Here is a 42,549-nt window from a genome sequence, read left to right on the forward strand (position 1 = left end):
TAATCTTAGTTTAGAGAGCCTAATTAAAAACGCCGGCAGTGCCCTATACAGAGCCAAAGTCGCAGGCCGCAATACTGTGATAATCTCTGAGTAACGTTAATCGTTTTTCAAGCAAATCACTGTCGCGGAAATTAACGGCCAGGCCAAAACAGACCCAGTACCTTCACCTATTGCTAGGCCCAAATTTAGTAGCGGCTTTTGTTTGAAGTGCTGGCAAATTGCGGCTTGCCCAGCATGAACAGACTGATGGGTAAATAATGCATAATCAATGATTGCGGGGTAATGAATCGACAGCGCAAGCAGTGCAGCAGAACAAGCATAGCCATCGACTAAAAATAGCCCGCCTAATTCTGCCGTTATAGCCATGGCTCCCATAATGGCTGCAATTTCAAAACCACCCAGCTTTTCAACAGTGCTGTAACCATCTGTGATCGAATCACGATGCAGCATAAGGCCTTGTGTGACGATTAATAACTTATCTTGAGTGAGCTGAGCGTTAAAGCGATTGTGATTTTTGATGCAAGCTTCGGCAGATAAACCGAGTAAGTTTGAGGTGATCGCGGCAGCACTTGTGGTGCTTCCAAGTCCGAGTACACCAAAAGAAAGCACGCGTGCACCTTCGGCCAGTTTAAGCTGCGCGATTTCTTTGCCAACATTCATTGCACTATTAAATTGAGTTGGTGTCATGGCAGGCATCATTGAAAAATCTCGAGTACCTGGGGCTATGGATGACTCCAAGAAGTTTTCGTGCGGATTGTCAATTGGCGTCTCTAAACCGCAATCAATCACGGTTAAATCAATATTATAAAGGTCACAAGCTTTGGCTAATGGAGATTGGGTTTTTAGTAATCGATTAATGTGATCTGTAGATGAGGTAAGTTGTGGGCTTGAAGCGTGAGATCGCTCATAGACACCGTGGTCGGCGCAAAAAAGCATATGGGAAAGCTGACCAACATCTATGTCTAGTGTTTGTTGAATACAGGCCAACTTCTCTACCACCGTCACTAAATTGCCCAGTGATTGTTCGGGTAAGCCTAAGTTTGTAATAAAATGATCAAGTTCTAGCGCTTTGCTGGCATCAACTGGATTAATGGTGAAGGATGGCTGCATGGGTTACCTCTGAATGTCTAACAAAAGTGTAGCAGAGGTTTTACCGAGTGATTTTTTATTTTACCGATTCAGTCGAATTGCCGTTATAAGTTTGACCTAAATAGGGTGGCATGCTCATAATCTGCTATCTACAGGCTAATCAAGCAAAAACATGAACGAAATAGAAATTAACCATTCAACTGATGTTTCAGATCTAGAGTCGAGTTTTGCAGAGCGTTTACGAAGTTTAATTGGTGACGGTTCGGTATCTGCTTTTGCTCGCAAAGTAGCACTTAGCGAAAGCTTGATTCGCAAATACTTAAAGGGATCAGAGCCAAGCCTGGCTAGAGCTAACCAGATTGCACAGCAGTTCAATGTAAGCCTAGAGTGGCTCGCGACCGGCTGTGGCTATATGTATCGTCAGGCTGAAGTTGTCGACTCCTCTGCTTTAGCGCTCGCGCGCGCGCTTGTTACTTCAGCTGTACAGCCGAACATTGCTGAACATGACCAACTTACCATTATTGTCTCGGTCTACCAGCATCTGCGCGCGCATAAAAAAGCAGATGGCTATTTAGATGAATTGGCAGCACGTCAATTTGTTGAGCATTTGATCGACGCTAAAGCAGGCTAGCTTTACATTAGAGTTCAATTAGCTTTACGCAATGGCCAAATTTGTTTGTGCACCTTAATTGGTGAATCGCCTCTTTTCTCGTTAAATTCAAGGAATAAAAAAAGAGAGGCTCATAATAATGACAACAGCGCTTCAATATTTATCTGGTTTTAACAACGAATTTGAATCAGAAGCCCGTGTAGGTGCTTTACCTATAGGGCAGTTTAACCCTCAAAAAGTGCCGTTTGGGTTATATACCGAGCAGTTTAACAGCACTGCGTTTACCGCTCCACGTGCCGACAATCGGCGCACTTGGCTGTATCGAATACGGCCGTCAGTGAGTCAAAGCGATTACACCCCTTATGCACAGCCAAACTGGCAAAGTGCACCAGAGACAACACCCACGCCACCTTCGGCGATGCGTTGGAGCCCTTTGGCTATGCCAGAGCGACCCGATGTCGATTTTATAGATGGCGTTGTGACTATTGCTAGTAATGGCTCAGCTGCTGGGCAGGTAGGCATTGCTATATCGCACTATGGGGTGACCCAATCGATGAAACAGCGAGTATTCACTAACGCCGATGCCGAAATGCTGTTTGTGCCCCAACAAGGCCGTTTGAGAGTGACTACCGAATGCGGATTATTAGAGCTCGCGCCGGGTGAAATTATGGTAATCCCCCGTGGCTTAAAGGTCAGTATTGCGTTACTTGATGATCAGGCGCGCGGCTATCTTTGTGAAAACTATGGGCAAGTATTAACGTTGCCAGAGCGAGGTCCGGTCGGGGCAAATGGCTTTGCCAATGATCGAGACTTTTTATACCCCGTCGCTTGGTTTGAGGAGCAAAACCAAACTTATGAGTTGATCACTAAATTTGCAGGGCACCTTTATAAAAATAACTTAGCTCATTCACCGTTCGATGTTGTCGCTTGGGTTGGCAATAGCGCGCCTTATAAATACGATTTATCGCGATTTAATGTTATAAATACGGTAAGTTTTGATCACCCAGATCCGTCAATCTTCACGGTGTTAACATCTCCGTCTGGGCAAGCAGGTGTTGCAAACCTTGATTTTGTTATCTTTCCACCCCGTTGGATGGTCGCCGAACATACATTTCGCCCGCCTTGGTACCATCGCAACTACATGAGTGAGTTTATGGGGCTGATCGAAGGTGTTTATGATGCTAAAAAAGAAGGTTTTGAGCCTGGCGGGTTCAGTCTACACAACGCCATGACCCCCCATGGTCCTGAAAAATCGGTATATGATAAAGCAACAGCAACCTCGCTAGAGCCTGAGCAATATCAAAATACCTTGGCATTTATGTTTGAGTCACGGTATATCATCTCACCAACGGCACAAATGTTGGTGGCTCCTGAGCGGCAAATAAATTACGCCGAATGTTGGCATGGATTAAGCGCAAATTTTACTGAAAAATAACATTTTAATTAAAGAGAGTGACTATGTTAAATGCAACACATGATCCGAGTTTAACCAGTTGGGTTGCCAGCGCTAATGACGGATTAACAGACTTCCCTATACAAAACTTGCCTTTTGCCAGTGTAAAAAAAAGGGGCGGCAATGCATTGTTTTCAATTGGCGTTGCTATTGGGGATCAGGTCTTGCCTTTAGCACCATTAGCTAAATTGAACTTGGCTAAAGGGCTTGTCCAAGAGGCGCTGCAATGTTGCCAAGATTCAACCATGAATCGTTTAATGACCCTCACGCCTGCCTATTGGTCGGCACTGCGTGCAGATTTATCGCGTTGGTTACAAACGGGTAGCGCCGAAGAGGCGATATTAAGCCCGCTGTTGTTTTCGCAAAGCGATGCTCAATTTCAAAGACCGTGTCACATAGGCGATTTCACCGATTTCTATTCCTCAATCTATCATGCAACCACGGTTGGTAAGCTATTTAGACCCGATAACCCGTTATTGCCTAACTACAAGTGGGTGCCCATTGGCTACCACGGTCGCGCATCGAGTATTGATGTTTCAGGCCAAGCGTTCCATCGTCCCAAGGGTCAAACTAAAGCGCCGAACGCGACCGTACCGAGTTTTGGGCCCTGTAAAAGACTGGATTACGAGTTAGAAATCGGCTTCTTTGTAGGTCAATCTAATGTGTTAGGCGATAGTTTAACCATGGAAACCGCAGAGCAAAGATTATTCGGAATATGTTTGCTTAACGACTGGTCAGCACGTGATATTCAAGCATGGGAATATCAGCCACTAGGACCATTTTTAGCAAAAAGCTTTGCATCAACTATATCGCCTTGGATTGTCACCGCCGAAGCGCTTGCACCGTTTCGAGTACCCTTTACAAGAGAAGAGGGCGAGCCAGAACCGATGCCGTACCTTGATTCAGTGCACAATCAGAAATTTGGCGCATTTGACATACAACTAGCCTGCGCCATAGAAGCGAAAAACTTGCCACGAACACAGTTATCGCACTCAAACTTTAAAGACTCTTATTGGAGCATTGCACAAATGCTCACGCACCACGCCAGCAATGGTTGTAACTTGCAAGCCGGAGACTTAATGGGTTCAGGAACGCAATCAGGGCCTAGCCTTGAGCAGGCCGGTTCAATGCTTGAGCTGACTCAAGGCGGTAAAGTTCCAATTGAGTTTGAAAACGGGCAGCAACGCATCTTTTTAAACGACGGTGACACCATTATCATGACCGGGCACTGTGAAGCTGCAGGTGCCGTGCGTATTGGTTTCGGTGAAGTTCGCTCAATGGTATTACCGGCCAAAGCTTAGGAGGTTTGATGAATAATATCGTTTTATTTAACTACGCTCGCTCAACCGCCGCATATCGAGTGCGTATCGCGCTGAACTATAAAGCCATCGATGCGCGACTAACCGATGTTAATTTGTTGGCTGGTGAGCAACAGCAAAGTGACTATAAAAGTAAAAATGCTCAAGGCTTAGTGCCCGCCTTAGAGACGCCTCAGGGTGTGCTAGGGCAAAGTTTGGCGATAATTGAATGGTTAGATGAAAGCTATACTGAAGCGCCTTCATTGTTGCCTGGCGACGCCTGGCAGCGTGCCCAGATTCGAAGTCTGAGTTATGCCATCGCTTGTGATATGCACCCATTGAATAACCTTCGGGTTTTAAAATATCTAACCGAGCAACTGGGCCAGCCCGAACAGGTAAAAACCAGCTGGTATCACCACTGGTTGGCGCAAGGCTTTGATAAAATTGAAGCGACATTGGCGGGTGGCAATTATTGTATTGGTGACACGCTAACAATGGCCGATATCTGTTTGATCCCGCAGCTGTTTAACGCTCACCGGTTTGAGTTCGACTTATCGGGATACCCAAAAATACAAAAAATCGAGAAGCATTGTCTAAGCCTTAGTTGCTTTAAGGCGGCAGCACCGGAGCAGTAGGAATCTCCTCTAAGTTACTCTGGGTTATATACAGGGTTGGTTGCTTCATGTAGCATAAGTGACCTTGAGTAACTTAGTAGGATTAAAGCATTATGACATATACGTTGATTACCGGCGCCAGTGCCGGCATTGGGGCTGTTTTTGCAGAGCAAATGGCCGCACAGGGACACAATTTAATATTAACCGCTCGTCGAAAAGACAAATTAGATAGTCTTGCAGAAACGCTGCGTCAAAAATATTCCATAAATGTTGAAACCGTTAGCTCAGATCTTGCCAGCAGCCAGGGCAGTGAAGCCTTAGCCAATGAACTAGCAAATAACGGCTGGGCAATTAATGGGTTGGTTAATAACGCTGGCTTTGGTGATCGTGGACTATTTGAAGAGTTGCCGTTGAATCGTCAACTGCAAATGATTCAACTGAACGTCACCAGCCTTATTGATTTAACCTATAGGTTGTTGCCGAGCTTACATAGCCAAAAAAACAGTTTTATTATAAATGTGGCATCAACCGCAGCCTTTCAGGCGGGTCCAAAAATGGCTATCTATTATGCCACCAAAGCCTTTGTTTTATCGTTCTCTGAAGCGTTATTTGAAGAGCTAAAACCTGCTAATATTGCGGTAAGCGCTCTATGCCCAGGTGCGACTGAATCTGAGTTTGCCAGCGAAGCCAATATGACTAACACCAAGTTGTTTAAAGCCGGCGCTATGTCAGCAGAAGATGTTGTCCGGATTGCGCTAAAAAATAAACACAAAGCCATTGTTATCACCGGTTTGAAGAATGTAATCAGTGTCTATATGGCAAAGCTGTCGCCTCGTTCAGTCACTCGTAAACTAGCCGGTTGGTTACAAGCTTAAGAAATAGGAAGCTCAAACATGTGTGTCATCAAGCAACGCGCAAAAAGCCCAGAGCAGAAAGCGCGTCGGTACCAGCAAATATTGTTAGCTGCTGAAAATCGATTTAGTGTTGGTGAGTTTGAATCCGTTAATATGAACGATATAGCAGCGGATGTCGGCATATCCAAAGCCGCTCTTTATCGTTACTTTAGAACAAAGGAATCTTTGTTTTTAGCGCTCTTTGTTAGAAATTTAGAAGCACTGATTGAAACCAGCCAGCTCGAATCTAAGCAACAGTCTTTAGCCAGCGCTATTTCAAGCGCTCTAATTAAAAGCCCAGTCTATTGCATGCTTAGTGCAATTTTGCACACCATTTTAGAGCGCAATTTGACGGTAGATGAAGCAAAAACTTTTAAACTGACACTGCTAAATTTAATGACAAAGTTTGCTAAGGTAATACAGCAGCATGACATTGAACTGGGCTTAACTGAAGCAAATGCGATTAAGCTATTGATGCAAATTCAGCCCACTTTAATAGGTGTCTGGCACATGACTAACTCAACAGGTGCAGTAGCGGAGGTAATTGAAATGCCAGAGTTGGCGATGTTTAAGCAAGATTTTAGTCTAAGCTTAAATGAACATATTTCCTTATTAGTTAGGAATACACTAACAAGCTCCCAAGATTAAACCTGGAACGCTTAGGTGCCTAACAAGCAGGTATTAGCGATTGCTGATGTCAAATAAAAAAAATATTTTTTTTCTTTAATAAAATGTTAGAAGACTCTAACAAGAGATGGTGCGGACGGAGAGACTCGAACTCTCACACCTTACGGCACCAGAACCTAAATCTGGCGTGTCTACCAATTTCACCACGTCCGCACGTCGATGAGGCGCGCATATTAAGTAAAATATTTATATAAATCAAGAGGTTATTTTAATTATTTTACTGAATTGTGATTTTTTTGTGTTTTAACCAGTCTTCGGCTTCTTCAATTGGTTTTGGTTTGGCATAAACAAAGCCTTGAATGGAGTGACAACCCAGCTTATCTATCAGCGTTAGCTCTTCTTCGGTCTCAATACCCTCTGCGACGACTTTAATGCCAAGGTTGTTACACATCTCAACAATGCTGCGTACAACGGTCTGCTGCTTCTCTGAGGTGCGAATATTGGCAATGAAAGTGCGGTCTAGCTTGAGAATTTGAAAAGGCCATTGTGGTAGGCGAGAAAGGTTTGCATAACCGGTACCAAAATCGTCAAGAGCCAAGGTAATGCCAAGCTCCCGAATTTCATGCAGCAGCTTCAAAAAGTCTGAGTTATTTTCCGGCAGGCGATGTTCGGTTAGCTCAAGCTCAATGTATTCAAAAACGCGCGGTTCGCGTGCTTGCCATTGGTAAAGGTGATCAAGCAGAGTTTGATTCACACTCTGCAAGCTTAAATTCACGGCCAAATTGATCGGCTCTTGGCCTTCCATAATCCACTCTTGCAGCAGTGACAGTGCATATTCTAGGATATATAGATCGACGTGCCGAATTAAACCATTGCTTTCAGCCAGTGAAATAAATGCACTAGGGTATTGTATTTCACCGTTTTCGGTACGAATGCGAGCTAAGCACTCAAGCGCTTCAATTTCATTGGTTGTGCAATCAATTCTAGGTTGGACATGCACCACGAAGGCTTCATCGGCGATGGCTTGTCGCAACATTTGCTCCTTGTTCAATCTCCGAGCAGCTTGACCCGCGTAACTGTCTTTGTACCAATGAATTTGGTTGCGGCCGAGTTTTTTTGCGTTAAACAAAGCGATGCTGGCATTTTGCTCAATACTTTCTAAAGAATCACCGTGCTCAGGTAATTGCGCAACCCCAATTGAGGCGGTAAAACTGTATTGGCCTTCTTTAAGGCTGATGGGCTGTTTTAGCAGTTCGAATATTCGTTCAAGTGACTGAGTTTGATCATCGTGTGCTGGCCAAATTGCCACAAATTCATCTGCACTCACGCGCGCTAAAAAGGCGCCTTCTGGGCTGGACTCTCGGATCCGATCTGCAACTGTTTTTAATAAAATATCACCAGTATCTTTGCCTAGAGAGTCATTTAGTACTTTGAAATGGTCTAGGTCGATATGTAAGCAAAGCGGGTTCTTATCGAGCCATATAGAGCTCTGTAATTGTTGCTTTAGACTTTGTTGATTGGCAAAACCGGTCAGTAAATCAAGGCCGTGGTTTGTTGAGTCAACCTCTAATTTGTAAATTGAAATATCGACCGCCAGCCCCAGAACGCCGACAACATTGCCATCTTCACCGAGTAGCGCATAGCGCTCTATCTTCACCCAGCGTGGCGGCTGACCCGTGATTTCTAGTTTAAGTTCAAGGATATGAGGTTTGTGATCGGAGAGTACTTGTTTGTCTGCAGCGGTAAATGCGGTAGCGAGGGTTTGGTTGAGTAAATCTTCATCGGTTTGACCCACGGGGTCGGTGTTGTTGCACCATTGGCTGACAAACGCCTTATTGGTGACTAGATATCGACCAAAGCGGTCTTTTAACCAAATGGGGTAAGGTAAGTTCTGGGTGAGAGACTGCAAAAGAATGTGTTCGTCACGTAATTGCTTTGATGAATCGAGCATGTCTTTAGCCTGAATCAAGGCATTTTGGATATGTTTTTGATCATTTTGGGCTAAACGAAGCGACAATGAAGCATAGAGTCGGAATGCCACCGCAAATAGTGCCACGCTCATAAAGAGCATGACTACGGCAAACACTGTGCTGGCCATTCCGAGGTTGGTATTGAAAAACCAAAAGCCACCCAGTAGAAGAAAGCCTGAGCAAAAGCCAACGCCAATGAGAGCAAACAGAGTTTGCTGATAAGGGTTTACAATGTTGATCTTTTTAGCGTCAGGCATTTATATCTCTATTTTCTAAGGTGACTTAAACAGGTTTTTATTATTTTATGCGCTTATATTTCATGCGCTTAGGACCTTCGTTACCGTTACGTTTGCGATGATCCGCCTCGTACTCAGTAAAGTTACCTTCAAAGAACACCGTTTTTGAGTCGCCTTCGAATGCTAATATATGCGTTGAAATACGATCTAAGAACCAACGGTCATGCGAAATAACAATCGCAACGCCAGGGAAGGCCAAAATAGCTTCCTCCAATGCGCGCAAGGTTTCAACATCTAAATCGTTGGTTGGTTCATCTAGTAAGATAACGTTGCCGCCTTCTTTAAGCAGCTTGGCTAAGAATAGACGGTTTCGTTCACCACCGGATAAGTTTTTTACAAACTTTTGTTGATCACCACCTTTAAAGTTAAAGCGCCCCAGATAGGCGCGAGAGGAGGTTTCATAGGTACCAATGGTGATGTTATCCATACCGTCTGAGACTTCTTCCCAAACCGTGTTGTCGCCATTTAGATCACGCATCTGGCCAACAAAAGCCGTTTTCACAGTTTCACCAATGTTAATAGTGCCTGAATCGGGTTGTTCTGTACCGGCGATCATATTGAATAAAGTTGATTTACCCGCGCCGTTACCACCAATAATACCGACAATCGCTCCAGGTGGAACCACGAAGTTAAGATCATCATAAAGCAAGCGGCCATCAAATGACTTTGAAATGCCTTCGGCTTCAATAACAATATCGCCTAAGCGTGGTCCAGGTGGAATATACATTTCATTCGTTTCATTACGAGTTTGAAACTCTTGCGAGTTCATTTGCTCAAACTGTTTTAAACGTGCCTTCGATTTAGATTGACGACCCTTACTGCCTTGGCGCACCCATTCTAATTCAGCTTTAATAGCTTTATCGTGAGAAGCTTGCTGCTTTGATTCTGTTTGTAGGCGTTGGTTTTTATTTTCTAGCCATTGCCTATAGTTGCCTTCAAAAGGAATACCTTGGCCACGGTCAAGCTCTAAAATCCAGCCGGCGACGTTATCAAGGAAGTAACGGTCGTGGGTAATGGCCACAACGGTGCCGGTAAATTCATGTAAGAAGCGCTCTAACCAAGCAACCGACTCTGCATCTAAGTGGTTGGTCGGTTCATCGAGTAAAAGCATATCTGGGTTAGAAAGAAGCAGGCGACATAGAGCCACACGACGACGCTCACCACCAGAAAGGTTCTTAACGCTGGCATTCCAATCGGGTAAGCGTAAGGCATCGGCGGCTATCTCTAAGCGAGTCTGGGTATTGTGGCCATCGGCCGCATTAATGATGTTTTCTAATTCTTGCTGTTTGGCTGCAAGTTTGTCGAAATCGGCATCGGGTTCTGCATAGGCAGCATAAACGGCATCAAGTTGCTCTTGGGCATCTTTTACATGGTTGAGTGATTCTTCTACAACTTCACGTACCGTCTTTGTTTCGTCTAATTCAGGTTCTTGCGGTAGGTAACCAATATTCAGACCTGGCTGAGGACGGGCTTCACCTATGATGTCGGTGTCAAGGCCAGCCATAATGCGAAGTAGAGTTGATTTACCTGAGCCGTTGAGACCCAAAACCCCAATTTTGGCGCCTGGGAAAAATGATAATGAGATATCTTTAAGAATTTGTCGCTTCGGCGGTACGATTTTGCCGACTCGGTTCATGGTAAATACGTATTGAGCCACGGAAATTGCCTCGTTTTTTGCAGTTGGTGTTATGGGAGAGCCCAATAACATCGGTGTATTAGTTTGCGCAGTTTAATGGGCTTCGCATTAGATTTCATCCTTAGCAGACAAAAACTCAATTTAATTTATGAGTTTCTTACTTTTCAGAGAAATAAGCTTGAATTTTTTGCATTAAAATATCTCTATGAATAGGTTTGGCAATGTAGTCATTCATACCAACGGATAAGCATGCTTCTTTGTCGCCCGTCATTGCATTGGCGGTCATGGCGATGATAATGGCTGTATTTTCTGGGTTCAATTTTTCAAGCTTGCGAATGGCCAGCGTTGCTTCAAAACCGTCCATAATGGGCATCTGGCAATCCATAAAAATTAACGAATATGGGTGCTCATTATTGTTTTCAACTTTTTTAACCGCGTCTTGCCCGTTAATAGCGGTATCACATTGCAGTCCAAGAGATTTTAAGATCCCTTTGGCAACCAGTGTATTGGTTTGATTATCTTCAACAAGGAGTATCTTTAGGTGCCGAGGCCAAGTTAATTCTTCAAGGATTGCTTTAGAGGTAGACTTGATTTCATTAACCATGTGTCGAGTTACTAACGAAGTTGTTTTTGGGGCTTGCTTGTCGTCCCAGCTTTTCAACAGCGATAAGATATCTCTCAATTCTTTGATATCAGAAGGGAAGGTAACGTAAGCATGAAAACCCATATCAGCAAATATTTGGCCATCGCCTACTTTTGAGTTTGGTGTGACTAATATTGCCGCCGCTCGAACCATGGCATCGTTTTGCAGTATTTTTTGAATCAACGGCAGCGCTGATTCCCTCGGGTCATCTAAGACACAAAAAATAAAATTAGGGCGAACAGCTGCTTTATACTTGCGATTAAAAAGGCTAGGTTTAATGAGCGTGGCATTAACTTCCAATGCATTTAGTTGATCAACAATGGCAGCTTCCAGTTGAGCATCTTCTGAGACAATGAGTGCATTGCAGGCAGCTAGGTCAACTTGAGGAATGGTTTTGAGCGTGACCGTAGATTGGCCAACTGGAATGTTCACCGTAAATTGGCTACCTTGCCCGAGCTGGCTTGTGACGGTCACAGTGCCTTTCATGCATTCAACTAAATTACTAACAATGGATAAACCTAAGCCAGTGCCACCAAAGTTTCGGGTAGTCGAAACATCCTCCTGTTGGAAAGGCTCGAAAAGCGATGCCGTTTTATCGCTGGCAATGCCAACACCGGTGTCAATAACATCAATCCGCAAGTTGGTTAGATTATGCGGGGTATCGACTTGGCTGCACCTAACTAAAACACTACCCTGAGCAGTAAACTTTATTGCATTGCTGACGAGGTTGGTTAGTATTTGTCGGATACGCGTAGGGTCACCTCGTATAAAGTCTTTCTTTAATTCACTATTATCAATGGTTAATTTAATATTTTTGGGTGTTGCGAGTACGCTCATCGACTCTAAAAGTTCTTCAAGCATGCGAGTGAAATTAAAGTCGACAACTTCTAGCTCCATTTTTCCGGCTTCGATTTTAGAAAAATCAAGAATGTCATTGATGATAGCAAGTAGTGAGTTGGCGCTCGATAACGCAAGATCTAAACGATGAGATTGTTCATCGGTAAGGCTGGATTGATTAACAAGCTCTATCATGCCAATGACGCCATTCATCGGAGTACGAATTTCATGGCTCATATTGGCTAAGAAATTACTCTTGGCAACCACAGCTGCTTCAGCTAGCTCTTTAGAATGAACTAGATCTAACTCAAATTCTTTGCGCTCTTGTATGTCTTGTATTGAGCCCATTATGCCTAAGCATACGCCTTCTTTGAAATCTGGTTGCCCGATAACATGGATCCACAAATCATGATCTTTCGCAGTGGTAATTTGGCACTCAACACTGAAAGCGCTGCCTTGATTAATCGCATTTTCTATTGCTTTCGCCATCGTAGCTTTTGATTCGCCAGGTTTAAAAAAGCTGAATGCTTGTTCTATAGGTGTTTTAAAGTGATCCGATACTTCATGGATTTGCTTAGTGACTGCCGACCAATATACCGTGTTCTTGACAAGATCAACTTCCCAAGCCCCAACTCTTGCGTGCGAACCCATTGTGTCGATCATCAGGCGTTGACGATCTAATGCATATTTTTGCTCAGATAGCATGCGCATGGCTTGATTTTTTTGTTCTATTTCAGTGTTCAAGGTGTTTTTTGAGGCAGTGACTTTAGATAAATTTTCGGCCATTTCATTTAAAGTGCGAGATAAGTTAACGATTTCATCATTACCTTCCACTTTTATTCGATGTTCTAAATGGCCTTCGCCAATAGCCTTGGCGGCATCAATCACGTGTTTAAAGCGACCAACCAAGCTACTGCGGAGTATTAAGGTTAGAGCTAAGATGATAATGAGTGTACTGGAGAGGAAGACGGCTAAGGTATATTGCGATAGGTCGCGTATGGGGCCAGTGGTATCAATTGCATCGTAGGTTAGCTGTAAATGGTAAGGTTGATCGAATAGCGTAATGGGCTTATCAATAAATCTGAGAAAAGGTACCCGTTCTGGGGTATGCCATGCGTGCACCGGATAAGTGGAGGTTAATAATGGAACATGTTCTGTGTTGTAGAGTTGAGCCTGTAAATCATAAAAAACAAATGCGTCAATTTCGCTATTCCACTGTTCAATGCCTTTTATAACTCCATGTATGTCACTATTGTTTTTTTGCAGTAATTCGATGTTGTGTAAACTTGCACGCGTTAAGTTATCTTCAATTTGAGTGAAGATGATTCGACTGGTTTGCTGAACGGTTAAATAAGTGTTGAGCGCCACCAAAATGAAAAGCAATAAAAACCCAGACAAAGCGATTTTTTTGACAATGGATAATCGACCATAGACGTGTTGGACGCTAGATAACTTAAAACCCATCGGCAGCAGCAGCCTTAGCTTTATGCATAATTAGGAGGGACTCGCCGTATGAGTCTAGTTCATATTTGATATTTTGCTATTGGTTGTAAGAGGTTTGTTCATTTAACCGAAGCGATTAAGATCGACTCTAGACTAGGCAGGCGGCGCTGATTGTGTACAATAGCTCGCCTATAAAAAGAGGCTTTACGCGGCCAAAACCTGACTGCATGGATAACAAACGAACGTTTGCTTAAACAGTTTTGCTTTATTTTCCTTAAGAAACTATTTAATCAACCCTTCCCTTTAGCTGGAGAGTCTAATGTTTGAAAAGTCTATGAATATTGCCGACTACGATGCCGATTTATGGCAATCAATGGAAGCTGAGCGTGTGCGTCAAGAAGAGCATATTGAACTAATCGCTTCTGAAAACTATACATCACCTCGCGTGATGGAAGCTCAAGGTTCTCAGTTAACTAACAAATATGCGGAAGGTTATCCTGGCAAACGCTACTATGGCGGTTGTGAGCATGTTGATGTTGTTGAACAGTTAGCCATTGATCGAGCAAAAGAGCTTTTTGGCTCGGGTTATGCGAACGTTCAGCCTCACTCAGGTTCTCAAGCAAATGCTGCGGTTTATATGGCATTGTGTAAGCCAGGCGACACCATTTTAGGCATGAGCCTAGCGCACGGCGGACACCTAACGCATGGTGCCGCAGTTTCTTTCTCAGGCCGAATATACAACGCAGTACAGTATGGCTTAAAGCCTGAAACAGGCGAGATCGACTATGAACAAGTAGAAGCGTTAGCGCGTGAACACAAACCTAAAATGATCGTAGCTGGATTCTCAGCATACTCACTCATTGTAGATTGGGCACGGTTCCGTAAAATTGCAGACGAGGTGGGTGCTTATCTTTTCGTTGATATGGCGCACATTGCTGGACTAGTCGCAGCAGGTGTTTACCCAAGCCCTATTCCATTTGCACACGTTGTTACCACAACAACACACAAAACCTTAGGCGGCCCACGCGGCGGTTTAATTTTGGCACCAGAAGATGAAGAGCTAAACAAAAAGCTTAACTTCTCTGTATTCCCAGAAACTCAAGGTGGTCCACTCATGCACATTATCGCGGCTAAAGCGGTTTGTTTTAAAGAGTGTATGGAACCTGAGTTCAAGGTATATCAAGCGCAAGTCGTTAAAAATGCTAAAGCCATGGCAGCAGCCTTTATGGCCCGTGGCATCAATATTGTTTCTAACGGCACAGAAGATCACCTGTTCTTAGTTAACCTAATTGGAAAAGAGTATTCGGGTAAAGATGCAGACGCGGCTCTTGGCCTAGCTAACATTACCGTAAACAAGAACTCAGTACCGAATGACCCACGTTCACCATTTGTAACCTCAGGGCTACGAATCGGAACGCCAGCAATCACTCGTCGTGGCTTTAAAGAAGCCGAAGTCACCGAACTAACTGGCTGGATTTGCGATGTTCTGGATTCACTTGAAGCAGGTAACTCTGAAGCAGTTATTGCAGAGGTGAAAGAGAAAGTAATAAAAATTTGTGCAAGCCTACCCGTTTACAAGTAAGCGATAGCACTAAAACTAAATCTCTCCAAGGGCAACCAAGGAGAGATTTTTTTTGCCTAAATTCCAGCTTAGACCCAAGACTAACTTACCGATGCACCTGAGCCGAGGCACTTTAAAACTAGGACGTTCATTGGCATGGGTGCCAATGACGAGCCCCCATGGACGGGTTCACGGCGCTCCTAGTTTTAAAGTGCCTCGGCTCAAAGGCCAAACCCCATGGACAGGTTCACGGCGTTCATAGTTTTACAGTGCCTCGGCTCAGAGACCAAGCCCCATGGACGGGTTCACGGCGTTCCTAGTTTTAAAGTGCCTCGGTTCAAAGGCCAACCACTAACTAATGGTTAAACATTAGGGTGAAACAAAAAGTTACGAATCAAGTCTTTACCGCCTTCGGTAGCAAAAGACTCCGGGTGAAATTGAATACCGTGAATAGGGTATTCAACATGCTGAACACCCATTAACTCGAAGTCACCGCCACTGGCCAGTTTGCCTCGGTTATTAAAGTCGTCTGCGGATAACTCACCGACAGTGCTGGTTACGCGTAAGCACTCAGGCAAGGTTTTGGCTTCAGCAATGAGCGAGTGGTAACGCATCACTTCGAGTTGATCTGGCAGGTTTAGAAACACACTAGAGTTATCATGATTTATCGGGCTAATTTTGCCATGCATTGGTAGCGGGGCTTTAACTACCTTACCACCAAAACAATGAACAATGCCTTGCATGCCTAAACATACACCAAGTAAAGGCGTTGTTTTGCCGACTTCTAATATAACCTCGGCGCAAACACCAAAATAGTGCTTGTCTTCAGGTGTGCCTGGACCTGGTGAAATAATAATGCGGTCTGCCTTGAGTGCCTTTACTTCTTCAAGGCTAACTTCATCATTGCGCTTCACTAAAACTTCAAACCGCTCTATTAAGCCACGGTTCTTTTCTGACTCTAAAATTTCACCAATAAATTGATACAGGTTGTAAGTAAAGGAGTCATAGTTGTCGATAATTAAAACTTTCATAATTGTGCGTCACTCACCTTGCTTACATGAATTTTTCGAGAACTTTTTTAGTGCCAGCGAACTTACGTTTTATTTCTTCATATTCATCTTCAGGGTTCGAATCATAAACGTTGCCGCCGCAGGTTTGTACATAGGCTTTCTCGCCATTGGCAAAAACTGTGCGGATAGGAATCGCAAACGTACAGTCGCCGTTAAATGAAAAGTGCCCAACCGCACCACCGTATGGGCCGCGGCCATCGCCTTCGAGCTCATTGATGATTTTCATGGCTTCAATTTTAGGAGCTCCAGTCAAGGTTCCGGCTGGAAAGTTTGCCGCTAACGCGGTAAACATGTCTTCTTTTTCATTGATGATGCCAACGATTTCACTGGAAATATGCTGTACGTGACTGAACTTTTTAATGTCCATTAAACTGCGTACTTTTACTGTGCCGTAACGGGCGACACGGCCGATATCGTTGCGGTGTAAATCAACGATCATATTGTGTTCAGCGATTTCTTTAGGATCATTCAACAAGGTTCTAGCAAAAAGAGTATCTTCTTCCGGTGTCGCGCCACGCTTTGCAGTGCCAGCCAATGGGAAGGTCTCCATTTCACCTTGGCGCAGTCTAAACAGTAGTTCAGGGCTGGCACCAATGAGTTTTTGTTCGCCAAATTTAACGTAGTACATTTGCGGTGATGGGTTAACTTCACGCATTTGTTCGTAAATGTTAATGGTGTCGCCTTCAAGTTTAAAGTGCTTCTTGAAGCCAACTTCGGTTTGGAATATTTTCCCTTCGATGATGTCTTGCTTAACTTTCAAAACGGCGGCTTTGTGCTGTTCTTGGCTCATGTCTTCACCAAGGTCGGTGATTTTGAGTGGCTCATTGCCGGAGTAGGGGGCATCTATAAGCGACCGAACCAGTTCGATGCGGTTTTCTTGATAATAAAAGTAAAAAACCTCCCCCGTCATTTTGTCGAGCACTAAACCATCTTTATAAAGCCCAAAACGAAATGCATCAAACATATCGCTAGTATCAATATTTAGGCTGGGCTCAAAATAATTCATAGCATCGTAGCCAAGGTAGCCCGTTAAGCCGCCAGCGTACATGCGCGAAATTATGTTTTGCGGCATCATGGCGCGCAGCGTTTGATAAGGGTTGTCGCTTTCTATGCTCTGAGAACCACCATCGCGCTCCTCAATAACCAGCTGCTTACCGTTTGCATAAATGGTTTTTTCTGGGTCAAAACCAATAATACTTTGCCGTGCAATGTGGCTGTCTTCGCCCAATGATTCAAGCATAAAGCATTGATCAAACTGTTTATCGATTTTTTTAAATAACTCAAAAAAGTCGCAAGAGTCGGTTACTTTAACGTAATGAGGCTTTCTAGGAAGCTCAAATTTTGATAGCGAATTCATGTTACAGCAGTCTCATTTATAATCTGTCTTTACGCGCACGCGCGCCTCGGGATACGGTTGCGATGCCCACGCCTAGGGTTTCCGCGATTTTCCGCTGGGGTATGCCTTGATCGAGCATGTGCAATATTTGTAACCGTTTAACAACTTCGTCGTATTCAGAAGGGGTTAACAATTGCTCTAATTTTGTTGACATTTCAAGTCGAGATTTTGCCTCGAGTAAATGATCTAACAATTGGTCTAATTCAATATTTGATGTATTCATGTACTAGTATGCTATAACAATTTGGTGTAGAGTCAACGCTTATTTTAAGCAATCGTCGTGGTATCATTTTCGGCAATTGAATAACGATGACGAACTATGGTTTTAATGATAGATAACTACGACTCCTTCACATATACCATTGTGAATTACCTGGAGTCGTTGGGTGCAGCGGTAAAAGTAGTCAAAAATGACGCTCTAAACCTATCTGAGTTAGATGCACTACAGCCCAGCCACTTAGTTATTTCGCCAGGGCCTTGCACCCCCAATGAAGCCGGTGTATCGCTGGAGGCAATAAAGTGGTTTGCCGGAAAAGTGCCTATCTTAGGTATTTGTTTGGGGCATCAGGCAATCGGGCAGGTGTTTGGCGCGCAGGTCGTTAATGCCAGCAGCATCATGCACGGCAAAACCTCGCTGGTTCATCATTCTGGCTTAGGTGTATTTGCTGGTTTGCCCAGTCCATATAAAGCGACGCGCTACCACTCACTGGTATTAGCGGGTGAGTCATTGCCGCAATCATTAGAGGTCACGGCTTGGGTTGAACCAAGTAATGACAGTACGCATGAGGTTATGGGTATTAGGCATAAACAGTTAGATATCGAAGGGGTGCAATTTCACCCCGAATCAGTATTAACCGAGCATGGCCTAGCGTTACTCAAGAATTTTTTAAATCGCCATTGACTTAAGTGGCTGTTGAAGGAAAACAGATGGATATTAAAAAAGCTTTAAATCGTATCTCAATGCACGGGCATTTAGATCAAGAAGAGATGATGTTGGTCATGAAATCGATCATGACAGGCGAATGTACCGATGCACAGATTGGCGCTTTTTTATTGGGCCTGCGCATGAAAGGCGAAACGGTCGACGAAATTAGTGGCGCGGTTATAATCATGCGTGAGCTGGCAACCAAAGTGAGCGTATCTAGTGAGAAATTAGTCGATACCTGTGGCACAGGCGGCGTTGGTGATTCTGGTCAAAAGTTATTCAATGTATCCACGGCAACGGCTTTTGTCGTGGCTGCAGCCGGTGGACGAGTTGCAAAGCATGGCAACCGAGCGGTATCGTCAACCTTTGGTAGCGCCGATGTGCTAGAAGCCGCAGGTGTGAATCTTGATGTCAGCCCAGAAGTAGTTGCACGTGCCATTGATTCGATCGGTGTGGGCTTTATGTTTGCCCAAAACCATCACAGTGCCATGCGCCATGCGATTGGGCCACGTAAAGAGTTAGGCTTACGCACCATTTTCAATATGCTCGGGCCGTTAACCAACCCCGCTGGCGTAAAGCGTCAAGTGATGGGTGTGTTCTCAGAAGAGCTCTGTGAGCCATTGGCGCAAACACTAGGCCGCTTAGGATCTGAACATGTTATGGTCGTGCATTCGAAAGATGGTCTCGATGAATTCAGTTTAGCGGCGCCTACTCGAGTATCAGAATACAAAGAAGGTAAGTTAAACTCCTATACGGTTACGCCAGAAGATTTCGGTTTGGCGAGTCAAGGTATGGGTAGCTTAAAAGCCAATAACGTCACTGAAAGCCTTGCGATAATAGAAGGGGTTTTTAATGGTGAGCCAGGTGAACAATTTGCCTGCGCGGCCGATCTTATTGCTTTGAACGCCGGCGCTGCCATTTACGTTTCGGGCGTAGCATCGAGTTTTGCAGAGGGTGTCGCGATGGCTCAAGATGTTATCGCTACTGGGCAAGCGGGCGAAAAATTAAAAGAGTTAGCGCTATTTACTCAAAGCGTTAGTGAATAAAGACCAAGTAGAGAGTTGTAGCACAATGAGCAATACGCCAACTATTTTAAAGAAGATACTCGATCGTAAAGTTGAAGAAGTGGCTATACGGCGCAAAGTTAAAAGCATTCGAGATCACGAGCAAGAGTTTGATCGCTATGCAGCACCACGTGGCTTTACTGCGGCAATTGAGGCAAAATTAGCGCAGCAACAGTCTGCTGTCATTGCTGAAATTAAAAAGGCCTCACCAAGTAAAGGTGTCATCCGTGATCCGTTTGTGCCGCAAGATATCGCTGAGAGTTATGAGAAGCATGGCGCTGCCTGTTTATCGGTGTTAACCGATGCTGACTTTTTCCAAGGTCATGAAGACTATTTGATTCAGGTTCGTGAAACCGTAGGCTTACCGGTAATCCGTAAAGACTTCCTAATTGATGCTTATCAAGTGGCTGAAGCGCGTGCCATTGGCGCTGACTGCATTCTGTTAATTGCCTCGGCTCTAGATCAAAAACAGTTGCACGATTTACATGCTCAAGCAACGGACTATGGGATGGATGTCTTAATAGAGGTCCATGATGCTGAAGAGATGAAAATTGCATTAACGGTTGATAATAAGCTAATCGGCGTGAATAACCGAAACTTACATACCTTTGATGTCTCGTTACAAACGACTTTAGATTTACAAAAAATGGTCGATGCTAACCGAATTTTAATCACTGAAAGCGGTATACTCGGTGCAGAAGATGTCGCTTTAATGCGCAAGAATAACATTCATGCTTTCTTGGTCGGTGAGTCGTTTATGCGCGCCCCTGAACCCGGTGAAATGCTCGCCAAACTATTTGGAGATTCGTAATGCCAGTCATTATCCCAATTCTGTTAGTGCTAGGTTTAGTGATGCTAGCCGTCATCAAATTTACCTCAACAAATTCACAACCCTTAACAGAAGAGCAAGCCGCCACCTACTCAAAGTGGTTCAGAATACTCTTCCCAATCCTACTAATAGGCGCCGCGATAAAGTTCTTCATAGGTTAATCAGCTGGGCGCTTAAACCCGCCCCTAGTATTATCACCAAATGAACCTGTAGGAGTCTTCGAAGCAAAGCGAAGAGACGATTGTTTAGCTCGCAACTATAAACCGCCTCACCACCAAATCACCCTTGCTCGGTCGCTGTCCGTGCATCCGTGCACCGCTAAACTTCGCCATCCATGGCTCAGATTCCCGATCAAGGGTAATTTGATGCCGAGGCTACAATCCGGTGTTGGTTGTATGCTTTAAACACGCAGCTCGAAGCCAGAAGCCCAAAACCGATTCTAATCTTTCAATTGCAGCTGACAGCTCAAAAACCCCGCCTCACCACCAAATCACCCTTGCTCGGTCGCTGTCCGTGCACCGCTAAACTTCGCCATCCACGGCTCAGATTCCCGATCAAGGATAATTTGATGCCGAGGCTACAATCCTGTTTTGGTTGTATGCTTTAAACACGTAGCTCGAAGCCAGAAGCCCAAAACCGTTTCTAAATTATTTCAAAAACCATCTTCCGCTCCTGCACATCAATACTTTTCAACCTAACCTCAACTCGGTCACCTAGTGAATAGCTTTGCTTACCATTTGATAGTTTTTGCAGTGGTGCGTCAAAGTTGTACGTATTACCTGATAACGTTGAGGCATGAACTAAACCTTCTGCGCCGATGTTGTCAATTTCTACAAATATCCCGAAATTGGTTACGCCTGTGACCGATGCTTGGAATGCGTCGCCTATGAAGGGTTGCATGTACTGGCACATTAGGTCGCTTTCTACTTCACGGCTTACGGTGTCGGCTAAGCGTGATTGTTCTGAGCAATGTTTGCTGAGCATTTCCATGTCGTCCAGATCATAGGGGTAATCTTTTTTCGGTAGTGGCTTTGTTACTAACTTGCCTAGTTGTAAAAAGCCGAGCATACGTTGTAAGCCGCTTTTTGCGCCGCTGTTACGTAATTTGGCTCGTATGGCTCTATGCGTTAATAAATCTGGGTAGCGTCTAATGGGTGAGGTAAAATGCGCGTAGGCATCGTACGCTAAACCAAAGTGGCCTTGATTCTTTTCCGAGTATTCGGCTTGGCTTTGGCTTCTCAACAGTAGCGTTCGTATGTTGCTGGCATCGGCTCTGTTGCTAACCCTCTCTAACAATTCGTTGTATTGTTTTGAATTTGGCGAGTCTCCGCCACCTAGCTTTAAGCCTTTGTCGGCGAGTAACGCACGCAGTGCCGTTAGCTTTTTCTGCTGTGGGCCTGGGTGTACTCGGAACATGCTGGGTATTTTATTGCGTTCTAAAAATACCGCAGTGGCTACGTTGGCACAAAGCATAAACTCTTCGATCATTCGGTGTGCGTCGTTGCGTTTCACGGGTTCGATGCTGGCGATTTTTCGATTTTTATTGAGGCTGAACGTCAGTTCTTTTGTTTCAAATTCAATCGCGCCACGCTGTTTACGCTGATCGATTAATTTTAAGTAAAGTACATGTAGGTTTTTAACATGAGGAACAACAGCCGGTGTTGTTTCAGTCACTTTTTTGGTTAACTTAGAACGAGGTTGCGCGACTAGTGCGTAGGCTTGATTATAAGTAAGCCGTGCATGAGATCGAATTAGGCCTTCTGAGAAGTTTGATTCTGTAACGATACCATCTTTGTTAATGGTCATTTTACAGACCATCACTAAACGGTCTTCATCTGGGTTTAGCGAGCAGAGTCCATTAGACAATGCTTCTGGCAACATTGGTACAACTTGGCCGGGAAAGTAAATTGAGGTGGCACGTTGTTGGGCTTCTATATCGAGCGCATCATTGGGCTTGATGTAGTGAGAAACATCGGCAATGGCAACCATTAAGCGCCAGTTACCCTGCTCTGTTTGTTCGCAATAAACGGCATCATCAAAGTCTTTTGCATCGGAACCATCAATGGTCACGAACGGTAAAGCTCGGTAATCTACTCGTGAGGCTTTGTCTTTTTCGGCAACTTGGCTGCCAATATTCTTGGCTTGAGAGACTAATTCGTTTGTCCAATACTCACTGATGCCATGACGGCGCAGTGCCAACCTAGCTTCCATTCCTGATTCTTGCGGGAAACCAAGCACTTCAATTATTTTTACTTGAGTTGGTTTACGGAAAGTAGGGTAGTCGGTGATTTCAGTATTTACATATTGACCTACTTTCGCTTTCAGCAAGTTCTGGCTATCGACTTGGATTTCTTGGCTGATCTTATTGCTGTCAGCGGTTAAGAAATAACTTTTACCCTGGCGAGTGAGTAAGCCAGCAACCTGTGTGGTTTTTCGCTCTACCACTTTTATTAAGCTGTTGAAGGAGCGTTTTGCTTCTCTTGTCGGCTCAATTAAGACTTGCACAATATCGCCATCAAAAACATGACTTAATTGAGTCTTCGGTAAAAATAGATCTTTATCGGTGTCGTTGTAGGTAACAAAGCCGAAACCATCAGGGTGAATGCTAATGACACCTGTGATCAAAGATTCTGGATCAATTAACTGATAACTTTTACGTTGAAACATCAGCTGACCATCGCGCTCCATGGCACGAAGTCTTCGGCGTAGCGCTTCTTTTTGTTCGGGCGAATCTAAATCTAAAGCGTTCGCAATTTGTTCGCGATTAAGACGTTGTTTAAACGAATCGAATAGGCTAAGAATAAATTCACGACCGGGAATTGGGTTTTCGTAGGTCTGATTAGATGGTGAATGTGTTGATAGGCTTAAATGCATAATAATTCTCTCAATGCCGCCAATCGTTTTTTGCTAAGTATCTTCGAACTAGGGATATAAGGTATCTCAGAGGTGGAATAGATAGTAGGAGGTAAAACTTTAAGCGGTGTTGATTCAATGTTGAATCAAACTTGTTATAACGGATTGCGAATGTGCAACGCGTATGGGGTAAACTTTAAAATATTATCACACACGCCTTGGGCATGTGTGATAAAGCAAAGTGCTTTAGCGCACTTTAAGCAACGCTTTAGATGCAAACGATGTTTTCTGCTTGAGGGCCTTTCTGACCGTCAGTAACAGTAAACTCAACTTGCTGACCTTCAGCTAAAGTTTTGAATCCGTCGCCAGTGATCGCGCTGAAATGTGCGAAAACGTCAGGACCAGATTTTTGCTCAATAAAACCAAAACCTTTAGTTTCGTTAAACCATTTAACTGTACCAGTTGTAGTAGACATAATAGATATCCTAAAAAATAATAATAAAAGTGTCTGTAAAATCAGACAACGAAGCACGAAGAAAACGAATATTTAACTGAGGATAACGCGAAGAATTATAACTAATACAACGGGGGATCTAACAAGTAAACAGGGCTTTCTCTTAAGCCAGGCCGCCACCTTAACAGTTTGTGTTACGTTAGCAAGCATTTAGATAAAATAGTTTAAAATTAAGGCAAAAAAAACGGCGCTAAGCACCGTTTTTTGTCGTAATTGTCTTATTAAGACTCAGAGCGACGCGGTTTGCGATCACTGCGAGGTTTGTCACCTGAAGGCTTACGGTCACTTGACTTGCGATCTTCGCGAGGCTTACGATCACCGCCAGCTGGCGCATCTTCAGTCCAAGAACGTAATGACAATGGACGGCCTTTAACGCGAGTCTTTTGCAGTTGAGCAAAAACTTCTTTTGGCATGCCATCTGGTAAATCAACCAACGTAAAGGTGTCTTTAATGTTGATGTTGTTAATGAACTTACCTTCAATGCCGCCTTCATTGGCGATAGCACCAACAATTTGACCTGGTTGAACGCCATCACGACGACCAATGTCTAAACGGTAAGTTTGTGCTGCATAATCTAAGCTGCGCTTACGTGAACCACCACGTTCGCCGCGATCACCACCACGAGCGCCACGGTCACCACCGCGATCGTTACGGTCATTGCTGCGAGGGCGTTCGTCACGCTCACGACGTGGACGACCAACAGGATCTTTAGGTAACTGAAGTGGCTTATCTTCTTGCGCCATTAGAGCTAAAGCAGCGGCAACATCAAGAGGCTCCATGTCGTCGTCATTCTGCCAGCGTTGAATCATGGCTTTGAAGTAATCTAACTTGCTTGTTTCAATATGGTCCATCACTGTGGCTTTAAACTGCTCACTTCGGTGTTCACCAAGTTGATCTGCCGTTGGCATTGGGTATTCAAGCATTGGGCGTTTGGTATGGCGTTCAATATCACGTAATACACGCTGCTCACGTGGCTTACAGAATAAAATTGCTTTACCAGAACGACCTGCACGGCCGGTACGACCGATTCGGTGCGTATAAACTTCGACGTCACCTGGGATATCCCAATTAATGACGTGAGTAATACGTTCAATGTCTAAACCACGAGCGGCAACATCGGTAGCGATAATGATATCGAGCTTACCTTTCTTCATTTGGTTCACAATTTCTTCACGCTGCTTTTGCGCTACTTCACCGCTAAGTGCGGTTGCTGCGTAACCGCGTGCAGAAAGCTTTTCAGACAAGAACTGACATTCAACACGAGTACGAACGAAGATGATAATGGCATTCCATTCTTCAATTTCGAGTAAACGGGTTAGGGCTTCGAGTTTATCTAGGCCAGTCGCGCGCCACACAAATTGTTCAATCTGAGACATTTCGGTAGAGGTTGACTTGATTTCAATTTTTACTGGGTCTTTCTGGTACTGGTTGGCAATACGCTTAATTTGCGCCGGCATTGTTGCTGAGAACAAAGCAGTCTGCTTGTCTTTTGGCGTATGCTCTAAGATCCAGTCGATATCGTCAATAAAGCCCATGCGTAACATTTCATCGGCTTCATCTAAAACAAGATGCTTTAGCTGAGATAGGTCAAGTGTGCCGCGACGAAGGTGATCCATTACTCGGCCAGGTGTACCAACAATGACTTGTGGATTTTGCTTAAGCGCGCGAAGCTGGTTACGCATATCGGTACCGCCATATATTGGCAATACTTGAAAGCCTTTCACGCCACGAGCGTAAGTTTGGAATGCTTCGGCAACCTGAATGGCAAGTTCACGAGTAGGGCATAACACTAACGCTTGTGGTGTTTTAGAATTGGTATCTATTTTACAAAGCAAAGGTAGAGAGAAGGCAGCGGTTTTACCGGTACCTGTTTGAGCTAAACCTAGTACATCGTTGCCGTTTAACAACTCGACGATCGCTTTCGACTGAATTGGAGTCGGGCTTTCGTAACCTAAAGAATCAAGAGTTGTTAGAATAGAAGGCGTTAAGCCTAAATCGGCGAATGTGATGTTTTCTGACATTAATTTTTTCCAATAAACAGCATGCTTACCTAACTTTGAGTAAGTAGAGCACTATAAAAATTTCCGGTGGGGATGCCAACGGGGTATATCCAGTAGTTCACACAGGCGGTCTGGATGCCGCTGCGAAGGTGAATTAACTGCGCCCCATGCCGCTAAATGCGGGAAAACCGTCTATCACTAAGTCGAAAAGGAGCCAGTAAATGGCTGCTGAGCAGGTTGGGTCACCTCGGCGGCGCGGAGTATACATTTTTGAAACAAAGATGTCTGTTTAAATTTCAATCAATTTCGGATTCATCGTCTGGGGTTGGGGCGGGCGGCAAAAGTGAGATGTTCTTCCCTGTCCAAAGGTCTTCGGCTGCAACAAAGCGTTCTAGCCGTAAGGCGCGGTCTTCAATGAGTTGACCAATGGTCGGGCGTTCTTCGATATGTTCTATGCGGAAGTCACCGAAGTCTTCGCCTTGCTTAAGTTTTTCAGATGCATGTAACCATTTCTTTACGAAATGATCGAGAACTTTGCGAATATCGCCGTCAAAATAATTGAGCGGCACAACATCTGTTGGGTGATCGCCCGCAATACCATACCAGCCATCGAATCCGGGTGAGCCCATGCTGGGTATTTTCCACAAGGAGGTACGTGGGACAACGGACCAAAACGGCTCATCTTCAAACTTGCCATAAACCAAATTACGCGAGTCGAAATAGTACTTTAGGTCACGACGCCGCTCAGCCATCCACAGCTTGCGGTTGAAGCGATTCTTATAGTCCGTTTTTATCGAGAGTATGTTTTTATTTTTCATGTCGCGTGACGGCAGCCATTGGCTATACGCTCTACTTTATTGGGTTAAGTCCGTCAAAGTTAAGCATTTTCATGACAAAAAGCGAGCGTAAAAGATTAAAACCAGCAGAATCGGCGGTTTATGGGCTGAGAAAGTCAAAATTATGATCACGTAAACTTCATAAGTTACCATCTGTTAGATAATATTCGTCCGAAAGTTGCCGCCTTACACGCTAAGAAGTAAGCTTCGCAGTCCGCTAATCTCTGAAGAACTTTTTTACTATGAAGCCAACCTCATATCCGACAAGTCCTGAACATATTTGGGAACATTTTTATCAAATTTCGCAAATACCACGCCCTTCCGGGCAAGAGCAGTTAATACGTGACCATATAATCGCCTTAGCCAATGAGCGTAAGCTGGCACACAAAGTTGATTCTGCGGGTAATTTAGTCGTTTATGTCCCTGCAAGTCAGGGTTATGAGAATGCTCCAATCGTGGCTATTCAGAATCACCTAGATATGGTGACGGTAAAAACTGGCGATAAAGAGCATAATTTTGAGACAGACCCGCTGCAATTAGAAATTGTTGATGGCTGGTTACGTGCTGACCGCACAACCTTAGGCGCAGATAATGGCATTGGCGTTGCAGCAGCGATGGCGGTTCTGACTGATGAAAGTGTCGTTCATCCAGCCTTAGAGTTGCTATTCACAACAGAAGAAGAAACCGGATTACACGGCGCTTCAGGATTAGATGCCTCGCTACTATCTGCTACCAAAATGTTAAATCTTGATACCGAAGATTGGGGCGAGATTTATATTGGTTGTGCAGGCGGCTACGGTTACGAAGCGCATCGGCAGCTTATGTCTAAAGTACCTAAGCCTGGCTTAGAAGCTTGGACACTGCACTTAAAAGGCCTGCAGGGCGGGCACTCAGGCGTACAAGTACACGAACAACTGGGCAATGCGAATAAGCTATTGGCTGAGCTATTAATAGAAAATAAAGACTTGGAATATCAGCTCGTTAGTTTTCGCGGCGGCTTTGCCCATAACGTAATTGCACGCGAAGCCAGTACGGTATTAATGATCGACGAAAAAGATCTCGAATCTTGGAAGGCAGCAATGAACGCAGCCAAAGATCGTTGGTTAAGCTATCTGCCAGAAGCTGACAATGCATTAGAGTGGGTATTCGAGCCCTGCATGGAACAAGACCTCTATGTTATCTCTAAGGCCGATACCGATGCGTTCTTAAATTTAGCCAGTGCGTTACCACATGGCGCACAAAGCTATAGCTTGCAACACCCAGCAGACTTAGTTGATTTAAGTTGCAACCTTGCAGTCGTTACCATTAAAGAAGGTTGCCTACGAATTCAAACCAGCTTGAGGTTCTTCAATGAACGCCAAGCCGTTGGGCTTAAGCAGCAAATAGAAGGCATATTAGCGGCTTTTGATTTAAGCACTAAATGCATCTTAGATTACCCAGGCTGGAACCCAGACTTCAACAGTAAACTCGTTGCCCAAGCGCAAGCCTTAGCAGAAAAAATCACCGGCGAAGAAGTCGCATTAAAAGCCATACACGCCGGACTAGAATGCGGCATATTACTCAGCAAAAAGCCCGACATGGACATCGTCAGCATGGGCCCAACGATCCGCGGCGCACACAGCCCAACCGAACGCTTAGAAATAAGCACCGTAGAACCGTTTTGGCAATTAGTGAAAGGATTGTTAGCGGAATTGAAGTAAAAGATAGAACGGTTGCCCGAGAGGGCAACCGCGAGCTTCGAGCTGCAAGCTGCGAGTGAAAGATAAGGTCAAAATCTTAAAACAGTTTAAAACACATTTTTGACTTTACCCGAAGCTCGCAGCCCGCAGCCTAAAACCGTCTTTACCCCATCCTCCCTTCTTCTACTGCAAAGCATGCGACATCCGATTTACCTTCAACCGAAATCAACACCGGTGTTTCGGTGGTGCAGCGATCGTTGGCGTATTTACAACGGCCGTGGAATGCGCAACCTGAAGGTGGGTTGAGTGGTGAGGGTAGTTCGCCGGGTAGGCGTATTTTCTCTATACGATGTTCTGGGTCAATTCGTGGTGTCGATGACAACAGTGCCAGCGTATAAGGGTGTTGCGGGTTTTCAAAAATATCTTGGGTTTTACCGCGCTCGACGACTTTGCCCAGATACATCACCATCACGTCATCGGCGATGTGTTCTACTACGCTTAAATCGTGCGAGATAAACACATACGCTAAGCCAAACTCTTCTTGTAAGTCCATCATCAAGTTTAAAACTTGCGCTTGAACTGAAACATCAAGCGCCGACACGGGTTCGTCGGCGACAACTACTTTCGGGTTCATCATTAGGCCGCGGGCAATGGCGATACGTTGACGCTGACCGCCTGAGAACATGTGCGGGTAGCGCTCGTAATGTTCGGTTTTTAAACCAACTTTTTCGAGTAAATACAGCGCACGTTCTTTGCGTTCACTTGCACTCATGTCGCTATTGATTGCTAACGGTTCTTCCAAAATTTGGCCGACTTTTTTACGCGGGTTTAACGAGCCGTATGGGTTTTGAAAAATAATTTGAATACGTTGGCGAGCTTTAGCCTTTTCTTCTTTAGTTAAGGTTAACAGGTTGGTGCCTTCAAACGTTAAGGTGCCCTCTGTTGGTGTTTCAATCATGGTCAGCTGGCGAGCCAATGAAGACTTACCACAACCCGATTCACCAACAACGGCTAATGTTTTACCAGCATCGACACTAAAATCGACACCGTCAACGGCTTTAACAGTACCTTTAGGTTTCATAAAGCCTTGGCTAACTTCATAATGTTGTTTTAAACCGGTGCCGTGTAATACCGGATTATTTGTCGCTTTCGTCATTAGGCGGCATCCTTTGAATGAGGCAAGGGTATAAAACAGCGAACTGCATGTTCATTAGTGGTAATCAGCTCGGGCTCTTCGGTTCGGCATCTATCGGTGACGTATGGGCAGCGTGGGTTCAGCAAGCAACCCGAAGGTCTATCGTTAGCGCCAGGTACAACGCCTGCAAGCGCATCTAGTCGAGAGCGACCTTGCGCCGACTCAGGTAATGATCTCATTAAGGCTTCAGTGTAAGGGTGCTGCGGGTTCGTGAAAATTTCTTTCGCGTCACCCATCTCAACTACTTGCCCTGCATACATAACCACCACTCGGTCGGCCGACTCTGCAACCAATGCTAAGTCATGGGTAATTAAAATAAGACCCATGTTTTTTTCACGTTGTAAATCTAGAAGCAGATCAATAATTTGCGCTTGAATCGTTACATCTAATGCGGTGGTTGGTTCATCTGCAATCAATAACTTTGGATCACAAGCAATCGCCATCGCGATCATGATGCGCTGGCTCATACCGCCAGAAAGCTGGTGAGGGAATGTTTTTAAACGATCTTCAGGTGCAGGAATCCCGACCTTATTGAGTAATTCAATGGCTTTGGCTTTGCGCTCTTTTTTGCTGCCACCCTGATGGACTTTGATGGCTTCCATGATCTGATCACCCACGGTAAAGCATGGGTTCAGCGCCGTCATAGGGTCTTGGAAAATCATCGCGATATCATCGCCGGTGATTTTTCGGCGGGCTTTATCTTTCAGGCTTAACAGCTCTTTACCTTCAAAAGATAGTGAGTCCGCCATGACCTTACCAGGGAAATCAATCAAGCCCATTAAGGCAAGTGAGCTCACCGACTTGCCCGAGCCAGACTCCCCAACAATACCGAGTACTTCACCGGCACTGACTTCATAGTTTAAACGGTCGACCGCGCGAAACGGGTTTTCACTTGTACCGAAAGTGACCGACAAATTTTTAACAGATAATAATGACATTTCGGCCTCCTATTGTTTTAGTTTTGGATCAAGGGCGTCACGTAAACCATCGCCCATGAGGTTAAACGCAAGTACCGTGGTTAAAATCGCTAAGCCAGGGAAGGTCACAACCCACCATGCGCTTTGGATAAATTCACGAGCCGTTGCCAGCATGGTGCCCCATTCGGCAGAAGGTGGCTGCGCACCTAAACCTAAGAAGCCCAAAGCGGCCATATCTAAAATTGCGTTTGAAAACCCTAAGGTCGCTTGCACAATAAGTGGCGCTAAACAGTTAGGTAAAATAGTGATGAACATGATGCGTATAGACCCGGCACCGGCAACACTAGATGACACGACATAGTCTCTGTTTTTCTCGGCTAAAACTGAAGCTCGCGTTAAGCGAATATAGTGAGGCAAGTAAACCAAAGATAGCGCCAAACCGGCATTTAGAATGCTTGGTCCTAATACAGCAACCACCGCAATAGCGAGTAACAAGGCAGGAAGTGATTGTAAAATGTCACTCATGCGCATAATGGCTGAATCTAGGAAGCCGCCGATGTAACCCGCGAATAAGCCAAGGCAAATGCCTAAAACAAGGGAAATGCTGACGATAACTAAGCCTATCAAAAGTGATAGGCGTGCACCGTGCATTAGCCTCGATAGAATATCGCGACCTACTTCGTCAGTGCCTAACCAAAAGGCAGAGTGGCCACCTTCAGCAAAGGCTGGTGGAATAAGCGTGAACTCTCGAAATTGTTCAATCGGCGAGTAAGGGGCAAGTACGTCGGCAAAAATAGCGAGTAACACAATAAAGATTACATAGCCTAAACCAACAACAGCGCCTTTGTTTTGACTGAAGTAAAACCAAAACTCAGCGATAGGTGAGCGAGGAGCAACAACAGCTGGGACAGTGGATTGAGTCATGTTAGCTCCTATTTAGAATGACGAACGCGAGGGTTAATCACGCCGTACATTAAGTCGATAATAAAGTTGACGATAATAATCATGGTCGCAATCATTAATAAACCACCTTGAACGACTGGGTAGTCTCTTCGGCTAATGGCTTCTATTAGCCACTTACCGATACCTGGCCAAGCAAAAATGGTTTCGGTTAAAATAGCACCAGACAATAGCGTGCCAATTTGCAGGCCGATAACGGTGACCACAGGAATCAACGCATTACGCAAGGCGTGTTTTAACACCACGGCCGTGCGTGATAGGCCTTTAGCTCGGGCGGTACGAATATAATCTTCGCCGAGAACTTCGAGCATTGAGGAGCGGGTCATTCGGGCAATAACAGCCATCGGAATGGTACCTAACACGATACTAGGCAATACTAAGTGTGCAAAAGCAGATTTAACCGCGCCTTCTTCGCCAGAGAGCCAAGCATCAATAATCATAAAGCCAGTGACTTCATCAACCCAGTAAGCAACGGCTAACCGACCAGACACGGGGGTTAAATCAAGTTGAATAGAAAACAGAAGAATAAGCAGTAAGCCCCACCAGAAAATAGGCATGGAATAACCCGCTAAAGAGACCGTCATCACACTGTGGTCAAATAGACTGCCTCTTTTAACGGCGGCGATAATCCCCAGTGGCAAACCGACCAAAAGGGCAAAAAGCGCTGCGAAGAAAGAAAGTTCAATGGTGGCAGGGAATAGAGTTAAGAATTCATCCATTACCGGCTCGCGAGTGACAAAGGATGTGCCTAAATCGCCCTGTAGCACGTTGCCAATGTAGACAAAGTACTGTTGATAAAGGGGTTTATCTAGCCCTAGCATTACTTCAAGCTCTAAACGTTGTTCGCTTGTAAGCCCTCTTTCACCACCCATTACTGTTACGGGATCACCCGGAATAAAATGAATTAATGAAAAAGTCAGCAAAGAAACACCGATAAATGTAGGGATAACCACACTTAATCGCCGCATTATGAATTGAAACATAGGGAGTACCTGAATTAATACTTATAGTGAGCGCGCAAGTTTAAGCTACGAGTTCGTACTATACAAAACAAAAGGGCGGCTAGCGCCGCCCTCACTTATACTAAAGTAACAATTACTCAGTAAGATCTACTGGGTAGAAGTCATGTCCACCGAATGGACTCATCTTATAGCCAGTCACTTCTTTACGTACTGGTTCAAATACAACCGAGTGAGCAAGAGTGATCCAAGGCGCTTCTTCTTTGAAGATAACCTGAGCTTCACGATAAAGTTCAGTACGAACTTCAACATCAGAAGTTGCACGTGCAGTTTCTAGTAGGCCGTTAAACTCTTGGTTACACCAGAAAGCACGGTTTCCGCCAGCTTCTGCTGCAGGGCAGCCTAATAAAACGTACATGAAGTTATCTGGGTCACCGTTGTCGCCAGTCCAGCCAAGCATTACTGTGTCATGCTCGCCGTTTTCAGAGCGCTCTAGGTATTCACCCCACTCGTAAGAAACGATGTTTGCTTTAACGCCAACTTTCGCCCAGTCTGCTTGCATAACTTCAGCCATACGACGTGCATTTGGGTTGTATGGACGTGAAACAGGCATTGCCCAGATATTGGTTTCGAAACCATTAGGGAAGCCAGCTTCAGCAAGTAACTGCTTCGCATATTCAACGTTGTATTCGTAATCGACGATGTCATCGTTGTAAGACCACATTGTTGGTGGAATTGGGTTCTTCGCAACTTCACCCGCACCTTCATAAACAGCATCTAAGATGGCGTCTTTGTTAGTGGCAATGTTAAGTGCTTGACGAACGAGTACGTTGTCGAACGGTGGCTTTTGCGTGTTGAACGCTAAGTAACCAACGTTTAGGCCGTTAGATTGCAATACGTTTAGATCATCATTTTGCTGCATTGCTGCAACGTCAGATGGGTTCGGGTATGGCATGTGGTGACACTCACCCTTCTGCAATTTCGCATAACGAACGCTAGCGTCAGGAGTGATAGAGAAAACTAAACGGTCAATATTTGCTTTACCTTCCCAGTATGCGTTGTGCGCAACATAACGGATGATAGAGTCTTTTTTGTACTGAGCCAAAATGAATGGGCCTGTACCGATTGGCGTTTTATCGAGCTGTTCTGGCGTACCAGCTTCTAGCATGGCATCTGCATACTCAGAAGAGTTCATAGATGCGAAATCCATCGCTAGGTTAGCTAGGAATGTAGCATCGACAACATTTAGGTTGAAACGAACTGTGTAATCGTCAATTTTTTCAACAGACTTAATAGTATTTGCCATGTCCATGTAACCGAAGTAAGCATAGTCTTTACCGCTTACATCATGGTATGGGTGGTCAGCTAGCAACTGACGGTTGATGCTGAACAATACGTCATCGGCGTTGAAATCACGTGATGGACGGAAGTCTTTACGCTGGTGGAACTTTACACCCTTGCGTAGGTGGAATGTATAGGTTTTACCGTCTGCTGAAATATCCCAGCTCTCCGCTAAACCTGGCTGTACCGCTGTGCCGCCGCGCTCGAATTCAACCAAGCGGTTGAACATAGGGCGTGAAGACGCGTCAAAGGTTGTGCCTGAGGTATAAAACGCAGGGTTAAAGCCTTCTGGGCTTGCTTCAGAACAGTAAACAAAAGTTTTGTTTGCTGCCATAGCGCCTGTGGCAAGTGATGCTGCCATCGTAACGCCGGCAAGAAGTTTAATGCCTTTCTTCATGATATTGAATCTCCATAGGGTTACCTAAAATGCTCTTAGCAAGCGGTAACGTCAGTGAGTAGCAACTTCTCTCCAGACCATTTAATCCGGTTGTTGTCGCTTTTTTTATTGTAACGAAGCTTTAAAGCAGCTCGTCAATTGTGTCGCAGTACCTTAAATCAGCCTTTCAATAAGGGCAATAGGTTAAGGCTTAAGAAAAGGGATTTATCGTTATAATTTTTTTGAATAAACTGTAAAGTTAGGCGTCCCTGCACGAAAACTAGGCGCTCTGGTTAGTAACTAAACAAATTGAGCACAGTTATTGTGCAGTGCTCACAAAGCGTTGAAAAGTGCTTGTGCCCTTAAACTTTCTAAGTTTATCCTTTAATAGATTGTTGTTAGATAGCATTACCATTATTTTCAGCCATACTGCACCGGTGGCGAAGTTATTTTGTAAAAATGTCGCACATGCTAAAGTGGTAGGTGTTAATGTGTTTTACAAAAGCACTTATGTTTAGACAAAATGGAAGCCGAATCTAATAACAATAAATATTCAGTAATGCTGTCCTGCTCAGTTCTGGTCAATGTTATATGTAAATCAAAGAATTCTAGGAGATAACAATGTCAGATATTGCCCCTCTGATCGTCAACGATGTATATAAGCGATTTGGTAGCCACGAAGTTTTAAAAGGTATTTCTTTAGAGGCTCAAAAAGGCGATGTTATTTCCCTCATTGGATCTTCAGGTTCAGGAAAGTCCACATTTTTACGTTGTATTAACCTTTTAGAAATTCCAACTTCAGGCGATATTCAGGTTCATGGTGAGAAAATAGCCTTCAAAACCGATAAACATGGTGAGCGCTCTCCTGCAAATATGCGTCAGGTGGAGTCAATGCGAGCACGTTTATCAATGGTTTTTCAGGGGTTCAACCTCTGGTCTCACATGACAGTTATGGAAAACATCATTGAGGCGCCTATTAATGTTTTAGGTATTTCTAAAGCAGAAGCAATAGAGCGTGCCGAAGAGCATTTAAACCGAGTAGGCTTGTATGATCGTAAAGACTACTACCCAGCGCATATGTCGGGTGGGCAGCAGCAACGAGCGGCAATAGCTCGTGCGTTGGCGATGAACCCAGAAGTGATGTTGTTCGATGAACCGACATCTGCCTTAGACCCTGAACTAGTCGGGGAAGTATTAAAGGTAATGCGTGGGTTAGCTGAAGAAGGCCGTACAATGATCGTAGTCACTCATGAAATGTCCTTTGCACGAGATGTCTCAAATCATGTAATTTACTTGCATGAAGGCGTTATTGAAGAGCAAGGTAACCCTAAAAACGTGTTCGAAAACCCATCTTCAGAACGAATGAAGCAGTTTTTGTCACCAAAGTATTGATTTTAAAGCGCAGTCATGAGGTTATTACCTTCTCGTGATTTTACGATAACTAGAACAGAGCCCTTAGGCTCGACACAAATAATCCATATTGGAGCAAAATAATGAAAAAAATCTTAATTGCTTTGGCTAGTGTAGTAGCCATGACCTCTGCTGTAGAAGCTAAAGAATGGGACACAATTCGTGTAGGTGTTGATGCCCCTTACCCACCGTTTGAATTTAAAGCACCTGACGGCACGTTAACGGGTTTCGAAATTGAACTTGGTAACGAAGTGTGCAAAGAAATTACAGGTAAAGAGTGTGATTGGGTCATTCAAGCATGGGACGGTATTATCCCTGGCTTGTTAGCGCGTAAATACGACATGATTTTCTCTTCAATGTCTATCAACGAAGAACGTGCAAAACGCGTTTTATTCTCTGATGCATACTACACAACACCGTCTGCGTTCTTCGCGCCAAATGGCAACGGCTTTGACGCTGCAAATGCTAAAGATAAGCGAGTAGGTGTACAGCGTGCGACCATTCAAGACACATACGTAACAGAATTCTTGTCTAGTTCTGAAGTTGTTCGTTATACAACTGCTGACGACATGGTTGTAGATCTTAAAGGTGGTCGTTTAGACGCTATGTTCGTTGACGCCCCTGTTGGTATTGACATGCTGGGTGATGACGCAGGCATCAGCCAGTCTGGTGGTTATGTTAAAGAGCCTATCCGTATTTTTGGTGAAGGTGTTGGCGCTGCATTCCGTAAGCGTGATACTGAATTAGAAGACGCGGTAACGGCTGCATTAGCAAAAATCAAAGAGAACGGCACGTATGACGTGATCATGAAGAAATACTTCGATTTCGATATCAAACTCTAATGTTTGACTAAGCGCCGATCAGTTAATCGACGCTTACGTTTCTAAAGAGTGCCTATTCTCTACTCAGAAGTAGGCACTTACTTTCACTCAGTTAGGTTTTACTTGTTATTTGCTTGTTCAATTTATGGCAATTGAATACCAAGTATAATCGATAATAATAAGAGAGAACTTCGATGGCTGGAATGTTTGATTTTGGAGGCTATGGACCTTCTATCATGGGTGGCGCGGTTGTCACTATTGAGTTAGCTTTGCTGTCTGTGTTGTTAGCCTTTACCCTAGGTTTAATAGGAGCAATGGCAAAGCTTTCTAAAAATCCGGTTGCAAAGGCAACTGCCACTCTATATACCACAATTATTCGTGGCGTACCCGATCTAGTCTGGATGTTACTGCTATTCTTTGGTGGCCAAATTATGGTCAACGCTTTTTTCGATTGGATCTACGATTTAACTGACGGCAGCATTGATATTTTCCTACCCTTTAACGAATTCACTTCAGGCGTATTAACCATTGGCTTTATTTTTGGTGCCTATATGACAGAAACCTTCCGCGGCGCATTTTTAGCCGTTGACTCCGGCCAAATAGAAGCTGGCAAGGCTTATGGAATGAGTGGTTGGCAAGTATTTAAACGCATTTCATTTCCACAAATGATGCGTCACGCCATACCGGGCATTGCTAACAACTGGCAGGTACTGCTAAAAACTACAGCCTTGGTGAGTATTATTGGTTTATCCGATATGGTTCGCCTAGCAACCGAAGCCGCAAAAACAACTGGGCAGCCGTTTAAGTTTTTCATACCGGTCGCTATTGTATTTTTAATAATAGCAGCACTTTCCGATGTCTTGTTTAAACGGCTTGACGTAAAATTCAGTGCTGGTGTGATAAAGGGTTAAGTCATGATCGAATCAATTGTAGAAATTTTCAGTAACCCTTATACCTGGACGCATTATGGAGAAGGTCTAGTAAAGACCATACAGTTAGTATTGTTGTCATTACTTATTGGCGGTCTGCTCGCAGTACCCTTGGCAATAATGCGCACTTCAAGCAATAAATTTATTAATGGGCCAGTTTGGTTATTCACTTATGTGTTTCGTGGCACGCCTTTGTTGATTCAGCTGTACATGATCTATTACGGTGTAACCCTCATTGAGGGGATTCAGGAATCTTTTTGGTGGGAAATATTTAAGCGAGCGTTTTACCCATGTTTAATCGCCTTTGCGTTAAACTCCGCTGCTTACACCACTGAGATTTTTCGTGGTGCAATTATGGCAACACCTCGTGGCGAAATTGAAGCCGCAAAAGCCTACGGTATGGGCTGGGGTAAGCGTATGCGCAGAATTATATTGCCAAGTGCTTTCCGAAGGGCCATCCCTGCGTACAGTAACGAAGTTATTTTCATGCTGCACGCCACGGCGATAGCCTCTACCGTTACTATTATTGATTTAACCGGTGCCGCTCGTGATATTTACGCAAGATATTATGCGCCATTCGAAGCATTTATTTTTGTAGCGCTAATTTATTTGGTGCTTACCTTCTGTATTCTGGCCGTTTTCAAACAAATGGAAAAACGTTTACTTGGGCACTTGCAGGAGCGTTAGATTAAAAGCGATTAATTAAAATGTAAGAGCGCTATCTGCAGACACAACTAGCCTCTTACATTAAGCGTTTAAACTTTAGATCAATCCTTCATGTCTTAACCAAGCAGACTCTATAATGACCTCTAACATCTTCGCACCACACAAAAATATCATCAAACACACCATGGCCCATGCTGATAAGAGCATTGAGCCACAGCATCAAATTTTATCGGCTGGCACGGAAGTTACTTTTCTAGATGTCGGTGTTATTAAGTTTGAACCCAATACCGCTTGCGATACCTCGTTAGTTATTTCTTGTGCCGTACACGGTAATGAAACAGCACCGATAGAAATTATCAGCAAAATAATTGACGACTTGTTAGCCGAAGATCAAAAAAGTGGTCAGCGAGTGTTGTTTATTCTTGGCAACCCTTGGGCAATGATAGAAGCCGAGCGCTTTATCGATGTAAATATGAATCGTCTGTTTTGCGGAGATTGGCAACAGCACGAAATAACCTTAAAAGAAGTAAAGCGTGCAGCTAAATTAGAAGCCTATGTTGCCAACTTTTTCGCGGAAGAGCCCGTTACCGTAACCCAAAGAATGCACTACGATTGCCATACGGCCATTCGAGACAGCGCACGAGAAAAGTTTGCCGTGTACCCATTCGTATCTGGCCGAACATTGCCTGAAAGCCAAAAGGCTTTTCTGGCCCGAGCCGACGTTCAAACAGTGCTATTGCAACAGCAAGAAGCCAATACCTTTAGCTCATTCTCAGCACTTAAATACAACGCAGAGAGCTTTACCTTAGAGTTGGGTAAGGTAATGCCGTTTGGTGCGAATAACTTAAAACAGTTTGTTGGTATAGATTACGCCCTACGAGAACTGATAGCGGGTGAGCCACTACCCGACGCACCTAAAAAGCAAGTCGATTCTTTTGTAGTTTGCCATGAAATTGAAAAAACCAGTGACAATTGGCAGTTCAATATACCCGACAGCGCCGCGAACTTTTCTGCATACCCCGCAGGCTTTACCGTTTGGCAAGATGGTGACCAAGCGTATCAAGTACAAAATACAGAAGAGTTTGTTGTGTTTCCAAACCCAAAGGTACCCGTGGGCCAGCGTGCTGGACTCATGCTTAAAAAAATTATCACTGAATAAGTTTAACGACCCAATCCGCTAGTGGCGAAACCGGCAGAACAAAAGCACTGACAACGCCGGTTAAGCTCATAGCAAGGCCTGCAAATGCGCCACAAGTGACTGACTTTTCAAACGCTTGAGCCGTGCCAATGCCGTGCGCGGTTAAGCCAATGATAAACCCTTGGGTTGCGTCATCTTTAACCTTCAGTAATCGCAAACTAATCGGTACAATCAAGCAGCCTAATACACCGGTAATTAACACAATGCCCGCTGTTAACGAAGGGCTGCCGCCGGCTTGTTGAGAGATATCCATAGCAATGGGCGTCGTTATGGATTTGGGGATTAAACTTAAGCTTAGAACGACATCTTTTGTCCATAAAGCACTGATCAAGGCAGCACTGCTCGCTGCTACCAATGCACCCACAAAGCAAGACAATAAAATGGGCACCGCCATCTTTTTAATCAAAGGCAGTTGTTCATAAAGCGGAATAGCCAGCGCCACGGTTGTGGGGCCGAGTAAAAAGTGAATAAACTGGGTGTCTTTTTTGAACTCAGGGTAATCCCAACCGAACCAATACAAAAAACCAATCAGCGTTGCAATAGAAAGCAGCACCGGATGGGCAAGTGGCGAACGCCGACAAAGCACATATATTTTTTCCGCAACAAAATAAACCCCCATCGTTAAGGTGAGCGAGAACAACATTCTGAGTTCAGGGGTCATGTTTTCTTACCCGTTAGCTTAAAAATAATCACCATGGCGACCACGGTAATCAGGGTGCTGGCGGCAATAATCGCGAACATTTCCACACCAAGGCTCTGAAGGCGACCAAGGTGCTCAATTAAGCCCACACCTGCAGGCACAAACATTAAAGTTAAATAGCGAATGAGTAAGTTCGAAGGCAGCTTAAGCCAGTCTGGCACTCGACCATAAAAAACCAACGTCACCCAAAGCCCCATTAAACCAACGACACTGCCCGGAATCGGCCAGCCAGCCCAGGCGACCAAGGCCGTGCCTAAAAACCAATAAAGTAGTAAAACAAACAAACCAAACACGGTGAATCCTCTTTTAAAGTGCCAGTAAGAGTACGAGGCATCCGTTAAATGAGCTAGAAAAGCCATACAATACCCGATATTTGCACACATGATGATGGTCAAATAGTCTAAAAGCGATATAATCCCAATTATGAATAAACCAAAGAAAAAGAAATCGAACAGCGGCGGCTCGATTGCGCAAAATAGAAAAGCCCGCCACGATTATCACATCATCGACAAATACGAAGCTGGCCTAGCCCTAATGGGGTGGGAAGTGAAGAGTATGCGCGAAGGAAAGTTACAGCTAGTAGACAGCTACGTGATCTTCCAAAACAGTGAAGCCTACCTCATCGGAGCGCATGTAACGCCACTGAGAACGGCCTCTACTCACGTAATAGCCGACCCAACACGCACTCGCAAAATGTTGTTGAATCGACGTGAAATAGAAAAGATCGAACGTAATTCAAAGCAAACCGGCTATACCGCCGTTTGTTTGGCCGTTTATTGGAAGGGTAACCACATAAAAGCCGAAATTGCGCTGGTTAAAGGCAAGCAACAGCATGACAAACGTGCCTCAATCAAAGACAGAGACTCCAACCGAGACTTACAACGCGTTAATAAAGCCTATAACCGCTAAAAGTACTGTTCAGGTCAATCTCGGCCTGAACAGAGCAATCTAAATCACCCTCTCATAGTTCCTTTACTTGTTGGATTTAGCTTCCTTCAAACAAACATCTCAGCCATATTTTTATCTAATACTTTATGTGTATTGGCCGATAGATTATTAAGTACAAGCTTTCTAACGGCCATATAAAGAGGTATTTAGTGAATTACTTACGCAGCGTTAAAGTTAAATTACTAGTTGTGATCTTTAGTGCAATTATTGCCCTAAGCCTTGTCACGTTTGTTGCATTAGCCCGTATGAATGCAGATATACACAGCTACGACACCCTTATTCATATTGATGAGCAGGCAAGCCAGCTCGCCTTGCAGGCAAATGTAGAGTTTAAGCGCCAAGTCCAGGAATGGAAAAACATATTAATAAGGGGAGCAGATGCAGAAGATATGGAAACATATTGGACCCGTTTTAACCAACGACATAATTCCGTTCAAAAAACTATAGAAGAGTTAATCACATTGCTACCGCAAGGCAGTGAGTTATATCTTATTGCCAAGCAATTTTTGGTTGATCATCTAGCCATGAAAAATGCCTATACAGAAGGGCGATTGAAATTTATTGATTCAGGCTTCAATGTATTGCAGGGAGATCAATCGGTCAGCGGTATAGATAGAGCACCGTCAACCGCCTTAGACACAATTGTCGACTTGCTCACAGCCCAGGTTCATCAAAAGTTAGATGTGCTTGATAAGTCTGTGCAACAGAACCTAAGACTCAGTGTTTCGGGTTTCATCTTAGTTGTGTTGATCGTAGGGGTGATTTCATTCATTGTAATTAATCGAGTTATAGTTAACCCATTGAGCAAAGTAGCAAGAAACCTAGCGTTACTTGGGCAAGGGGAGCTAGCAACAGCTTGTGATTACGTCAATGAAGATGAGATAGGCGATATAGCTGAAACCGCTCGTATTTTGCACGGGTTTCTAACTAGAAATGTAGAAACAATGAAAGCCACGTCAGCGGCCTTAACCGGCTCATCACAAAATTTATCAAGTATGTCACAAGAGCTATCTGCGCAATCTACTCAGCAATTTACAGCGACTGAGCAAGTTGCCACCGCCATTCAAGAAATGTCTCACAGTGCAGAAGAAGTGGCTAACAATTCAGCCTTAACGTTGGACACAACTAAAGCGACAGCAGAAAAATCTTCAGCGGGTACGCTCACCGCCGACGCGGCAAAAAATAAATCTATTCAGCTAGTAGCCGACTTGAATGCCGGTGCAGCCGTAATGAAAGAACTCGCCGAGAACGCCACCAACGTAAGCAGTGTATTAGACGTTATTAGAGGCATCGCAGAACAAACGAATTTACTTGCCTTGAATGCCGCGATTGAAGCCGCCCGAGCAGGCGATCAGGGTCGAGGTTTTGCCGTTGTTGCTGATGAAGTTCGAACCCTTGCCCAGCGCACACAAGACTCAACCACAGAAATTGAACGCATATTAGACAGCGTAAAAAAAGGTGCAGATAATGCCGTCGTGGCGATGGATAAAGGACAGTTAAGTTCTACAGAAACAGAACAAGACATAACCAATGCCAGTAATACATTACAAGAAATTGCAATCATGGTCGAAGACATTAATGAAAAAAATATCCAGATAGCCACCGCCTCGAAAGAGCAGACAGAGGTCGCAAGCGGAATTTCATCGTTAATGCACGATATTCAAAACCTTGCAGAGGCAACAAACCACAAAGTCGAGCAAACCGAGCAAATATCACACGAGTTGAATGCCTTAATTCGAGAATTTGATCAACAAATAGCGCAATTTAAACTTTAATCAGAGCAATAGAGCAACAACAAACATTTATAGGCAGAACAGTTGGATACTGTTATACTGCAACCACTTGATAAATAGGGGCTCGCACCCATATCAAGGTGTAAGACATGGTGATTATTATCCCAAGCCACTCTCGTAAGAGAGCTTTAACCAGTCTAAAGGGGGCGACCTGGCTTCGACGTGGATTACTAAGCTCCAGGTGCATGTCGTGTTGGTAG

37 protein-coding genes and 1 tRNA gene are annotated in these 42,549 nt (G+C 44.4%); 19 read left to right on the top strand and 19 right to left on the bottom strand.

The window, feature by feature from the left end; translation table 11 throughout:
• Positions 1 to 96 precede the first annotated feature (96 nt).
• Positions 97 to 1,110, bottom strand: coding sequence for a nicotinate-nucleotide--dimethylbenzimidazole phosphoribosyltransferase (locus ACI882_RS15725; protein WP_411745653.1), 1,014 nt, complete (start codon positions 1,108 to 1,110; stop codon positions 97 to 99).
• A gap of 151 nt (positions 1,111 to 1,261) precedes the next feature.
• On the opposite strand from ACI882_RS15725, the gene ACI882_RS15730 reads away from it, so the two are divergent.
• From ACI882_RS15730 to ACI882_RS15755, 6 genes are all read left to right on the top strand, one after another.
• Entirely contained in the window at positions 1,262 to 1,720 is a 459-nt protein-coding gene (locus tag ACI882_RS15730; RefSeq protein ID WP_411745652.1) for a helix-turn-helix domain-containing protein, read from the top strand.
• Positions 1,721 to 1,838: 118 nt separating this feature from the next.
• Positions 1,839 to 3,134 carry a homogentisate 1,2-dioxygenase gene (gene hmgA, locus ACI882_RS15735; protein WP_411745651.1) on the top strand — a complete coding sequence of 432 codons (1,296 nt, stop codon included), beginning with the start codon at positions 1,839 to 1,841 and terminating at the stop codon, positions 3,132 to 3,134.
• Positions 3,135 to 3,157: 23 nt separating this feature from the next.
• The gene (gene fahA, locus ACI882_RS15740) at positions 3,158 to 4,453 is read left to right on the top strand and encodes a fumarylacetoacetase (protein WP_411745650.1); all 1,296 of its coding nucleotides are present in this window, start codon (positions 3,158 to 3,160) and stop codon (positions 4,451 to 4,453) included.
• 8 nt (positions 4,454 to 4,461) lie between these two features.
• The gene (gene maiA / locus ACI882_RS15745; RefSeq protein ID WP_411745649.1) at positions 4,462 to 5,085 is read left to right on the top strand and encodes a maleylacetoacetate isomerase; all 624 of its coding nucleotides are present in this window, start codon (positions 4,462 to 4,464) and stop codon (positions 5,083 to 5,085) included.
• Positions 5,086 to 5,177: 92 nt separating this feature from the next.
• Positions 5,178 to 5,939, top strand: a complete 762-nt coding sequence (locus ACI882_RS15750) for an SDR family NAD(P)-dependent oxidoreductase (RefSeq protein ID WP_411745648.1) — start codon at positions 5,178 to 5,180, stop codon at positions 5,937 to 5,939.
• Positions 5,940 to 5,957: 18 nt separating this feature from the next.
• Positions 5,958 to 6,605: a TetR family transcriptional regulator gene (locus ACI882_RS15755; RefSeq protein WP_411745647.1), complete on the top strand. Its 648-nt coding sequence runs from the start codon at positions 5,958 to 5,960 to the stop codon at positions 6,603 to 6,605.
• Between the two features lie 107 nt (positions 6,606 to 6,712).
• On the opposite strand, the gene ACI882_RS15760 is transcribed toward ACI882_RS15755, so the two are convergent.
• The 4 genes from ACI882_RS15760 to ACI882_RS15775 form a co-directional block, all read right to left on the bottom strand.
• Positions 6,713 to 6,797 (bottom strand) — tRNA-Leu (locus tag ACI882_RS15760).
• Between the two features lie 64 nt (positions 6,798 to 6,861).
• Entirely contained in the window at positions 6,862 to 8,811 is a 1,950-nt protein-coding gene (locus ACI882_RS15765; protein ID WP_411746599.1) for an EAL domain-containing protein, read from the bottom strand.
• Positions 8,812 to 8,851: 40 nt separating this feature from the next.
• Positions 8,852 to 10,507 carry an energy-dependent translational throttle protein EttA gene (ettA, locus tag ACI882_RS15770; protein ID WP_411746598.1) on the bottom strand — a complete coding sequence of 552 codons (1,656 nt, stop codon included), beginning with the start codon at positions 10,505 to 10,507 and terminating at the stop codon, positions 8,852 to 8,854.
• 136 nt (positions 10,508 to 10,643) lie between these two features.
• Positions 10,644 to 13,430: an ATP-binding protein gene (locus ACI882_RS15775; protein WP_411745092.1), complete on the bottom strand. Its 2,787-nt coding sequence runs from the start codon at positions 13,428 to 13,430 to the stop codon at positions 10,644 to 10,646.
• Between the two features lie 298 nt (positions 13,431 to 13,728).
• On the opposite strand from ACI882_RS15775, the gene glyA reads away from it, so the two are divergent.
• The gene (gene glyA / locus ACI882_RS15780) at positions 13,729 to 14,991 is read left to right on the top strand and encodes a serine hydroxymethyltransferase (RefSeq protein ID WP_411745093.1); all 1,263 of its coding nucleotides are present in this window, start codon (positions 13,729 to 13,731) and stop codon (positions 14,989 to 14,991) included.
• Between the two features lie 341 nt (positions 14,992 to 15,332).
• On the opposite strand, the gene ACI882_RS15785 is transcribed toward glyA, so the two are convergent.
• The 3 genes from ACI882_RS15785 to ACI882_RS15795 are packed head-to-tail and all read right to left on the bottom strand — an operon-like array spanning position 15,333 to position 17,659.
• Entirely contained in the window at positions 15,333 to 16,001 is a 669-nt protein-coding gene (locus ACI882_RS15785) for an anthranilate synthase component II (RefSeq protein WP_411745094.1), read from the bottom strand.
• Between the two features lie 22 nt (positions 16,002 to 16,023).
• A complete protein-coding gene (locus ACI882_RS15790) occupies positions 16,024 to 17,397 on the bottom strand; it encodes an anthranilate synthase component I family protein (RefSeq protein WP_411745095.1) in 1,374 nt (457 codons plus the stop codon).
• Between the two features lie 16 nt (positions 17,398 to 17,413).
• Positions 17,414 to 17,659, bottom strand: a complete 246-nt coding sequence (locus ACI882_RS15795; RefSeq protein WP_411746597.1) for a Trp family transcriptional regulator — start codon at positions 17,657 to 17,659, stop codon at positions 17,414 to 17,416.
• 96 nt (positions 17,660 to 17,755) lie between these two features.
• Between ACI882_RS15795 and ACI882_RS15800 the strand changes: the two genes are divergently transcribed.
• From ACI882_RS15800 to ACI882_RS15815, 4 genes are read left to right on the top strand one after another with little or no spacing between them, the layout of a single operon-like run.
• The gene (locus ACI882_RS15800; protein ID WP_411746596.1) at positions 17,756 to 18,337 is read left to right on the top strand and encodes an anthranilate synthase component II; all 582 of its coding nucleotides are present in this window, start codon (positions 17,756 to 17,758) and stop codon (positions 18,335 to 18,337) included.
• Between the two features lie 26 nt (positions 18,338 to 18,363).
• Entirely contained in the window at positions 18,364 to 19,407 is a 1,044-nt protein-coding gene (gene trpD / locus ACI882_RS15805) for an anthranilate phosphoribosyltransferase (protein ID WP_411746595.1), read from the top strand.
• Between the two features lie 25 nt (positions 19,408 to 19,432).
• Positions 19,433 to 20,236 carry an indole-3-glycerol phosphate synthase TrpC gene (trpC, locus tag ACI882_RS15810; protein WP_411744489.1) on the top strand — a complete coding sequence of 268 codons (804 nt, stop codon included), beginning with the start codon at positions 19,433 to 19,435 and terminating at the stop codon, positions 20,234 to 20,236.
• Positions 20,236 to 20,415, top strand: coding sequence for a hypothetical protein (locus ACI882_RS15815; RefSeq protein WP_411744490.1), 180 nt, complete (start codon positions 20,236 to 20,238; stop codon positions 20,413 to 20,415). The genes trpC and ACI882_RS15815 overlap by 1 nt, the downstream gene beginning before the upstream one ends.
• Before the next feature lie 481 nt (positions 20,416 to 20,896).
• Here ACI882_RS15815 and rnr read toward each other — a convergent pair whose 3' ends face one another.
• The 4 genes from rnr to ACI882_RS15835 form a co-directional block, all read right to left on the bottom strand.
• The gene (gene rnr, locus ACI882_RS15820) at positions 20,897 to 23,128 is read right to left on the bottom strand and encodes a ribonuclease R (protein WP_411744491.1); all 2,232 of its coding nucleotides are present in this window, start codon (positions 23,126 to 23,128) and stop codon (positions 20,897 to 20,899) included.
• 247 nt (positions 23,129 to 23,375) lie between these two features.
• Positions 23,376 to 23,582, bottom strand: a complete 207-nt coding sequence (locus tag ACI882_RS15825; RefSeq protein ID WP_411744492.1) for a cold-shock protein — start codon at positions 23,580 to 23,582, stop codon at positions 23,376 to 23,378.
• Between the two features lie 260 nt (positions 23,583 to 23,842).
• Complete coding sequence (locus ACI882_RS15830) at positions 23,843 to 25,642, bottom strand: DEAD/DEAH box helicase (RefSeq protein ID WP_411744493.1); 1,800 nt, start codon at positions 25,640 to 25,642, stop codon at positions 23,843 to 23,845.
• Between the two features lie 275 nt (positions 25,643 to 25,917).
• The gene (locus ACI882_RS15835; RefSeq protein WP_411744494.1) at positions 25,918 to 26,439 is read right to left on the bottom strand and encodes a DUF4826 family protein; all 522 of its coding nucleotides are present in this window, start codon (positions 26,437 to 26,439) and stop codon (positions 25,918 to 25,920) included.
• 260 nt (positions 26,440 to 26,699) lie between these two features.
• On the opposite strand from ACI882_RS15835, the gene pepD reads away from it, so the two are divergent.
• Entirely contained in the window at positions 26,700 to 28,157 is a 1,458-nt protein-coding gene (gene pepD, locus ACI882_RS15840; protein ID WP_411744495.1) for a beta-Ala-His dipeptidase, read from the top strand.
• 142 nt (positions 28,158 to 28,299) lie between these two features.
• Here pepD and ACI882_RS15845 read toward each other — a convergent pair whose 3' ends face one another.
• The 5 genes from ACI882_RS15845 to ACI882_RS15865 all read right to left on the bottom strand — a co-directional run bounded on the left by ACI882_RS15845 (position 28,300) and on the right by ACI882_RS15865 (position 33,905).
• Positions 28,300 to 29,292, bottom strand: coding sequence for a peptide ABC transporter ATP-binding protein (locus ACI882_RS15845; RefSeq protein ID WP_411744496.1), 993 nt, complete (start codon positions 29,290 to 29,292; stop codon positions 28,300 to 28,302).
• Positions 29,292 to 30,269, bottom strand: a complete 978-nt coding sequence (gene dppD / locus ACI882_RS15850; protein WP_411744497.1) for a dipeptide ABC transporter ATP-binding protein — start codon at positions 30,267 to 30,269, stop codon at positions 29,292 to 29,294. The genes ACI882_RS15845 and dppD overlap by 1 nt, the downstream gene beginning before the upstream one ends.
• A 9-nt stretch (positions 30,270 to 30,278) precedes the next feature.
• Positions 30,279 to 31,172 carry a dipeptide ABC transporter permease DppC gene (gene dppC / locus ACI882_RS15855; RefSeq protein ID WP_411744498.1) on the bottom strand — a complete coding sequence of 298 codons (894 nt, stop codon included), beginning with the start codon at positions 31,170 to 31,172 and terminating at the stop codon, positions 30,279 to 30,281.
• Positions 31,173 to 31,180: 8 nt separating this feature from the next.
• Positions 31,181 to 32,191 carry an ABC transporter permease subunit gene (locus tag ACI882_RS15860; protein WP_411744499.1) on the bottom strand — a complete coding sequence of 337 codons (1,011 nt, stop codon included), beginning with the start codon at positions 32,189 to 32,191 and terminating at the stop codon, positions 31,181 to 31,183.
• A 112-nt stretch (positions 32,192 to 32,303) separates the two neighbouring features.
• Positions 32,304 to 33,905 carry an ABC transporter substrate-binding protein gene (locus ACI882_RS15865; protein WP_411744500.1) on the bottom strand — a complete coding sequence of 534 codons (1,602 nt, stop codon included), beginning with the start codon at positions 33,903 to 33,905 and terminating at the stop codon, positions 32,304 to 32,306.
• A gap of 600 nt (positions 33,906 to 34,505) precedes the next feature.
• On the opposite strand from ACI882_RS15865, the gene ACI882_RS15870 reads away from it, so the two are divergent.
• The 5 genes from ACI882_RS15870 (at position 34,506) to astE (ending at position 38,869) form a co-directional block, all read left to right on the top strand.
• Complete coding sequence (locus tag ACI882_RS15870; RefSeq protein ID WP_411746260.1) at positions 34,506 to 35,276, top strand: ABC transporter ATP-binding protein; 771 nt, start codon at positions 34,506 to 34,508, stop codon at positions 35,274 to 35,276.
• A gap of 101 nt (positions 35,277 to 35,377) precedes the next feature.
• Positions 35,378 to 36,136 (top strand): transporter substrate-binding domain-containing protein, encoded by a 759-nt coding sequence (locus tag ACI882_RS15875; RefSeq protein WP_411745060.1) that lies wholly within the window; start codon positions 35,378 to 35,380, stop codon positions 36,134 to 36,136.
• Between the two features lie 182 nt (positions 36,137 to 36,318).
• Positions 36,319 to 37,026, top strand: a complete 708-nt coding sequence (locus tag ACI882_RS15880) for an ABC transporter permease (RefSeq protein ID WP_411745062.1) — start codon at positions 36,319 to 36,321, stop codon at positions 37,024 to 37,026.
• Between the two features lie 3 nt (positions 37,027 to 37,029).
• Entirely contained in the window at positions 37,030 to 37,731 is a 702-nt protein-coding gene (locus ACI882_RS15885) for an ABC transporter permease (protein ID WP_411745059.1), read from the top strand.
• A gap of 115 nt (positions 37,732 to 37,846) precedes the next feature.
• On the top strand, positions 37,847 to 38,869 hold the full coding sequence (gene astE / locus ACI882_RS15890; protein WP_411745058.1) for a succinylglutamate desuccinylase: 1,023 nt from the start codon (positions 37,847 to 37,849) through the stop codon (positions 38,867 to 38,869).
• Here astE and ACI882_RS15895 read toward each other — a convergent pair.
• Positions 38,859 to 39,569, bottom strand: a complete 711-nt coding sequence (locus ACI882_RS15895; RefSeq protein WP_411745057.1) for an LrgB family protein — start codon at positions 39,567 to 39,569, stop codon at positions 38,859 to 38,861. The genes astE and ACI882_RS15895 overlap by 11 nt on opposite strands.
• Positions 39,566 to 39,967, bottom strand: a complete 402-nt coding sequence (locus tag ACI882_RS15900) for a CidA/LrgA family protein (RefSeq protein WP_411745056.1) — start codon at positions 39,965 to 39,967, stop codon at positions 39,566 to 39,568. The genes ACI882_RS15895 and ACI882_RS15900 overlap by 4 nt, the downstream gene beginning before the upstream one ends.
• Before the next feature lie 64 nt (positions 39,968 to 40,031).
• Between ACI882_RS15900 and smpB the strand changes: the two genes are divergently transcribed.
• Both smpB and ACI882_RS15910 read left to right on the top strand, forming a co-directional pair.
• Positions 40,032 to 40,517 (top strand): SsrA-binding protein SmpB, encoded by a 486-nt coding sequence (gene smpB / locus ACI882_RS15905; RefSeq protein WP_411745055.1) that lies wholly within the window; start codon positions 40,032 to 40,034, stop codon positions 40,515 to 40,517.
• A 188-nt stretch (positions 40,518 to 40,705) separates the two neighbouring features.
• Positions 40,706 to 42,331, top strand: coding sequence for a methyl-accepting chemotaxis protein (locus tag ACI882_RS15910; protein WP_411745054.1), 1,626 nt, complete (start codon positions 40,706 to 40,708; stop codon positions 42,329 to 42,331).
• Positions 42,332 to 42,549 lie beyond the last annotated feature (218 nt).

The sequence above is a fragment of the Reinekea sp. genome (assembly GCF_046710285.1).
Lineage (GTDB): Bacteria > Pseudomonadota > Gammaproteobacteria > Pseudomonadales > Natronospirillaceae > Reinekea.

Excerpts from the sequence above, each read along its gene's own strand:
- ACI882_RS15835 (WP_411744494.1), bottom strand. The coding sequence starts at position 26,439 with ATGAAAAATAAAAACATACTCTCGATAAAAACGGACTATAAGAATCGC.
- ACI882_RS15815 (WP_411744490.1), top strand. The coding sequence starts at position 20,236 with ATGCCAGTCATTATCCCAATTCTGTTAGTGCTAGGTTTAGTGATGCTA.
- ACI882_RS15730 (WP_411745652.1), top strand. The coding sequence starts at position 1,262 with ATGAACGAAATAGAAATTAACCATTCAACTGATGTTTCAGATCTAGAG.
- ACI882_RS15790 (WP_411745095.1), bottom strand. The coding sequence starts at position 17,397 with ATGAATTCGCTATCAAAATTTGAGCTTCCTAGAAAGCCTCATTACGTT.
- pepD (WP_411744495.1), top strand. The coding sequence starts at position 26,700 with ATGAAGCCAACCTCATATCCGACAAGTCCTGAACATATTTGGGAACAT.
- ACI882_RS15885 (WP_411745059.1), top strand. The coding sequence starts at position 37,030 with ATGATCGAATCAATTGTAGAAATTTTCAGTAACCCTTATACCTGGACG.
- glyA (WP_411745093.1), top strand. The coding sequence starts at position 13,729 with ATGTTTGAAAAGTCTATGAATATTGCCGACTACGATGCCGATTTATGG.
- ACI882_RS15795 (WP_411746597.1), bottom strand. The coding sequence starts at position 17,659 with ATGAATACATCAAATATTGAATTAGACCAATTGTTAGATCATTTACTC.
- ACI882_RS15800 (WP_411746596.1), top strand. The coding sequence starts at position 17,756 with ATGGTTTTAATGATAGATAACTACGACTCCTTCACATATACCATTGTG.
- trpD (WP_411746595.1), top strand. The coding sequence starts at position 18,364 with ATGGATATTAAAAAAGCTTTAAATCGTATCTCAATGCACGGGCATTTA.
- astE (WP_411745058.1), top strand. The coding sequence starts at position 37,847 with ATGACCTCTAACATCTTCGCACCACACAAAAATATCATCAAACACACC.
- ACI882_RS15870 (WP_411746260.1), top strand. The coding sequence starts at position 34,506 with ATGTCAGATATTGCCCCTCTGATCGTCAACGATGTATATAAGCGATTT.
- dppD (WP_411744497.1), bottom strand. The coding sequence starts at position 30,269 with ATGTCATTATTATCTGTTAAAAATTTGTCGGTCACTTTCGGTACAAGT.
- ACI882_RS15900 (WP_411745056.1), bottom strand. The coding sequence starts at position 39,967 with ATGGCTTTTCTAGCTCATTTAACGGATGCCTCGTACTCTTACTGGCAC.
- smpB (WP_411745055.1), top strand. The coding sequence starts at position 40,032 with ATGAATAAACCAAAGAAAAAGAAATCGAACAGCGGCGGCTCGATTGCG.
- fahA (WP_411745650.1), top strand. The coding sequence starts at position 3,158 with ATGTTAAATGCAACACATGATCCGAGTTTAACCAGTTGGGTTGCCAGC.
- hmgA (WP_411745651.1), top strand. The coding sequence starts at position 1,839 with ATGACAACAGCGCTTCAATATTTATCTGGTTTTAACAACGAATTTGAA.
- ACI882_RS15830 (WP_411744493.1), bottom strand. The coding sequence starts at position 25,642 with ATGTCAGAAAACATCACATTCGCCGATTTAGGCTTAACGCCTTCTATT.
- maiA (WP_411745649.1), top strand. The coding sequence starts at position 4,462 with ATGAATAATATCGTTTTATTTAACTACGCTCGCTCAACCGCCGCATAT.
- ACI882_RS15865 (WP_411744500.1), bottom strand. The coding sequence starts at position 33,905 with ATGAAGAAAGGCATTAAACTTCTTGCCGGCGTTACGATGGCAGCATCA.
- ACI882_RS15755 (WP_411745647.1), top strand. The coding sequence starts at position 5,958 with ATGTGTGTCATCAAGCAACGCGCAAAAAGCCCAGAGCAGAAAGCGCGT.
- ACI882_RS15880 (WP_411745062.1), top strand. The coding sequence starts at position 36,319 with ATGTTTGATTTTGGAGGCTATGGACCTTCTATCATGGGTGGCGCGGTT.
- ACI882_RS15725 (WP_411745653.1), bottom strand. The coding sequence starts at position 1,110 with ATGCAGCCATCCTTCACCATTAATCCAGTTGATGCCAGCAAAGCGCTA.
- ACI882_RS15860 (WP_411744499.1), bottom strand. The coding sequence starts at position 32,191 with ATGTTTCAATTCATAATGCGGCGATTAAGTGTGGTTATCCCTACATTT.
- ACI882_RS15875 (WP_411745060.1), top strand. The coding sequence starts at position 35,378 with ATGAAAAAAATCTTAATTGCTTTGGCTAGTGTAGTAGCCATGACCTCT.
- ACI882_RS15845 (WP_411744496.1), bottom strand. The coding sequence starts at position 29,292 with ATGACGAAAGCGACAAATAATCCGGTATTACACGGCACCGGTTTAAAA.
- rnr (WP_411744491.1), bottom strand. The coding sequence starts at position 23,128 with ATGCATTTAAGCCTATCAACACATTCACCATCTAATCAGACCTACGAA.
- trpC (WP_411744489.1), top strand. The coding sequence starts at position 19,433 with ATGAGCAATACGCCAACTATTTTAAAGAAGATACTCGATCGTAAAGTT.
- ACI882_RS15785 (WP_411745094.1), bottom strand. The coding sequence starts at position 16,001 with ATGAAAGTTTTAATTATCGACAACTATGACTCCTTTACTTACAACCTG.
- ACI882_RS15750 (WP_411745648.1), top strand. The coding sequence starts at position 5,178 with ATGACATATACGTTGATTACCGGCGCCAGTGCCGGCATTGGGGCTGTT.
- dppC (WP_411744498.1), bottom strand. The coding sequence starts at position 31,172 with ATGACTCAATCCACTGTCCCAGCTGTTGTTGCTCCTCGCTCACCTATC.
- ACI882_RS15825 (WP_411744492.1), bottom strand. The coding sequence starts at position 23,582 with ATGTCTACTACAACTGGTACAGTTAAATGGTTTAACGAAACTAAAGGT.
- ACI882_RS15895 (WP_411745057.1), bottom strand. The coding sequence starts at position 39,569 with ATGACCCCTGAACTCAGAATGTTGTTCTCGCTCACCTTAACGATGGGG.
- ACI882_RS15765 (WP_411746599.1), bottom strand. The coding sequence starts at position 8,811 with ATGCCTGACGCTAAAAAGATCAACATTGTAAACCCTTATCAGCAAACT.
- ACI882_RS15775 (WP_411745092.1), bottom strand. The coding sequence starts at position 13,430 with ATGGGTTTTAAGTTATCTAGCGTCCAACACGTCTATGGTCGATTATCC.